The 55725-nt window shown below is 72.8% G+C and carries 53 protein-coding genes and 2 riboswitches (2 of these 55 only partly in view); of the genes, 30 read left to right on the top strand and 23 right to left on the bottom strand.

The window, feature by feature from the left end; genetic code table 11:
* A protein-coding gene (gene nadA / locus ACWDRR_RS03395) for a quinolinate synthase NadA (protein WP_449770478.1) crosses the window boundary here: on the bottom strand, positions 1-1094 show its 5' portion. 91 nt of this gene lie to the left of the window's left edge; only the first 1094 of its 1185 coding nucleotides appear in the window; the start codon lies at positions 1092-1094; the stop codon falls past the left edge of the window.
* A gap of 222 nt (positions 1095-1316) precedes the next feature.
* Here nadA and ACWDRR_RS03390 point away from each other — a divergent pair, with 222 nt between their 5' ends.
* From ACWDRR_RS03390 to ACWDRR_RS03380, 3 genes are all read left to right on the top strand, one after another.
* Positions 1317-2240, top strand: a complete 924-nt coding sequence (locus tag ACWDRR_RS03390; RefSeq protein ID WP_449770477.1) for an NADP-dependent oxidoreductase — start codon at positions 1317-1319, stop codon at positions 2238-2240.
* 142 nt (positions 2241-2382) lie between these two features.
* On the top strand, positions 2383-2847 hold the full coding sequence (locus tag ACWDRR_RS03385) for an Lrp/AsnC family transcriptional regulator (RefSeq protein WP_449770476.1): 465 nt from the start codon (positions 2383-2385) through the stop codon (positions 2845-2847).
* 241 nt (positions 2848-3088) lie between these two features.
* Entirely contained in the window at positions 3089-4456 is a 1368-nt protein-coding gene (locus ACWDRR_RS03380; protein ID WP_449770475.1) for a pyridoxal phosphate-dependent decarboxylase family protein, read from the top strand.
* 223 nt (positions 4457-4679) lie between these two features.
* Here the strand turns inward: ACWDRR_RS03380 and ACWDRR_RS03375 are convergent, their stop codons facing one another.
* Positions 4680-5549 (bottom strand): N-acetyltransferase family protein, encoded by an 870-nt coding sequence (locus ACWDRR_RS03375; RefSeq protein ID WP_449770474.1) that lies wholly within the window; start codon positions 5547-5549, stop codon positions 4680-4682.
* A 246-nt stretch (positions 5550-5795) separates the two neighbouring features.
* Here ACWDRR_RS03375 and erpA point away from each other — a divergent pair, with 246 nt between their 5' ends.
* On the top strand, positions 5796-6149 hold the full coding sequence (erpA, locus tag ACWDRR_RS03370) for an iron-sulfur cluster insertion protein ErpA (protein WP_329487322.1): 354 nt from the start codon (positions 5796-5798) through the stop codon (positions 6147-6149).
* Between the two features lie 79 nt (positions 6150-6228).
* Here erpA and ACWDRR_RS03365 read toward each other — a convergent pair whose 3' ends face one another.
* Together ACWDRR_RS03365 and ACWDRR_RS03360 are read right to left on the bottom strand one after the other, a co-directional pair.
* The gene (locus tag ACWDRR_RS03365; RefSeq protein ID WP_449770473.1) at positions 6229-6948 is read right to left on the bottom strand and encodes a hypothetical protein; all 720 of its coding nucleotides are present in this window, start codon (positions 6946-6948) and stop codon (positions 6229-6231) included.
* A 115-nt stretch (positions 6949-7063) separates the two neighbouring features.
* Positions 7064-7282, bottom strand: a complete 219-nt coding sequence (locus tag ACWDRR_RS03360) for a hypothetical protein (protein ID WP_449770472.1) — start codon at positions 7280-7282, stop codon at positions 7064-7066.
* 251 nt (positions 7283-7533) lie between these two features.
* On the opposite strand from ACWDRR_RS03360, the gene ACWDRR_RS03355 reads away from it, so the two are divergent.
* Entirely contained in the window at positions 7534-8511 is a 978-nt protein-coding gene (locus tag ACWDRR_RS03355) for a carbohydrate kinase family protein (RefSeq protein WP_449770471.1), read from the top strand.
* Positions 8512-8529: 18 nt separating this feature from the next.
* On the opposite strand, the gene ACWDRR_RS03350 is transcribed toward ACWDRR_RS03355, so the two are convergent.
* Positions 8530-9951 (bottom strand): aminotransferase class V-fold PLP-dependent enzyme, encoded by a 1422-nt coding sequence (locus tag ACWDRR_RS03350; RefSeq protein WP_449770470.1) that lies wholly within the window; start codon positions 9949-9951, stop codon positions 8530-8532.
* A gap of 362 nt (positions 9952-10313) precedes the next feature.
* On the opposite strand from ACWDRR_RS03350, the gene ctaC reads away from it, so the two are divergent.
* The 4 genes from ctaC (at position 10314) to ACWDRR_RS03330 (ending at position 14786) form a co-directional block, all read left to right on the top strand.
* Positions 10314-11168 carry an aa3-type cytochrome oxidase subunit II gene (gene ctaC, locus ACWDRR_RS03345; RefSeq protein WP_449770469.1) on the top strand — a complete coding sequence of 285 codons (855 nt, stop codon included), beginning with the start codon at positions 10314-10316 and terminating at the stop codon, positions 11166-11168.
* Entirely contained in the window at positions 11165-12940 is a 1776-nt protein-coding gene (ctaD, locus tag ACWDRR_RS03340; RefSeq protein ID WP_449770468.1) for an aa3-type cytochrome oxidase subunit I, read from the top strand. The genes ctaC and ctaD overlap by 4 nt, the downstream gene beginning before the upstream one ends.
* Positions 12940-13356 carry a cytochrome c oxidase subunit 4 gene (locus ACWDRR_RS03335; protein WP_449770467.1) on the top strand — a complete coding sequence of 139 codons (417 nt, stop codon included), beginning with the start codon at positions 12940-12942 and terminating at the stop codon, positions 13354-13356. The genes ctaD and ACWDRR_RS03335 overlap by 1 nt, the downstream gene beginning before the upstream one ends.
* 167 nt (positions 13357-13523) lie before the next feature.
* Positions 13524-14786 carry an Ig-like domain-containing protein gene (locus ACWDRR_RS03330; protein ID WP_449770466.1) on the top strand — a complete coding sequence of 421 codons (1263 nt, stop codon included), beginning with the start codon at positions 13524-13526 and terminating at the stop codon, positions 14784-14786.
* 29 nt (positions 14787-14815) lie between these two features.
* Here ACWDRR_RS03330 and ACWDRR_RS03325 read toward each other — a convergent pair whose 3' ends face one another.
* The 5 genes from ACWDRR_RS03325 to ctaE all read right to left on the bottom strand — a co-directional run bounded on the left by ACWDRR_RS03325 (position 14816) and on the right by ctaE (position 19649).
* Positions 14816-15199: a GntR family transcriptional regulator gene (locus ACWDRR_RS03325; protein ID WP_449770465.1), complete on the bottom strand. Its 384-nt coding sequence runs from the start codon at positions 15197-15199 to the stop codon at positions 14816-14818.
* Positions 15200-15306: 107 nt separating this feature from the next.
* The gene (gene qcrB / locus ACWDRR_RS03320; protein ID WP_449770464.1) at positions 15307-16968 is read right to left on the bottom strand and encodes a cytochrome bc1 complex cytochrome b subunit; all 1662 of its coding nucleotides are present in this window, start codon (positions 16966-16968) and stop codon (positions 15307-15309) included.
* Complete coding sequence (qcrA, locus tag ACWDRR_RS03315) at positions 16965-18035, bottom strand: cytochrome bc1 complex Rieske iron-sulfur subunit (RefSeq protein WP_449770463.1); 1071 nt, start codon at positions 18033-18035, stop codon at positions 16965-16967. The genes qcrB and qcrA overlap by 4 nt, the downstream gene beginning before the upstream one ends.
* The gene (gene qcrC, locus ACWDRR_RS03310) at positions 18032-18841 is read right to left on the bottom strand and encodes a cytochrome bc1 complex diheme cytochrome c subunit (protein ID WP_449770462.1); all 810 of its coding nucleotides are present in this window, start codon (positions 18839-18841) and stop codon (positions 18032-18034) included. The genes qcrA and qcrC overlap by 4 nt, the downstream gene beginning before the upstream one ends.
* A gap of 187 nt (positions 18842-19028) precedes the next feature.
* Positions 19029-19649 (bottom strand): aa3-type cytochrome oxidase subunit III, encoded by a 621-nt coding sequence (ctaE, locus tag ACWDRR_RS03305; RefSeq protein WP_073923280.1) that lies wholly within the window; start codon positions 19647-19649, stop codon positions 19029-19031.
* A 395-nt stretch (positions 19650-20044) separates the two neighbouring features.
* Between ctaE and ACWDRR_RS03300 the strand changes: the two genes are divergently transcribed.
* From ACWDRR_RS03300 to ACWDRR_RS03290, 3 genes are all read left to right on the top strand, one after another.
* On the top strand, positions 20045-20470 hold the full coding sequence (locus ACWDRR_RS03300) for a hypothetical protein (protein ID WP_449770461.1): 426 nt from the start codon (positions 20045-20047) through the stop codon (positions 20468-20470).
* 122 nt (positions 20471-20592) lie between these two features.
* Positions 20593-21669 carry an anthranilate phosphoribosyltransferase gene (gene trpD / locus ACWDRR_RS03295; RefSeq protein WP_449770460.1) on the top strand — a complete coding sequence of 359 codons (1077 nt, stop codon included), beginning with the start codon at positions 20593-20595 and terminating at the stop codon, positions 21667-21669.
* Between the two features lie 190 nt (positions 21670-21859).
* A riboswitch (SAM riboswitch) is annotated at positions 21860-21977 on the top strand.
* Positions 21978-22028: 51 nt separating this feature from the next.
* Positions 22029-23408: an aminotransferase class V-fold PLP-dependent enzyme gene (locus ACWDRR_RS03290; RefSeq protein WP_449770459.1), complete on the top strand. Its 1380-nt coding sequence runs from the start codon at positions 22029-22031 to the stop codon at positions 23406-23408.
* 10 nt (positions 23409-23418) lie between these two features.
* Here the strand turns inward: ACWDRR_RS03290 and ACWDRR_RS03285 are convergent, their stop codons facing one another.
* The gene (locus tag ACWDRR_RS03285) at positions 23419-23700 is read right to left on the bottom strand and encodes an Lrp/AsnC ligand binding domain-containing protein (RefSeq protein WP_449770458.1); all 282 of its coding nucleotides are present in this window, start codon (positions 23698-23700) and stop codon (positions 23419-23421) included.
* Positions 23701-23741: 41 nt separating this feature from the next.
* The gene (locus tag ACWDRR_RS03280) at positions 23742-24524 is read right to left on the bottom strand and encodes a rhomboid family intramembrane serine protease (protein ID WP_449770457.1); all 783 of its coding nucleotides are present in this window, start codon (positions 24522-24524) and stop codon (positions 23742-23744) included.
* A 202-nt stretch (positions 24525-24726) separates the two neighbouring features.
* Here ACWDRR_RS03280 and ACWDRR_RS03275 point away from each other — a divergent pair, with 202 nt between their 5' ends.
* From ACWDRR_RS03275 to ACWDRR_RS03250, 6 genes are all read left to right on the top strand, one after another.
* A complete protein-coding gene (locus ACWDRR_RS03275) occupies positions 24727-24978 on the top strand; it encodes a hypothetical protein (RefSeq protein WP_449770456.1) in 252 nt (83 codons plus the stop codon).
* Positions 24979-25115: 137 nt separating this feature from the next.
* Positions 25116-26600, top strand: coding sequence for an NYN domain-containing protein (locus ACWDRR_RS03270; RefSeq protein WP_449770455.1), 1485 nt, complete (start codon positions 25116-25118; stop codon positions 26598-26600).
* Positions 26601-26813: 213 nt separating this feature from the next.
* Complete coding sequence (locus ACWDRR_RS03265) at positions 26814-27857, top strand: NlpC/P60 family protein (RefSeq protein ID WP_449770454.1); 1044 nt, start codon at positions 26814-26816, stop codon at positions 27855-27857.
* A 323-nt stretch (positions 27858-28180) separates the two neighbouring features.
* A riboswitch (cyclic di-AMP (ydaO/yuaA leader) is annotated at positions 28181-28335 on the top strand.
* A 10-nt stretch (positions 28336-28345) separates the two neighbouring features.
* Positions 28346-29509: an NlpC/P60 family protein gene (locus ACWDRR_RS03260; protein ID WP_449770453.1), complete on the top strand. Its 1164-nt coding sequence runs from the start codon at positions 28346-28348 to the stop codon at positions 29507-29509.
* Positions 29510-29734: 225 nt separating this feature from the next.
* Positions 29735-30793: an NlpC/P60 family protein gene (locus tag ACWDRR_RS03255; RefSeq protein WP_449770452.1), complete on the top strand. Its 1059-nt coding sequence runs from the start codon at positions 29735-29737 to the stop codon at positions 30791-30793.
* A gap of 47 nt (positions 30794-30840) precedes the next feature.
* A complete protein-coding gene (locus ACWDRR_RS03250) occupies positions 30841-31962 on the top strand; it encodes a hypothetical protein (protein ID WP_449770451.1) in 1122 nt (373 codons plus the stop codon).
* A 21-nt stretch (positions 31963-31983) separates the two neighbouring features.
* Here ACWDRR_RS03250 and ACWDRR_RS03245 read toward each other — a convergent pair whose 3' ends face one another.
* The gene (locus tag ACWDRR_RS03245; RefSeq protein ID WP_449770450.1) at positions 31984-33408 is read right to left on the bottom strand and encodes a glycosyltransferase 87 family protein; all 1425 of its coding nucleotides are present in this window, start codon (positions 33406-33408) and stop codon (positions 31984-31986) included.
* 244 nt (positions 33409-33652) lie between these two features.
* Between ACWDRR_RS03245 and ACWDRR_RS03240 the strand changes: the two genes are divergently transcribed.
* Positions 33653-34789, top strand: coding sequence for a glycosyltransferase family 4 protein (locus ACWDRR_RS03240; protein ID WP_449770449.1), 1137 nt, complete (start codon positions 33653-33655; stop codon positions 34787-34789).
* Positions 34790-34837: 48 nt separating this feature from the next.
* Here ACWDRR_RS03240 and ACWDRR_RS03235 read toward each other — a convergent pair whose 3' ends face one another.
* Entirely contained in the window at positions 34838-36631 is a 1794-nt protein-coding gene (locus ACWDRR_RS03235) for an AMP-dependent synthetase/ligase (protein ID WP_449770448.1), read from the bottom strand.
* Positions 36632-36950: 319 nt separating this feature from the next.
* Here ACWDRR_RS03235 and ACWDRR_RS03230 point away from each other — a divergent pair, with 319 nt between their 5' ends.
* From ACWDRR_RS03230 to ACWDRR_RS03210, 5 genes are all read left to right on the top strand, one after another.
* Positions 36951-37385 carry an SRPBCC family protein gene (locus ACWDRR_RS03230; RefSeq protein WP_449770447.1) on the top strand — a complete coding sequence of 145 codons (435 nt, stop codon included), beginning with the start codon at positions 36951-36953 and terminating at the stop codon, positions 37383-37385.
* A 25-nt stretch (positions 37386-37410) separates the two neighbouring features.
* Positions 37411-38583 carry an ArsA family ATPase gene (locus ACWDRR_RS03225; protein ID WP_449770446.1) on the top strand — a complete coding sequence of 391 codons (1173 nt, stop codon included), beginning with the start codon at positions 37411-37413 and terminating at the stop codon, positions 38581-38583.
* A gap of 127 nt (positions 38584-38710) precedes the next feature.
* Positions 38711-39070 carry a DUF5304 family protein gene (locus ACWDRR_RS03220; RefSeq protein ID WP_449770445.1) on the top strand — a complete coding sequence of 120 codons (360 nt, stop codon included), beginning with the start codon at positions 38711-38713 and terminating at the stop codon, positions 39068-39070.
* A 192-nt stretch (positions 39071-39262) separates the two neighbouring features.
* Entirely contained in the window at positions 39263-40207 is a 945-nt protein-coding gene (locus tag ACWDRR_RS03215; RefSeq protein ID WP_449770444.1) for an ROK family glucokinase, read from the top strand.
* A gap of 135 nt (positions 40208-40342) precedes the next feature.
* Positions 40343-41086 (top strand): endonuclease/exonuclease/phosphatase family protein, encoded by a 744-nt coding sequence (locus ACWDRR_RS03210; protein ID WP_449770443.1) that lies wholly within the window; start codon positions 40343-40345, stop codon positions 41084-41086.
* A 120-nt stretch (positions 41087-41206) separates the two neighbouring features.
* Here the strand turns inward: ACWDRR_RS03210 and ACWDRR_RS03205 are convergent, their stop codons facing one another.
* Both ACWDRR_RS03205 and ACWDRR_RS03200 read right to left on the bottom strand, forming a co-directional pair.
* Positions 41207-41929, bottom strand: a complete 723-nt coding sequence (locus tag ACWDRR_RS03205) for a hypothetical protein (RefSeq protein ID WP_449770442.1) — start codon at positions 41927-41929, stop codon at positions 41207-41209.
* Positions 41930-41939: 10 nt separating this feature from the next.
* Positions 41940-42734: an alpha/beta hydrolase gene (locus ACWDRR_RS03200; protein WP_449770441.1), complete on the bottom strand. Its 795-nt coding sequence runs from the start codon at positions 42732-42734 to the stop codon at positions 41940-41942.
* Positions 42735-42927: 193 nt separating this feature from the next.
* Here ACWDRR_RS03200 and ACWDRR_RS03195 point away from each other — a divergent pair, with 193 nt between their 5' ends.
* From ACWDRR_RS03195 to ACWDRR_RS03185, 3 genes are read left to right on the top strand one after another with little or no spacing between them, the layout of a single operon-like run.
* A complete protein-coding gene (locus ACWDRR_RS03195) occupies positions 42928-43746 on the top strand; it encodes a lysophospholipid acyltransferase family protein (RefSeq protein ID WP_360628108.1) in 819 nt (272 codons plus the stop codon).
* 28 nt (positions 43747-43774) lie between these two features.
* Positions 43775-44965: a MacS family sensor histidine kinase gene (macS, locus tag ACWDRR_RS03190; RefSeq protein WP_449770440.1), complete on the top strand. Its 1191-nt coding sequence runs from the start codon at positions 43775-43777 to the stop codon at positions 44963-44965.
* The gene (locus ACWDRR_RS03185) at positions 44958-45641 is read left to right on the top strand and encodes a response regulator (RefSeq protein ID WP_449770439.1); all 684 of its coding nucleotides are present in this window, start codon (positions 44958-44960) and stop codon (positions 45639-45641) included. Before macS ends, ACWDRR_RS03185 begins: the two co-directional genes overlap by 8 nt.
* Before the next feature lie 56 nt (positions 45642-45697).
* On the opposite strand, the gene ACWDRR_RS03180 is transcribed toward ACWDRR_RS03185, so the two are convergent.
* On the bottom strand, positions 45698-47632 hold the full coding sequence (locus tag ACWDRR_RS03180; RefSeq protein ID WP_449770438.1) for an anthranilate synthase family protein: 1935 nt from the start codon (positions 47630-47632) through the stop codon (positions 45698-45700).
* Positions 47633-47930: 298 nt separating this feature from the next.
* Between ACWDRR_RS03180 and ACWDRR_RS03175 the strand changes: the two genes are divergently transcribed.
* Together ACWDRR_RS03175 and ACWDRR_RS03170 are read left to right on the top strand one after the other, a co-directional pair.
* Positions 47931-49268 carry a class II 3-deoxy-7-phosphoheptulonate synthase gene (locus ACWDRR_RS03175; RefSeq protein ID WP_387880266.1) on the top strand — a complete coding sequence of 446 codons (1338 nt, stop codon included), beginning with the start codon at positions 47931-47933 and terminating at the stop codon, positions 49266-49268.
* Positions 49269-49460: 192 nt separating this feature from the next.
* Positions 49461-49748 carry a (2Fe-2S)-binding protein gene (locus tag ACWDRR_RS03170; RefSeq protein WP_449770437.1) on the top strand — a complete coding sequence of 96 codons (288 nt, stop codon included), beginning with the start codon at positions 49461-49463 and terminating at the stop codon, positions 49746-49748.
* Positions 49749-49764: 16 nt separating this feature from the next.
* Here ACWDRR_RS03170 and bfr read toward each other — a convergent pair whose 3' ends face one another.
* Entirely contained in the window at positions 49765-50244 is a 480-nt protein-coding gene (bfr, locus tag ACWDRR_RS03165) for a bacterioferritin (RefSeq protein ID WP_449770436.1), read from the bottom strand.
* A gap of 218 nt (positions 50245-50462) precedes the next feature.
* Between bfr and ACWDRR_RS03160 the strand changes: the two genes are divergently transcribed.
* Positions 50463-51092 carry a sulfite oxidase-like oxidoreductase gene (locus ACWDRR_RS03160; RefSeq protein WP_449770435.1) on the top strand — a complete coding sequence of 210 codons (630 nt, stop codon included), beginning with the start codon at positions 50463-50465 and terminating at the stop codon, positions 51090-51092.
* A gap of 30 nt (positions 51093-51122) precedes the next feature.
* On the opposite strand, the gene ACWDRR_RS03155 is transcribed toward ACWDRR_RS03160, so the two are convergent.
* The 5 genes from ACWDRR_RS03155 to thiO form a co-directional block, all read right to left on the bottom strand.
* The gene (locus ACWDRR_RS03155; protein WP_449770434.1) at positions 51123-52493 is read right to left on the bottom strand and encodes an FAD-binding oxidoreductase; all 1371 of its coding nucleotides are present in this window, start codon (positions 52491-52493) and stop codon (positions 51123-51125) included.
* 141 nt (positions 52494-52634) lie between these two features.
* The gene (gene pknB, locus ACWDRR_RS03150; RefSeq protein WP_449770433.1) at positions 52635-54404 is read right to left on the bottom strand and encodes a Stk1 family PASTA domain-containing Ser/Thr kinase; all 1770 of its coding nucleotides are present in this window, start codon (positions 54402-54404) and stop codon (positions 52635-52637) included.
* Positions 54405-54531: 127 nt separating this feature from the next.
* Positions 54532-55329, bottom strand: a complete 798-nt coding sequence (locus tag ACWDRR_RS03145; protein WP_449770432.1) for a thiazole synthase — start codon at positions 55327-55329, stop codon at positions 54532-54534.
* A gap of 2 nt (positions 55330-55331) precedes the next feature.
* The gene (gene thiS, locus ACWDRR_RS03140) at positions 55332-55541 is read right to left on the bottom strand and encodes a sulfur carrier protein ThiS (protein ID WP_449770431.1); all 210 of its coding nucleotides are present in this window, start codon (positions 55539-55541) and stop codon (positions 55332-55334) included.
* A protein-coding gene (gene thiO / locus ACWDRR_RS03135; protein ID WP_449770430.1) for a glycine oxidase ThiO crosses the window boundary here: on the bottom strand, positions 55538-55725 show its end. The gene runs 973 nt beyond the window's last position; only the last 188 of its 1161 coding nucleotides appear in the window; the start codon falls outside the window, past its right edge; the stop codon is at positions 55538-55540. Before thiO ends, thiS begins: the two co-directional genes overlap by 4 nt.

The following is a 55725-nucleotide window of genomic DNA, read 5'->3' as shown; positions in this document are numbered from 1 at the left end:
ACCAGCGACTCCAGCGCCCAGACCAGGTGCGGCAGGTCGATCCGGTTCATCGTGGAGCAGAAGCAGACCGCCCGGTCCAGGAAGACGACCTCCTTGTCCGGGTGCGCCTTGGCGAGGCGGCGGACGAGGTTCAGCTCGGTGCCGATGGCCCACTTGGAGCCGGGCTCGGCGGCGTCCAGCGCCTTGATGATGTACTCGGTCGAGCCCACCATGTCGGCGGCCGCGACGACCTCGTGCTTGCACTCGGGGTGCACCAGCACGGTGACGCCCGGAATGCGCTCGCGGACGTCGTTGACCGAGTCCAGCGAGAACCGGCCGTGCACCGAGCAGTGGCCGCGCCAGAGGATCATCTTGGCGTTCCGCAGCTGCTCGACGGTCAGGCCGCCGTTCGGCTTGTGCGGGTTGTAGAGCACGCAGTCGTCCAGCGAGAGGCCCATCTCGCGCACCGCGGTGTTGCGGCCCAGGTGCTGGTCCGGCAGGAAGAGCACCTTCTGCCCCTGCTCGAAGGCCCACTCCAGGGCCCGCTGGGCGTTGGAGGAGGTGCAGATGGTGCCGCCGTGCTTGCCGGTGAAGGCCTTGATGTCGGCGGAGGAGTTCATGTACGAGACCGGGACGGTGACGTCGGCTATGCCGGCGTCGGTCAGGACGTCCCAGCACTCGGCGACCTGCTCGGCGGTGGCCATGTCGGCCATCGAACAGCCGGCCGCGAGGTCCGGCAGGACGACCTGCTGGGCGTCGCCGGTGAGGATGTCCGCGGACTCGGCCATGAAGTGCACGCCGCAGAAGACGATGTACTCGGCCTCCGGGCGGGCGGCCGCGTCGCGCGCGAGCTTGAAGGAGTCGCCGGTGACGTCGGCGAACTCGATCACCTCGTCGCGCTGGTAGTGGTGGCCGAGGATGAAGACGCGGTCCCCGAGTGCCTCCTTGGCGGCCCGGGCGCGGGCGACCAGGTCCGGGTCGGAGGCGGCGGGAAGGTCGCCGGGGCACTCGACGCCGCGCTCGCTGTTCGGGTCGGCCTCACGGCCGAGCAGCAGCAGAGCGAGCGGCGTCGGAGTGGGGTCGACGCCGTAGGTCTCGGTGATGGTGGTGGTCACGGGCGGGTGCCCTTCTGTGCGGCCGATCAGTCGGTGCAGCCTTCTCGTCTATCTGACGTTATCTATGATAACCGCTTAGCGTCAGACTGACGATGGCCATCCTGTCGATGTGACGAGAACCGCTTGCCGCTTCGGGCCCGTTCGGCGGCGCCCGGAGCACGATATGGCCTGGTCCGGCGTGGCCGAACCGCTATCCGGGCCCGGCCGGGTTTGGCTGGGTCCATGAAGGCAATCGCGATCCGCCGCTACGGCGGCCCCGAGGTGGTCGAGTACCTCGACCTGCCGGACCCCAAGGTCGGGCCGGACTCGGTTCTGGTGGAGGTCAGGGCGGCCGGGGTGAACCCGGTGGACTGGAGGGTCCGGGAGGGGAGCCTGGACGGCCTGCTGGACGCCCACTTCCCGCTGGTGATGGGCTGGGACGCGGCCGGGGTGGTCCGGGCGGTCGGCGGCGGGGTGACCGAGTTCGCCCCCGGCGACGAGGTCTACGGCTACGTGCGCAAGGACTCCGTCGAGCACGGGACCTACGCCGAGCTGGTCTCCGCACCCGTCCGCACCCTGGCCCGCAGGCCCGCGGCCCTGGACTGGGCGCAGAGCGGCGGCCTGCCGCTGGCCGGGCTCACCGCCCTGCAGGGCCTGAAGGCGCTGCGGGTGGGGGCGGGCGACACCGTGCTGGTGCACGCCGCCGCGGGCGGCGTCGGCCACCTGGCGGTGCAGATCGCCAGGGCCCGCGGCGCCCGGGTGATCGGCACCGCGGGCGAGCGCAACCACGCCTACCTGCGCGGCCTCGGCGCCGAGCCGGTCGCCCACGGCGAGGGCCTGGCCGAGCGGGTCCGGGCGCTGGCGCCCGACGGGGTGGACGCCGCCCTCGACCTCGTCGGCGGCGGGGCCGTCGACGTCTCGGCCGCCCTGGTCGCGGACCCGTCCCGGATCGCCTCCGTCACGGACTACCGGGTGAAGGCGCTCGGCGGCCACTACGTCTGGGTCCGCCCCGACGCCGCCGGGCTGGCCGAGCTGGCCGCGCTCGCCGACGACGGCCGGCTCACCGTCACCGTCGCCTCCACCTTCCCGCTCGCGCAGGCCGGCTCCGCCCAGGCGCTCAGCGCCGAGGGCCGCACCCGGGGGAAGATCGTCCTCCTGGTCGACTGAGACCGGTGGACCGGGAACGGACCGCTGCCCGTCATCTGTCAGCGGTGGACTCGGTCCTGTCATCCGCCAGAATGGTGCAGAACCGTTTCGGCGTCCGCCGCCCCCGCCGATCCCCCCGTACGACCCGTGGAGCCCCGCACCGATGACCAGCAGTCGAGCACACGAGACGGTCGGGGCAGTCCTCGACGAGACCGACCGTCTCCTGCTCGCCCGGCTGGGCAGCGACGGCCGGGCCTCGTACGCCGAGATCGGCCTCCAGGTGAACCTCTCCGCCACCGCCGTCCGCCGCCGGATCGACCGGCTGCGGGCGCGCGGGGTGGTCCGCGGCTTCACCGTCGTCCTCGACCCCTCGGTGCTCGGCTGGCAGACCGAGGCCTTCGTCGAGGTCTACTGCCGCGAGCGGACCGCCCCCGAGGAGATCCTGGCGAGCCTGCGCCAGTTCCCCGAGGTGGTCGCCGCCTGGACGGTCACCGGCGACCCCGACGCCCTGGTCCATCTGCGGGCCGCCGACATGCGGCACCTGGAGGCCGTGATCGAGCGCATCCGGCGGGAGCCCGGTGTCCAGCGCAGCCGCTCCTCCGTCGTGCTCTCCCAGCTCATCGGCTGACCCGAACGGTCCAGTCCGGCCCCGCGGGGCGCCGCCCCGGCCCCCGTGCGGGCCCGCCCCGGGGCGGGCGCAGGAATCCTGCGCACGCCCCGGCGAAGACGCTCGAAACCTGCCTGACCAGCCGCGTTCGGACGCGCGGCGAAGGCACTGCGCTGCCTAGGCTGATCACAACCGGCGGAGCGGTGAGACGTCCCGCGCCGCCGGCCCTCCCCCCGACACCCCACAGCCGAGAGGGACCCCCGTGTCCGCAGCCCCCGACCGCATGCACCGGCCCGACAACGAGCTGGTCGACCTGGTATTCGACTACATGCGGGAGCGGCTGCAGTACGACCCCGTCCCGCTCGACCACCCCGGCGACGGCGAGCACCTGCGCACCCAGCTGGCCGGCCTGCTCAACCCGGACGGCAACAACCCGGCCGACGTGCTGAAGCTCTACGACCACGAGCTCTCCCGCGCGGTGATCTCCGCCGACAGCCCGCGCTACCTGTCGTTCATCCCCTGCGCGCCGACCAAGGCCGCGCTGCTCTTCGACATGGTCGTCTCCTGCGCCTCCCTCCAGGGCATCTCCTGGCTGGAGGCGGCCGGCGCCATCGCCGCCGAGAACCAGGTGCTGCGTCTGATCGCGGACCGGGCCGGAATGCCCGAGTCGGCCGGCGGCACCTTCGTCTCCGGCGGTTCGGCCGGCAACCTCTCCGCCCTGGTGGTCGCCCGGGACACCGCCCGCCGCAGACTGGGCGTCGGCCCGGAGGCCCGGCTGCGGATAGCCGTCGCCGACCAGGTGCACTCCTCGGTCAAGAACACCTTCAACATCATCGGCGTGGAGGCCTTCAAGGTCCCCACCGTCGACCGCCGCTTCACCGGCGAGGCACTGCGGGCCGCCTTGGCCGCCGACCCGAACCCGGAGACGGTGATCGCCGTCGTCGGCACGGCCGGCACCACCAACGAGGGCATCATCGACGACCTCCAGGGCCTCTCCGAGGTGGCCCGCGAGCGCGACCTCTGGTTCCACGTGGACGGCGCCTACGGCGGCGCGGGCCTCTTCGCCCCCTCCGTCCGGGCCCGCTACAACGGCATCGAGCACGCCGACTCCTTCGTGGTGGACCCGCACAAGTGGCTGTTCGCCCCGTTCGACTGCGCCGCGCTGATCTACCGCAACCCGCAGCTCGCCCGCGCCGTGCACACCCAGGACGCCTCCTACCTGGACGTCCTGCACACCGAGGGCGACGAGTGGAACCCCACCGACTACGCCTACCACCTGACCCGGCGCGCCCGCGGCCTGCCGCTCTGGTTCTCGCTGGCCGTGCACGGCACCCAGGCCTACACCGACGCCATCGAGACCGGCCTCACCCTGGCCCGCGACACGGCCCAGCTGATCCGCGACACCGAGCAGCTGGAGCTGCTGTTCGACCCGCAGCTCTCCGCGGTCTGCTTCCGCCGCAAGGGCTGGACCAACGACGACTACTACCGCTGGTCGCAGCAGCTGCTCGCGGACCAGATCGGCTTCGTCACCCCGACCGGCTGGGACGGCGAGACGGTCGCCCGCTTCGCCTTCCTGCACCCGGGCACGACCATGGAGATGGTCCGGGAGATCCTGGACACGATGATCTAGGGCCCCTTCGCCGCCGGGGCGCTCGACCCGGTGCCGACGGTCGGCGCTCCAACGCCCTCGTACCTCGGGCGTCCTCGCTGTCTCCCTCTCGGCACCGGCGCGCCCCTTCGGCTCAGGGGCGAACCCCGGTGGGGGCCGGGGCGCTCCGGCCCGGTGCTGCGGGCGGCCGCCGCTGTGCTTGTCGAAACCCCCCGCCGGGTGTGCCCGGCGGGGGTTTCGCCGTCTACAGCAGGGCGCCGCTGGGCAGGTACGGCGTCGGCGGGCGCATCCCGCGCAGGCCGAGGTAGCCCCGGGTGCGCGGGCTCAGGCCCACCTCCAGGCCGACGTCCAGCGCCCACTCCTGCTCGGCCGTCAGGTGGTCCACCCGCGCCTCCACCCCGTCCGGCACCCGCGCCAGCGCCTCCCGCAGCAGCCGGACGGCGATCCGCTTCGAGGTCGCGGCCAGCAGCTTCACCTCGCCGCCGTCCCGGTAGCAGTAGCCGCTGCCGGCCAGCGCGTCGGCGATCAGCAGTTCCTCGCAGTGGGCCAGCATCAGCTCGTGGTCCGGCCCGTGCGCGGCGCCGCGCAGCCGCCGGTCCACCGAGTCCAGCAGGTGCCGGTGGGTGGCGTTGCCCGGGTGCACCGGGATGTCCCCGGGGTCGAGCAGCCCGGCCCGGTCCACCCGCCCGGTCAGCGTCATCGCCGGGTGCAGGGTGAACCCGGCCAGCCGGTAGCGCCGGGCGGCCGCCGGGGACGGCGGGACGCAGAGCATCCCGCGCAGGCAGCCGCGCCCGTACGCGGCGGCCCGCTCCAGCAGGAGCCGCCCGAGGCCCTGGCCCTGTGCCTCGGGCCGCACCACGAGCAGCGCCAGGATCCACAGGCCCTCGCGGCGCAGCGACAGCACCGCACCGACCGGTTCGCCGTCGCTCTCGGCCAGCCAGCAGCCCTGCCGGTCGGTGCGGACGAGGTGCCTGATCCGGGCCAGCCGGTGCACCGGCGGCGGGTCCTGCGCGGCCGTGCCGGGGGATTCGGCGAGCGGGGCGAACGAGGCGCGGGCGATGTGCTGGACGGCCTCCGCGTCGGCGGCGGTGTCCTGGACCAGGCGCAGGATCATGGCCACCATCCTGGCCGCCGCGGTGCCCGCACGGGGCCGGTTCGGCCGGATCGGCGGTCGGGGCGGTGTCCGAGCCGCGCGGGTTGTGCGAGCATGGGGAGCGTAGGGGAGCGGGTGTCACACCCGGCCCACGAAAACATTCCGCCGCCGAAAGCCGCCGAAATTACACCGCCGTCCGGGAAATGAATCCGGGCGGCCGTTGGTTGGCACTGGCGGCAGACCGTCGTCAAGACCGGGAGAAAGCAGATGACCGTCCAGGACGAGACCACCGTCGAGAGTGGCATCCTCCTTACCGATGCCGCCGCGGCCAAGGTCAAGGGCCTGCTGGAGCAGGAGGGCCGCGACGACCTTGCGCTGCGCGTCGCCGTCCAGCCCGGTGGTTGCTCCGGCCTGCGTTACCAGCTGTTCTTCGACGAGCGCTCGCTCGACGGCGACGTGCTCAAGGACTTCAACGGTGTCAAGGTCGTCACCGACCGGATGAGCGCCCCGTACCTCGGCGGCGCCACCGTCGACTTCGTGGACACCATCGAGAAGCAGGGCTTCACGATCGACAACCCGAACGCCACCGGCTCCTGCGCCTGCGGCGACTCGTTCAGCTAGTCGGCAGACGGCGAAGGCGGCTCCGGATCCTCCGGGGCCGCCTTCGCCGTTCTCCGTGGCAGTCCTACTGCCCGCTGACCTACTGCCCGCTGATCTCCGGGCCGGCCGGGTCCGGGCCGACGTGCGGGTCGCTCTCCAGCGGCACCGGCTGGCCGGTCGCGAGGTCGGTCACCGCCCGGCCCGTCAGCGGCTGCTTCAGTTCGGCGGTCACGGTCTGCCGCTTGGCCAGCTCGGCGCAGGACTGCCCGGCCGGCATCGGCGCCGCCACCGTGACCCGGACGTCCACCCGCCCGGGCTTGGACTCGTCCACCTTCAGCGCGTACTTCTCGCAGATCCCGCCGTAGAACCAGACCGTCAGCTTGGTGGCGTCCACCCGGTAGGTGATCGCGGGGTGGACCGGTCCGTTCGGCGCCGGCTCGCCGACCGCGATGCCCGGGGGAGTGGGCGCCGGCGTCGGTGTCCGCGCCGGGCCCGTGGGGGTGGCGGGGCGGGGATCGGGGGTGCTCGCCGACGGATCGACCGGCGGGGTCGACACCGGTGGCGAGGCCGTCGCGGAGTCCGTCGGCGCGGCCGCGGAGGTCGGGGCGCCGGGGGAGGCCGTCGCGCTCGCCGTCGGCTGCGCCGAGCCGGACGCCGAGTCCGCGGCCGTCTTGCCGTCGCCGTCCCCGCAGCCCGCCACCGCGGTGGCCGCCAGCAGCAGCCCCGCCAGGGCCGCCGCCCGCCGTCCGCGCGGCCGGCCGGCCCGTGCTCCACCGGCCCGTGCTCCACCGGTGGGCCGGGGCATCGTCTCCAGATCCATCTGAACATCCTCCCGAGGGCTCAGCGGCACCGCCTCGACGGCCGCACCGCGCGGATGTGACGTGCCTCGGTCGAATCCGGTTCCCGCTCGCCCCCCGGGCCGCCCCGGGCGGGGATCACATGCCGTACTCGGCCATGCCCGCGACCAGCCGCTGCGCCCCGGAGGGGACGGTGAAGCCGACCCGGGCGGGGGCGCTGGGCTCGGGGCCGGTCGCCAGCAGCGGCCAGAACCGGCGCAGCTGCCGGGAGGAGTCCACCAGCGCGTCCAGGGTCTCGCCGTCGGCGTCGCCCAGCAGGGCGGGCGGAACACGCAGCGGGTGGTGACTTGGCATCATCGGGCATCGCTCCGATCCACGGTGCCGCGGCCGCACTGCCACGGCTCGGTCAGGGGCCGGTCCGGCCCCTGCCAGCGACCCTAGGCCGCCCGTCCGGCCCCCACCAGAGCTACCCGGGGGTAGTACACGTTCGACGGTGGCCGGTGCCAATACAGGCGGTCTTGCTGTCGCCCGGCCCCCGCCCGGTACCGTAGGTGGGTTCCGCCCCTTGCTTTCCTGTGGCCACTGCCGCCCTCCTGAGGAGACTTCCCGTGCGTATCGCCGTCGCCGGTTCGATCGCGACCGACCACCTGATGACGTTCCCCGGTCGGTTCTCCGACCAGCTCGTCGCCGAGCAGCTGCACACCGTGTCGCTGTCCTTCCTGGTCGACACCCTCGACATCCGTCGCGGCGGTGTCGCGCCGAACATCGCGTTCGGCATGGGGGTGCTCGGCCTGAACCCGATCCTGGTCGGCGCCGCCGGCGCGGACTTCGGCGAGTACCGCAGCTGGCTGGAGCGCAACAACGTGGACTGCCGGTCGGTCCACATCTCCGAGACCCGCCACACCGCGCGCTTCATGTGCACCACGGACGAGGACCACAACCAGATCGCGTCGTTCTACACCGGCGCCATGGCCGAGGCCCGCAACATCGAGCTCAAGCCGATCGCCGACCGCGTCGGCGGCCTGGACCTGGTCCTGATCGGCGCCGACGACCCGCAGGGCATGGTCCGCCACACCCAGGAGTGCCGGACCCGCGGCTACGCCTTCGCCGCCGACCCGTCCCAGCAGCTGGCCCGCCTGGACGGCGAGGACATCCGCGAGATCGTCGACGGCGCCGCGTACCTGTTCACCAACGAGTACGAGGCCGCGCTGATCGAGACCAAGACCGGCTGGGACGCCGAGGAGATCCTGACCCGGGTGGGCACCCGGGTCACCACCCTCGGCAGCAAGGGCGTGCGGATCGACCGCAAGGGCGAGCCCCCGGTGGTGGTCGGCTGCGCGCCCGAGGAGGCCAAGGTCGACCCGACCGGCGTCGGCGACGCCTTCCGGGCCGGCTTCCTGGCCGGTCTCTCCTGGGAGCTGGACCTGGAGCGCTCGGCCCAGCTCGGCTGCATGCTCGCCACCCTGGTGATCGAGACCGTCGGCACCCAGGAGTACGAGCTGCGCCCGCTCGCCTTCCTGCAGCGCTTCGAGGCCGCCTACGGCGCCGAGGCCGCGGCCGACGTCCGGGCGCACCTGGTCAAGTAGTCCGCCCGGCGCACCCGCTCAGGCGGTGCGCCGCACCAGGTAGGCCGAGCCCCGGTCGCCGCCGAAGTCGGCGGCCGGGGCCTCGCCCAGGTACTCCTGGCCGCGCATGCCGCACCAGGCCGGGATGTCCAGCCGGGCCGCCTCGTCGTCGGCCAGCACCGCGACCGTCCCGCCGGCCGGCACCTCGCCGATCCGCTTGGCGAGCTCGATCACCGGCAGCGGGCACCGCTTGCCCAGGGCGTCGATCACCAGGGCGTCGACCGCCGGGGAGCGCCCGCCCGCCGGCTCCCGCGCCGGCTCCGGCAGCGACAGGTCCAGCCCGAGCGGGGCACGGACCCGGGCCACCACCTCCGGCAGCACCGCGAGGAACCGCTCGACGTCGGCCTCGGCCGCGCCGAACGGCAGCGAGACCCGGACGTTGCCCTCGGTGAGCACGCCCATCGCGGCCAGCACATGGCTCGGCGTCAGGGTGGAGGAAGTGCAGGACGAACCGGAGGAGACGGCGAAGCCGGCCCGGTCCAGCTCGGTCAGCAGCACCTCGCCGTCGACGTACAGGCAGGAGAAGGTGACGAGGTGCGGCAGCCGGCGCACCGGGTCGCCGACCACCTCCACCTCGGGCACCGACCGCGGCACCCGGGCCCGGATCCGCTCGACCAGGGCGTGCAGCCGGGCGTTCTCCCGCTCGGCCTCGGCCCGCACCGCCCGGAGCGAGGCGGCCGCGGCCACGATCGCCGGGACGTTGACGAAGCCCGGCACCCGGCCGCCCTCGCGCTCGTCGGCCGGCAGCGGCGAGGAGTACCGGACGCCCTTGCGCACCGCCAGGACGCCGACCCCGGCCGGTCCGCCCCACTTGTGCGCACTGGCCGTCAGCAGCGACCAGCCGCCCGGGACGTCCATCCGCCCGGCGCTCTGCGCGGCGTCCACCAGCAGCGGGACGTCACCGCGGAGCCCGGCCACCTCGGCCACCGGCTGCACGGTGCCCACCTCGTGGTTGGCCGACTGCAGCACGGCCAGCGCGGTGTCCGGCCGCAGCGCCGCGGCGAACTCCTGCGCGTCGACCCGCCCGTACCGGTCGACCGGTACCGCGGTGACCTCGCCGCCGGACGCGACGCCGTGCCGCTCGGCGGTGTGCAGCACGCTGGAGTGCTCGACCGCGGAGTGCACCAGGTGCGCGCCCCGGCGGCGGTGGCCCGCCAGCGCGCCGAGCATGCCCAACTGGACGGCCTGCGTCCCGCCGGCGGTGAAGGAGATCTCGTCGGCCCGGGCGCCGAGCACCTCGGCGACCGTCTCGCGGGCGGCGTCCAGCAGCATCCGGGCCTGCCGCCCGGCGCGGTAGAGCCGCGCGGGGTCGGCCCACCCCTCGTCCAGGGCGGCGGTCAGTGCCTGCCGCGCGACGGGGTGGAGCGGGGCCGTGGACGCCACATCGAAGTACACGGTCACATTTAACGACACTCCCGGGCGTGTTCCGGCCTCCCGCCGCCCCTCACCGGCCGTCAGTCGATCAACCCGAATGTCCGATTCGTCCGCGTCCGACGAACCGTCACCCACGTTGTCCGAGCTCATCCCCCGATCGGGCGTACGGACCTCTAATGCCTACGATGACCTGCGGCGCAGCCCTTGCGGGGCCTGATCGGGCGACCGGGCGGCGCGTTACCGGGACCTGCCCGTCAGCAGCGCATAAGGCTGGAGTAGGGTTTGGCCCGCATAAGCATTCAAACCGTGCCCGTGGACGGGTCGCCGGGGAGGCTCACAAACCTCCGCGGGGCGACGCGAAGGCGGGCGAGACTTCGGGAAGGCGCTACGTGAGTCCCAACGGCTCCGACCGCTCGCCGCGGCGCACGATGCGGCGGAAGCTGCCTCAGGCGCTGGCACTGGGCCTCGTCATCGCGACCGCCACCGGCTGCTCGGCCAACGACCTCCCCAGGCTTGGCCTCCCGAGCCCCGTCACCGAGGAAGGGCCGCTGGTCCTCCACATGTGGCAGGGGTCCTGGATCGCGGCGCTGGTGGTCGGCGTACTGATGTGGGGTCTGATCATCTGGAGCGTGATCTTCCACCGGCGCAGCCGCACCGGTGTGCAGATCCCTCCGCAGACCCGGTACAACGTGCCCATCGAGGCGCTCTACACCGCGGTCCCCATCATCATCGTGTCGGTTCTCTTCTACTTCGTCGCCCGCGACGAGTCGAGGCTGATCTCCGTCTCCGAGAAGCCGCAGCACACGGTCAACGTGGTCGGCTTCCAGTGGAGCTGGGCGTTCAACTACGAGAACACCGAGAACCCCGACCCGGCCAACAAGGACGCCGCGTACGAGGTGGGCACCCCCAAGGAGGCGCCGACCCTGTACCTGCCGGTCAACGAGTCGGTCCAGTTCCGGCTCACCTCGCGTGACGTCATCCACGACTTCTGGCCCATCAACTTCCTGATGAAGATGGACGTCGTGCCGGGCGTGGTGAACAAGTTCGAGGTCACCCCGACCGTCAAGGGCGAGTACAAGGGGAAGTGCGCCGAGCTCTGCGGCGTCGACCACTCGCGCATGCTCTTCAACGTGAAGGTCGTCGACCGCGCCGAGTACGACAAGCACCTGGCGGAGCTCCGGGCCAAGGGCCAGACCGGCGCGGTGCCCTCCGGCATCACGACCATGGGAAGTGAAGAGAAGTGACCATCCTCAACGAGCCCGCCGCGGCCGGCGGGGGCGCCGGGGCCGTCACGGTCGGGGCGCAGCGGACCCGGAAGCCGGGTTCGACCATCATCAAGTGGCTGACCACCACTGACCACAAGACGATCGGCACGCTCTACCTGGGCACGTCGTTCGCCTTCTTCCTGATCGGTGGCATCCTCGCCCTGGTCATGCGCGCCGAGCTGGCTCGTCCCGGGACCCAGATCCTGTCGAACGAGCAGTTCAACCAGGCGTTCACGATGCACGGCACGATCATGCTCCTGATGTTCGCGACGCCGCTCTTCGCCGGCTTCGCGAACTGGATCATGCCGCTCCAGATCGGCGCCCCGGACGTGGCGTTCCCGCGTCTGAACATGTTCGCGTACTGGCTGTACCTGTTCGGCTCGACCATCGCGGTGGCCGGCTTCGTCACCCCGCAGGGTGCGGCCGACTTCGGCTGGTTCGCCTACTCCCCGCTGTCGGACGCCGTCCGCTCGCCGGGCATCGGCGCCGACATGTGGATCATGGGCCTGGCCTTCTCCGGCTTCGGCACCATCCTCGGTGCGGTCAACTTCATCACCACGATCATCTGCATGCGCGCGCCCGGCATGACGATGTTCCGGATGTCGATCTTCGTCTGGAACGTCCTGCTGACCGCCGTGCTGGTCCTGCTGGCCTTCCCGGTCCTGGCCGCCGCGCTGTTCGCCCTGGAGGCGGACCGCAAATTCGGGGCACACGTCTTCGATCCGGCCAACGGTGGAGCGCTGCTCTGGCAGCACCTCTTCTGGTTCTTCGGCCACCCCGAGGTGTACATCATCGCGCTGCCGTTCTTCGGCATCGTGTCGGAGATCATCCCGGTCTTCAGCCGCAAGCCGATGTTCGGCTACTCCGGCCTGATCGCGGCCACCATCGCGATCGCCGGTCTGTCCGTGACGGTGTGGGCCCACCACATGTACGTCACCGGGCAGGTGCTGCTGCCGTTCTTCTCCTTCATGACCTTCCTGATCGCGGTCCCGACCGGTGTGAAGTTCTTCAACTGGGTCGGCACCATGTGGAAGGGCTCGCTGAGCTTCGAGACCCCGATGCTCTGGACGGTCGGCTTCCTGGTCACCTTCCTCTTCGGCGGTCTGACGGGCGTGCTGCTCGCCTCCCCGCCGATCGACTTCCACGTCTCGGACTCGTACTTCGTCGTCGCCCACTTCCACTACGTGGTCTTCGGCACCGTCGTCTTCGCGATGTTCGCCGGCTTCCACTTCTGGTGGCCGAAGATGACCGGCAAGATGCTGGACGAGCGCCTCGGCAAGATGACCTTCTGGACGCTCTTCATCGGCTTCCACACCACCTTCCTGGTGCAGCACTGGCTCGGCGCGGAGGGCATGCCCCGCCGCTACGCCGACTACCTGGCCTCGGACGGCTTCACCACGCTGAACACCGTCTCGACCATCGGCTCGTTCCTGCTCGGCCTGTCGATCCTGCCGTTCCTCTACAACGTCTGGAAGACGGCCAAGTACGGCGAGAAGGTCGAGGTGGACGACCCGTGGGGCTACGGCCGCTCGCTGGAGTGGGCGACCTCCTGCCCGCCGCCGCGGCACAACTTCCTCACGCTGCCCCGGATCCGCTCCGAATCCCCGGCCTTCGACCTCCACCACCCGGAGATCGCGGCGCTGGACTACCTGGAGAACCACGGTGAGCCGGCCAAGCACCTCGCCGGTGTGACCCCGGCCAAGTACGACGTCCCGCAGCTGGGCAAGGGCAAGAAGGAAGGCGACGCCTGATGAAGGAACAGGGCAAGATCTTCCTGGGCCTCGCGGTCTTCACGCTCGCGATGGCGATCACCTACGGCGTCTGGACCAACCACTCCGACCTCGGGGTGGAGGCCGCCGGTACCACCGCGCTGTTCCTGGCGTTCGCCCTCTGCGCCTTCATCGGGTACTACCTCGCCTTCACCGCCCGCCGGGTGGACAGTGGCGCGGGTGACAACCCCGAGGCCGAGGTCGCGGACGACTCCGGCGAGCTGGGCTTCTTCGCCCCGCACAGCTGGCAGCCGCTCTCGCTGGCGATCGGTGGCGCGCTCGCCTTCATGGGCGTGATCTTCGGTTGGTGGCTGCTCTACTGGTCGATCCCGATCATCCTGATCGGCCTGTTCGGCTGGGTCTTCGAGTTCTACCGGGGCGAGAACCAGAACCAGTAGGCCTCCCCCTCGCACAGGGCCGGGCATCCCGCACGGGATGCCCGGCCCTTTTGCGTCCCCGGAGTGACGGCCTCACCCCCCTGGTCCAACGGGGGGTCGCTCGGATGTCGCTCTTCCGCTCTCCGTTCCTACGATCTGATCAATCGTGCGACCCCTCGGAGGCGGTCATGGCCGACAGGCGCGGTATCGCAGGTATCGGCAGCATCTCGCTGGCTCTCGCAGTGCTGGCTCCGCTGGCCGCCTGCTCGTCCGGAAGTGAGGACGACGCCTCGGGCGCCGTCCATCGGGTCGACGCGGCCCCACTGGTCCACATCTCGGCCGAGGGAACGGTGGATCCGTCCCAGCCCGTCACGGTGACCGCCGTCCCGGGCAGCCGGCTCACCGATGTCACGGTGGTCGGCCCGGACGGCCGGGTGGTGGCCGGAGAGCTCGCGGCGGACCAGCTCAGCTGGCGGACCACCGGGCGGCTGAAGGCGGCCACCGCCTACAGCGTCAGGATCGCCGCCGACGACGGCAAGGGCGGTCGCGGCGACACCACCGCCGCCTTCAGCACCCTGGCCGGACAGCGGCTGCTCACCGCCAAGCTCGGCCCGGACTCCTCCGGCACCGGCCTCTACGGGGTCGGCCAGCCGCTCACCGTCCAGCTCTCCGAGGCGGTGAAGGACCCGCAGGCCCGCCAGGAGGTCGAGCGCGCCCTGGCCGTCACCTCGCAGCCCGCCGTCACCGGTGGCTGGTACTGGGTGGACGACAAGAACCTGCACTTCCGGCCGGAGAACTACTGGCCGACGGGTACCACCGTCAGCCTCGTCTTCGACGGCACCGGCAGCCGGATCGCGGACGGCCTCTACGGCGGCGACCGCGCCGCGCTGTCCCTGCGGATCGGGGAGCGGGTGGAGTCGGTGGTGGACGCCGCCAGCCACGAGCTGACCCTGACCCGCGACGGCGAGGTGGTCCGGACCATACCGGTGACCACCGGCAAGCCCGGCTTCGACACCCGCAACGGCGTCAAGGTGGTGCTCGGCCAGGAGCGCCAGGTGCGGATGAGCGGCGAGACGATCGGCATAGCCGCCGGCAGCTCGGAGGCCTACGACCTCAACGTCGAGTGGGCCACCCGGGTGACCTGGAGCGGCGAGTACGTGCACGCCGCCCCCTGGTCGGTGGGCTCGCAGGGCGTGGCGAACGTCAGCCACGGCTGTACCGGCATGAGCACCGAGAACGCGAAGTGGTTCTACCAGAACACCCGGGTCGGGGACCTGGTCACGGTGGTCAACAGCCACGGTTCGAGCATGGAGCCGTTCGGCAACGGCTTCGGGGACTGGAACATCGCCTGGACCGACTGGGTCAAGCACAGCGCCCTCGGACAGCCCCTCAGCACCACGGCGCCGGCCTCCCGGGCCCCCGCCACCGGGATGATCCGCCCGGAGATCTGACGGCCCTCCCGGCCCCCGCCGGGGCCCGCTCAGTCCTCCTGGCCGGGCCCCCGGTGGGCCAGCCGCAGCGCGGTCGCCACGGCCGCCAGGGCGTCCGCCGCCGGCACCCCGAGCCGCCGGACCCGCTCGGCGTACTCGGTGGCCGCGGCGGCGGCCAGCCGGTGTGCGGTGTCGCCGGTGGCGGCGATCAGGGTGCCGCGCCGGCCGTGCGTCTCCACCACACCGTCCGCCTCCAGCTCGCGGTAGGCCCGCGCCACCGTCCCGGCGGCCAGCCCGAGCCGCTCGGCCAGGGCCCGGACGGTGGGCAGCCGCAGCCCGGTCGGAAGTGCGCCGGTGCGGGCCTGCTCGGCGATCTGCTCCCGGATCTGCTCGTACGGGGGAGTGGCGGCGGCGGGGTCGACGGACAGCTCCACGAGGGCTCCTGACGGTGGGACGTGCGGACGGGGAAAGCCCGAGGGCCGCCGACCAGGAAGAACTCTGGTCAGCGGCCCTCGGGTGTGACGCGGGGGTGCGTACGGGATCAGTGGTGGCCGTGGCCGCTGGTGATCTCGTGGTGCTCCTCGGCGGTCGGCTTGGGGATCCGGCTGCCTTCGCCGTAGAAGCCGCGGGAGAGCTTCGCCCGGGTGCGGGTGAGCAGCCCGGCCTTGGAGGCCACGCCGTTCTCGTCCGTCTCGGCCGGCAGCTCGAACACGGGCGGCTGCTCGTGCGAGGTGAGCTTGTGCAGGTCGGCCTGCGGCAGCTGGGCGTGCACCTCGACGAACTCGCCGTGCGGCAGGCGCTTGATGACGCCCGTCTCGCGGCCGTGCAGCACCTTCTCCTTGTCGCGGCGCTGGAGGCCGAGGCACCAGCGCTTGGTCGCGATGAAGGTCAGCACCGGCACCACGAAGAAGCCCACGCGGACGAAGTACGTGATGTCGTTGATCGACAGGTGCAGGTGGGTGGCGAACAGGTCGTTGCCACCGCCGACCAGCAGCACCAGGTACAGGCTGATCCAGGCGGCACCCAGCGCGGTGCGGACCGGGGCGTTGCGCGGGCGGTCCAGGATGTGGTGCTCGCGCTTGTCGCCGGTGACCCAGGACTCGATGAACGGGTAGACCGCGATCGCGACCAGGACCAGCGGGAAGATCATCAGCGGGACGAACACACCCAGGTTCAGGGTGTGGCCCCACAGACCGATCTCCCAGCCCGGCATGACGCGGATCAGGCCCTCGGAGAAGCCCATGTACCAGTCCGGCTGGGCGTCCGTGGACACCTGGTCGGGGCGGTAGGGGCCGTACGCCCAGATCGGGTTGATCGTGGCGATCGCCGAGATGGCGGCGATGAGACCGAAGACCAGGAAGAAGAAGCCACCGGCCTTGGCCATGTAGACCGGCATCAGCGGCATGCCGACGACGTTCTTCTCGGTCTTGCCCGGGCCCGCCCACTGGGTGTGCTTGTGGTAGAAGACCAGGATCAGGTGCGCGACCAGCAGGCCGAGCATGATGCCGGGGATCAGCAGCACGTGGATGGTGAAGAACCGCGGCACGATGTCGTGGCCGGGGAACTCGCCGCCGAACAGGAACATCTGGATGTAGGTGCCCACCAGCGGGACGGCGAGGATCGCGCCTTCCATGAAGCGGATACCGGTACCGGAGAGCAGGTCGTCGGGCAGCGAGTAGCCGAAGAAGCCGTCGAACATGCCCAGGACCAGCAGCAGGAAGCCGAAGACCCAGTTGATCTCACGCGGCTTGCGGAACGCGCCGGTGAAGAACACGCGCATCATGTGCACGAGCATCGCGGCCACGAAGACCAGCGCGGCCCAGTGGTGGATCTGGCGGACCAGCAGACCGCCGCGGACCTCGAAGCTGATGTCCACCGTCGACGCGTACGCCTCGGACATCGGGATGCCCTTGAGCGGGACGTACGAGCCGTCGTAGATGACCTCGCCCATGCTGGGCTTGAAGAAGAGCGTCAGGTAGACGCCCGTCAGGATGATGATGACGAAGGTGTAGAGGCAGATCTCGCCCAGCATGAAGGACCAGTGGTCCGGGAAGATCTTCCGCAGGTTGGCCTTGGCGAGGGAGTAGATCCCCAGCCGGCCGTCCGTCCAGTCAGCAGCCTGCTCCCACTTGTTGGCGGGCTTGGCACGCGTGCTGCCGGCGGGCTTGGCGGCACCGGAGGTGGTGCTGCTCGCGCTACTCATCGAGCACGCTCCCAGTAGCTCGGGCCGACGGGCTCGTCGAAGTCGCCGGTGGCGACCAGGAAGCCCTTCTCGTCAGTGGTGATCTTCAGCTGCGGCAGCGGGTGGCCGGCCGGGCCGAAGATGACGCGCGCGCCGTCCGCCAGGTCGAAGGTCGACTGGTGGCAGGGGCAGAGCGCGTGGTGGGTCTGCTGCTCGTACAGGCTGATCGGGCAGCCGACGTGGGTGCAGATCTTGGAGTAGGCGAGGATGCCCTCGAAGCCCTTCTCCCGGGACTCGGTGTCCTTGATGTCCTCCGGCGCGATGCGCACCAGCATCAGGGCGTCCTTGGCGATCTGCTGCTGGAAGTCCTCGTCGTGCGTGCTCAGACCCTCCGGCATGGCGAAGGTCAGCGAGCCGACGATGAGGTCTTCGGCCTTCATCGGCTGGTTGGTGTTCATGTTGATGAGCTGCAGCGGCTTGGCGTCGGTGGCCTCGCGCCAGCCGGTGTGCGCCAGCTTGTCCTCGGGCAGCGGCCCGAGGTCGCGCAGCAGCACCACGCCGGAGAGCGGCACCAGCGCCATCGAACCGATGAGGGTGTTGCGGATCATCTTGCGGCGGCCGAAGCCGGACTCGGCGGCGCCGGTCCTGAACTGCTCGATGACGTCCGCGCGGACCTCGTCGTCGGCCTCGATCGGGTGACGCTCGGCCGGGATCTCGTGGTCCGACATCAGGGTGCGGGCCCAGTGGACCGCGCCCGCGCCGATGCAGAACAGCGCGACGCCGAGCGTCATCCCCAGCGCGAAGTTCAGCGCGCTGATGTGGCCCAGCGGCCAGATGAAGACGATCTTGTCCGGGTCGATGGCCACGTAGGAGGCGATGAAGCCCACGGTGGCGAGCATCGAGACCACGAACATCAGCGAGACCTGACGCTCGGCCCGCTTGGCGGCCCGCTCGTCGATGTCGGTGCGACGCGGTTCGTGGGCCGGCAGGCCCGGGTCGGCGAACGGATCGCCGTGGGCGGCCACCTCGTGGTGCCCGGCGGAGCCGTGCGACTCCGGGAGCTTCTCTTCTGACATGTCCTGGCTCATGACTTCTTGGCCTTGGTGGTGTGGGCGGCGACCCAGATCGCGACCGCGATGAGCGCGCCGAGACCGAAGATCCAGCCGAACAGGCCCTCGGTCACCGGACCGAGGCTGCCGAGCGTGAGACCGCCGGGGTTGGGCTCATCGTTGGTGGTGTGGCGGACGAAGGCCACGATCTGCTTCTTCTGCTCCTCGGGCATGGTGGTGTCCGGGAAGGACGGCATGTTCTGCGGGCCGGTCTGCATGGCCTCGTAGATGTGCTTGGCGTCCACACCCTCCAGCGACGGGGCGTACTTGCCCTTGGTCAGGGCACCGCCCTGACCGGCGAAGTTGTGGCACTGGGCGCAGTTGGTGCGGAACAGCTCGCCACCCTTGGACAGGTCCTCGGGGTTGGTCGAGGTGTACTGCTCCTCGGTCGGGATCACCGGGCCGGGGCCGAGCGAAGCCACGAAGGCGGCGAGCTGGTCGATCTCCGCCTGCGAGTAGATGTTCTTCTTGCTCGGGACCTGGGCGCCGGGCTGCTGGGCCGGCATGCGGCCGGTGCCGACCTGGAAGTCGACCGCGGCGGAGCCGACGCCGACCAGGCTGGGGCCGTCGCTGCTGCCCTGGCCGTTCAGGCCGTGGCAGGAGGAGCAGCCCACGGCGAAGAGCTTCTTGCCCTCATCGATCGCGAGCGACTGCGCGGCGACGTCGGCCTGCGCCTTGTCGGCGGGCGCGAACGCGGCGTACAGCCCCCCGGTTGCCGCCAGGGCGAGAAGTAGGACGACCAGCGCCGCCAATGGGTGGCGCCGTCGTGCGGAGAGCTTTTTCACGGAATAACCCCGGTGTCAGGATCTGGTCGACTGGTGGGTGCACCCGGCGGCCGGTCTGGCCGGCACGAGGCGGCCTGTCTAGGGCTGCGCGCGCGGTCGGTCGGTTGGGAGCGTAGGCACCGGCAAATCGGGCCGTCGCCGGTGAGGGCGGGACCCGGGGCCGGTGGCCAGCGACCTGATCAGCTGGTTACTTGATCAGGTAGATGGTCGCGAACAGGCCGATCCACACGACGTCGACGAAGTGCCAGTAGTACGACACCACGATGGCGGCGGTGGCCTGCTCGTGCGTGAAGCGCTTGGCTGCGTACGTCCGTCCGAGGACCAGCAGGAAGGCGATCAGACCACCCGTCACGTGCATACCGTGGAAGCCGGTGGTCAGGTAGAACACCGTGCCGTACGGGTCGGAGGACAGCGAGAGGCCGTCCTTCTTGACCAGCTCGGTGTACTCGAAGATCTGGCCGCCGATGAAGATCGCGCCCATCACGAAGGTGATGACGAACCACGAGCGGAGCTTCTTCACGTCCCCGCGCTCGGCAGCGAACACGCCGAGCTGGCAGGTGAGGGAGGAGAGCACCAGGATCGTGGTGTTGACCGAGGAGAAGGGCACGTTGAGGGCGTGCGCCTTCTCGCTCCAGAACTCGGCTCCCTTGACGGAGCGGAGCGTGAAGTACATCGCGAAGAGGGCCGCGAAGAACATCAACTCGGAACTGAGCCAGACGATCGTTCCGACGCTGACCATGTTCGGCCGGTTGACCGATCCGTGCGCGTGCCCGGTTTCTACTGCTGTTGCTGTCGCCACGACGGACATTATGTCGGTCCCTTATTCCGTCTTCACGCCGGGGGGTGTCCCTCGGAGTGTCCGGTGCGTGCGGTATGCCCCGGTGACGGCCGACGGGGCGTCCGGACGGGGGCTGAGCAGCGGCGTGTCCCTTTTCTGACGGTTCTTCGAAGGCACCTTCGACCCTGATGCCCTGCGTGTCGCTCCACCCCTTCGGGGACGGCCGGGAGTAAGGAAACGGCCGTCGCGTCGGCCGTACGGGTGGACCGCGCCGTCGGGGGTGACGGGCTGTCCTCCGAGCGGGTGAGTCGTGGGCGCGGCGGCTTGAGAAGGATCGCGCGGGAGTGACTCGGCGGGCGGTGATCGGGAGTAGCATCCGGGTTGAGGCGAACGTGGTCCGGATCACACTTGAGGGAGCAGGGCCCATGGCGTACACCACCGACGAGACGCTGACCGTTCTCGTCTACAGCCACGACCGCAACACCCGCGAGCAGGTGCTGACGGCCCTCGGCCGCCGGCCCGCCGAGGACCTGCCGGAGCTGACCTACCTGGAGTGCGCGACGACCCCCGCGGTGCTGAAGGCACTGGAGAAGGGTGGCGTGGACCTCTGCGTGCTGGACGGCGAGGCGGTGCCGGCCGGTGGCCTGGGGCTCGCCCGGCAGTTGAAGGACGAGATCTACGGCTGCCCGCCGCTGCTGGTGCTGATCGGCCGGCCGCAGGACTCCTGGCTGGCCGCCTGGAGCCGGGCCGACGCGGCCATCTCCCACCCGGTGGACCCGGTGGCGTTGGCCGAGGCGGCCGCCACCCTGCTCCGGGCCCGGCTGGCGAAGCGGGCGCCGGCCACCCGCTAGGGGCGCGTCTCAGTACGAGAGAAGTGAAGGCGGCGGCGGGGCGGTGGCGCCCCGCCGCTCGATAGGCTGACTCCATCCGTACGGACATCCCCTCGGGGAACCGACAAGAGCTGGAGTCAGCCATGGTGAACGTGAACCCTGCGAACGGCGGCAAGGACCCCGTGCAGGTGGTCCGCACCTGGCCGGACATCCTCTCGTCGCTGCTGCGGGGCGAGGACCTGGACCGGGCGGACACCGCCTGGGCGATGGACCGGATCATGAGCGGCGAGGCCTCCGCGGTCCAGATGGCGGGCTTCATGGTCGCCCTGCGGGCCAAGGGCGAGACGGTCGACGAGATCGTCGGCCTGGTGGACTCGATGTACGCGCACGCCGAACCGCTCTCCATCCCCGGTCCGGCGGTGGACATCGTGGGCACCGGCGGCGACCGGGCGAAGACCGTCAACATCTCGACCATGTCGGCGATCGTCGCGGCGGCGGCCGGCGCCAAGGTGGTCAAGCACGGCAACCGGGCCGCCTCCTCGGCGAGCGGCTCCTCGGACGTGCTGGAGAAGCTCGGCGTCAATCTGGACCTCTCGGCCCGGCGGGTCGCCGAGGTCGCCGAGGAGGTCGGGCTGACCTTCTGCTTCGCGGCCAAGTTCCACCCCGCGATGCGGCACACCGCCCCGGCCCGCAGCGGCCTCGGGGTGCCCACCGCGTTCAACACCCTCGGCCCGCTGACCAACCCGGCCAAGGTGACCGCGCACGCGATCGGCTGCTTCGACACCCGGCTGGCCTCCCTGATCGCCGGGGTGCTGGCCCGGCGCGGATCCACCGCGCTGGTCTTCCGCGGCGACGACGGCCTGGACGAGCTGACCATCACCACCACCTCGCGGGTCTGGATCGTGCGCGACGGCGAGGTCACCGAGACCTCCTTCGACCCGCGTGAGGTCGGCATCGAGCTGGTCGGCATCGAGTCGCTGCGCGGCGGGGACCCGGCGTTCAACGCGGACGTCGCGCGCCGGCTGCTGGCCGGGGAGCGCGGGCCGGTGCGGGACGCCGTCCTGATGAACACGGCGACGGCGCTGGTGGCGCTGGACCTCACCGACGCACCGCTCACCGAGCAGCTGGCGGCCGGGATGGAGCGGGCCGCGGCGGCCATCGACTCGGGTGCCGCCCAGGACCTGCTGCGTCGCTGGTCGGAGGCCACCGCCAGGGCGTGAAGCGACTGTTGGGGCCCGCGGGGGGACGCCCTCCGCGGGCCCTTCGCGCGCCCCGCAGGCCCTGGGGGGAGGGCGGCGTCGGACCGTGGGTACCGGACGAGAGCGGCCCGGAGGCGAGCGGGCGACGGCGCCGTCCGGATGGTGGACCGTTGTTTGACCACTCGGCGGACGCGACCTAGAGTCTTCGCCAGGTCATGAGTGACAGCGCAAAGCCCCAGCTGGCTGTCCGGCAACCCTCCGTCCGTGGCGGGGTGCCCTGGGTGAGGACCGGGTCTCGCGGCAATCCGTCCGCGCGACAAGCGCGGACGCCGGCTGATACGCACTCCCGGGGTCCTTACCCGTCGAAGGAGTGCATCCTCATGTCCGTCGCCACCGAAATCTGCGCCCCGCTCCCCGTCCTCGGCCACGATGTCGAGGTCCCGCTGGTCAACGGTGACAAGGTCACCTACGCCGCGCTCGACTACGCCGCCAGCTCCCCGGCGCTCCAGCGGGTCTGGGACGACGTCGCCGCCTACGCCCCCTACTACGGCAGCGTGCACCGGGGCGCCGGCTACCTCTCGCAGCTCTCCACCGACCTCTTCGAGCAGAGCCGCCGCACCGTCGCGGACTTCCTCGACCTGCGTGAGGGCGACCAGGTGGTCTTCACCCGGGCCACCACCGACTCGCTGAACCTGCTGGCCGGCGCCGTCCCGGCCGGTACCCGGGTGTTCGCCTTCGAGACCGAGCACCACGCCTCGCTGCTGCCCTGGCGCCACGCCGGGCTGAGCGTCACCTACCTGCGCGCCCCGCGCTCGCGCGCCGAGGCGGTCGCCGCCCTGGACGCCGCGCTGGCCGAGGCCCCCGAGGGCCCCAAGCTGCTCTGCGTCACCGGCGCCTCCAACGTCACCGGTGAGCTCTGGCCGGTCGCCGAGCTGACCGAGACCGCCCACCGGCACGGCGCCCGGGTGGTGCTGGACGCCGCGCAGCTCGCCCCGCACCACCGGGTCTCGGTGCGCGAGCTGGGCGTGGACTGGATCGCCTTCTCGGGGCACAAGATCTACGCGCCGTTCGGCGCCGGGGTGCTGGCCGGCCGGGCGGACTGGCTGGACGAGGCCGAGCCGTACCTGGCCGGCGGCGGTGCGACCCGGACGGTGGCCCGCGAGGCCGACGGCTCGGTGGCCGTGCAGTGGCACACCGGCCCGGCCCGGCACGAGGCCGGTTCGCCGAACGTGATCGGCGCCTACTCCATCGCCTCGGCCTGCCGGGCGCTGACCGAGGCCGGCTTCGACGCGCTGGAGGCCCGGGAGCAGCAGCTGATCGCCCGGCTGACGGCCGGCCTGGCGGAGGTCCCGCAGGTGCGGGTGCTGAACCTGTTCGGCGCCGACTCGGCCCGGGTGGGCGTGCTCTCCTTCGTCGTCCAGGGCTGGAACAGCTCGCACTTCTCGGCGGCGCTCTCCGCCGAGTACGGCATCGGGGTGCGCGACGGGCTGTTCTGTGCGCACCCGCTGGTGCGCACCCTGCTCGGTGACGAGGACGTGGCGCCGTCCGAGTGCGGCGCCCCGGAGTCGTCGCTGCCGGGGGAGCGCAGCCTGAACGCGATCCGGGTCAGCTTCGGCGCGGGCACCCCGGACGAGCACATCGACCGGTTCCTGACCGCCGTCCGCGAGCTGGTCACGGACGGCGCGGCCTGGAACTACCGCAACGAGGGCGGCCGCTGCGTCGCCACCGTGCAGGTCGACAGGGGCCGTCGCGCGGTCTGAGCGGGACCGGCTACTCGCCCAGGCCGAGTGCGAAGGCGGTCTCCAGGTCGTGCTGGGAGTAGGTGCGGAAGGCGATCTGGGTCTCGGTGTGGGCCACGCCCGGGACCTTGTTCAGCCGGCCGGGGATCACGTCGGCCAGGTCGTCGTGCCGGCGTACCCGCACCATCGCCACCAGGTCGTAGCCGCCGGTGACCGAGTAGACCTCGCTGACGCCCTCGATGGCCGCGATCGCCTCGGCGATCTCCGGGATGCGGTCGACGCTGGTCTTGATCAGGACGATGGCGGTGATCACTTTTTGGGCTCCTTTGTGAGGTGTCGCCAGGGTATCGGGCGTCAGCCGGGCCGTCGCGAGGGGCGGGTGGCCAGCGTGCAGGCGTACAGGAAGCCCGCCGAGAAGCCGATCACATGGCACAGGTAGGCGACGCCGGGTCCGGCCGAGTGCACCGACCACCACTGCAGTGCGAACCAGAGGCCGAGCACCAGCCAGGCCGGGAACCGCAGCGGCAGGAAGAGCAGCAGCGGGACGAGCGTGGTCACCCGGGCGCGCGGGTGCAGCCGCAGGTAGGCGCCGAGCACGGCGGCGATCGCCCCCGAGGCGCCGATCAGCACCCGGGTCGAGTTCGCCGAGTGCGCCTCGGCCAGCGCGAAGCCGTAGGTGGCCAGCGAGCCGGCCGCCAGGTAGAAGAGGGCGAACCGGGCCCGGCCGAGGCGCTCCTCGATGGTGGGGCCGAACACCTGGAGGAAGAGCAGGTTGCCCACCAGGTGCAGCCAGCCGGCGTGCACGAAGAGCGAGCTGAGGACCGACAGGGCCGGGTGCTTGCCCGGGGTCGGGGCGGCCGGGCACCCCGGTACCGGATCGGGTGCCTCGGCCAGCTGCTCGGCGCTCAGCGGGCGCCCGGCGAGCAGCTCGGCCGGGACGGCGCCCCACCGCTGCTCGTACCGCTGCTCCGCGCAGACCCGGTCCTGCCCGCCGCCGTAGAGCGGGTTGAACCCGGCCGCCGGGCCGAGCAGGAAGACCAGGACGTTGAGCGCGATCAGCGCGTAGCTGACGGCGGGGACGGGTGCGGCCGGGCGGCCGTCCCGCGCACCGGTGTCGTCGAGGACCGGGATCGCCATGCGACCAAGCATCCCTCCGTCCGGCGCGGGCGACACCGCGTAGTACGGCAGGTGGACCACCCCCGGGATCGCCGTGACCGGTGGCCGGGGTGGTTGCCTCAGGCAATAGGCTTGGGCCGGGCATTCCCGCCTCCCGCCGCCGATGCCGGGGCTCCGGGGGGAGCGCCTCCGCCCACCCAGGGACCACCCGAGAGGACCCCCGATGACCGTCCCCGCCCTGACCGCAGAGACGCGTTGGCGCTGCACCCTGTGCGGCAACCTGACCCGCTTCGACGTCACCCGTTCCGCCCGGGTGACCGAGTTCCTCCACTTCGACCTGGCCGGCGAGTCCAAGGTGGAGGAGACCGAGGTCCTCAGCGAGACCATCGAGTCGGTGCGCTGCCGCTGGTGCAACGCGGTGGACCAGGTGGAGCTGGTGGCCCGTCCGGGCGCCGAGGCCGCCGAGCAGGCTTGATGCCCGCCCCGCGCGGTGGACGGTGCGCGGCACCGCCGTCCGCCGCGCGGGACAATACAGACAGAGCGCACGGAGCGTGACGACCAGGGGTACGGCCGACGGCCGTACCCCGCTGGACGAGGATCGGAGCCGAGGACGTGGTGGACGCAGCGAAGGAGCCCGCCGGGCCGCAGGGGCGGCAGCCCGCTGTGGACGCGCAGGCGCCGGACGCGGTCGAGGCTGCCGCACCCGGCACCGGCGCCCCCGCCGAGGAGGCCGTCGGTGAGGAGTCCGGCGGCTCGGGCGGTGAGGAGCCGGCGGCAGGCCGCGCGGCCGAGAAGCTCGACCGGCCGCTGCCCGAGGGGGTGCGCCGGCGCGTGGTGGGCCTTGCCGCCGACGCGCTCGGCGGGCTGCCGCTGGCGGAGCTGCCGCAGGCGCTGCGCCCGTACGCCAAGTTCACCCCGGCGCGCCGGGCCAAGTACGCCGCCACCGCGCTCGCCGCGGCGCTGGAGTCCGAGCCGGCGTTCCGGGTGCGGATAGCGGAGCGGCTGCGGCTCGGGCAGCCGGACCTGGTCAGGGCGCTGGAGTCGGGCAGCGTGCCGGGTGCCGCCGATCCGATGGACGTGGCGGCCGCCGCCTACCTGGTGCGCTCGGCGGGCTGGAGCCGGCTGGTCGCGGAGGCCGGCGAGGAGGCCGAGCGGGCCGGCGCCGAGGGCGCGGCGGCCGAGGCCGCCCGGCTGGCGGAGAAGCTGCAGGCGGAGCTGGCCGAGGTGCGCGCCGCCGCCCGGGCGGACCTGGACCGGCAGCGGGCCGAGTCGGAGGACGTCCGCAAGGAGGCGGAGTCGCTGCGCAAGAAGGTGCGTTCGCTGGAGAGCGACACCCGCCGGGCGCAGGCCGAGGCCCGTCGGCTCGCCGGGGAGCTGGAGGCGTTGAAGGCGCAGTCGGCCGCCGAGCGCGGTGCCGGCGAGAGCGAGGCGCGGCGGTTGCGGCACCGGATCTCCGAGCTGGAGAACGCCGCCGAGCAGGGCCGCCGTTCGGCCCGCGAGGGGCGCAGCGTCGAGGACATGCGGCTGCGGCTGCTGCTGGACACCGTGCTGCAGTCGGCGCAGGGGCTCCAGCGGGAGCTGGCGCTGCCGGTCTCCCAGATCCGCCCGGCCGACCTGGTGGAGGCGGTGGTGCCGGGCTCGGCCTCGCCGCACGACGTGGCGCGGCGCGGGCTGGCCGAGGACGACCCGGCGCTGCTCGACCAGTTGCTGGCGATCCCGCAGGTCCACCTGGTGGTGGACGGCTACAACGTGACCAAGACCGGCTATCCGACGCTGCCGCTGGAGCAGCAGCGGATCCGGCTGCTGGGCGGGCTGGCGATGCTGGCCCAGCGCACGCAGGCGGAGGTCACCTGTGTGTTCGACGGGCAGGACCTCGACGTGCCGGTGATCATGGCGCCGCCGCGCGGGGTCCGGGTGCGGTTCAGCCGGACCGGGGAGACGGCGGACGAGCTGATCCGCCGCCTGGTCCGGGCCGAGCCGCAGGGTCGTCCGGTGGTGGTGGTCTCCGCCGACCGCGAGGTCGCGGAGGGCGTGCGGAAGGCGGGCGCGCGCCCCGTGGCTTCCGTCCTGCTGCTGAACCGGCTGGCCCGGCCCTGACCTCGATCGGGTGCTGTCCAGTCCGGAGTGACGCCTGGTCAGCGCCCGGTTTGCGGGGATGTGTGGATCCGGTGAAGTCATGGCGGGGGGCGCAAGTTCACGCCATTGGGGGAGTGGCGCAAAGCGTGGATCTTCACTAGGGTCTGGCGTCAAACCTATTTTCCGGATTCTCACTCAATCGGGTGAGGCCCGTTGGAAGAAGGAGCCGGTCTCTTGGCCACCCACCGCCGTCCCAAGCAGCCGAGCCGCGCGCGGGTCTCCGTGCTCACCGCTGCCGCGGCGACCGCGGTCGCCCTCTCCGCCCAGGTCGCCGCCCACGCCGCGCCGAGCCCGTCGCCCAAGAAGGACGACGTGAAGGCGCAGATCGACCAGCTGCAGGAGGAGGCCGAGCAGGCCACCGAGAAGTACAACGGTGCCAAGGAGCGTGCCGACCAGCTGCGCAAGCAGTCGGACCAGCTCCAGGACCAGGTGGCTCGCGGCCAGGACCAGATGACCCAGCTTCAGGCCGGGCTGGCCGAGGTGGCCGGTGCGCAGTACCGCACCGGCGGCATCGACCCGTCCGTCCAGCTGATGCTCTCCTCCGACCCGTCCGGCTACCTGGACAAGGCCTCCAGCGTCCAGCAGGCCAGCTCCAGCCAGGCCGACGCGCTCAAGGGCCTGCAGGACCAGCAGCGCCGGCTGGACCAGCAGAAGACCGAGGCGGCCGCGATCCTGGCCTCCCTGGACAGCACCACCAAGGACCTGAACCAGTCCAAGGCCGAGGTCAACAAGAAGCTCAAGGAGGCCCAGGACCTGCTGAACTCGCTCAGTGCGGCGGACCGGGCCGCGCTGAAGGCCGCGCAGCAGCAGGCCGACCGGGCCTCGCGCGGCAGCGAGCGGGCCGACCTGGGCAGCCTGCCGCAGGCCAGCGGCATGGCCGGGGCGGCCGTCGCCAACGCGATGAGCAAGCAGGGCTCGCCGTACCAGTGGGGCGCCACCGGGCCGAGCGGCTTCGACTGCTCCGGTCTGATGGTCTGGTCGTACGCGAAGGCCGGCGTCACGCTGCCGCGCACCTCGCAGGCGCAGGCCAACTACGGCTCGCGGGTGCCCTCGCTCGCCGAGGCCCAGCCGGGCGACCTCATCATCTACCGCGCCGACCGCAGCCACGTCGGGATGTACATCGGCAACGGCATGGTGGTGCACGCGCCGCACACCGGCGACGTGGTGAAGGTGATGAAGGCCGACGCGATGCCGATCAACGCCATCCGCCGGGTCTGACGGACCGACACGCCCACGGGCCGGGACTCGGCCCCTGTGATCCGCGCCACCCCCTGACCGGGGGTGGCGTCGGTGTTCGCGGCGGCGCGATGACAAACGATCAGCTCCGCGTACGCCGGTGATCACACCCGGTCATAATCACAAATGAACTTGGATATTCTTCCGGCATTTTTCTGACAAGGATTTGAACGGATCACGGTTCTGTTACTAGGGTCGTGCCTCGAACCACCGCACAGTCGATCACCCAGCCGGGGTGACGGCGGGGGTTTACCGCCGAGTTCGCGAAGCAGCGGGGCAGGACATCTGCCCGACGGGGAGCCCAGTAGTCGGGGGCGCTGTGGAACGGAGCCGGGGAACCATGTTCCTCCGGGGTGAATCGGCGCCAGGTCGACCGGTACGACGGTCGGTGAGGCGTCGTAGGGCACGCTTCCGGCCCGAACCCGTCAGCTCACCCGGTAGGCGGACGTAGGAAGAAGGAGTCCGCCTTCGTGGCGTCCCATCGTCGTCCCAAGCCCGCCGGCCGCGCCCGGGTCTCGATCCTGACCGGTGTCGCCGCTGCCGCGGTCGCCCTCTCCGCGCAGTCCGGCGCCCACGCCGACCCGACGCCGACCAAGGACCAGGTCAAGGAGCAGGTCGACCAGCTCAACGAGCAGGCCGAGCAGGCGACCGAGAAGCTCAACGGCGCCCAGGCCAAGCAGCAGGAGCTGCAGAAGCAGGTCGGTGAGCTGCAGGACAAGGTGGCCCGCCAGCAGGCGTCGGTGACCGAGGCCCAGGGCGGCCTCGCCGAGATCGCCGGCGAGCAGTACCGCAACGGCGGCATATCGCCGACCGTCCAGCTGATGCTCTCGTCCAGCCCGGACAGCTTCCTCACCCAGGCCGGTGCCATCAACCAGGCCGGCAGCACCCAGTCGAACGCGCTGAAGGACCTCCAGGAGCAGCAGCGCAGGCTCGACCAGGACCGCAACGAGGCGCAGAGCAAGCTCGGCGAGCTCGAGGCCACCACCCAGCAGCTGAAGGCCTCCAAGGAGGAGGTCCAGGGCAAGCTGGCGAAGGCCCAGGACCTGCTCAACACGCTGACCGAGCAGGAGCGCGAGGCGCTGCGCGCGGCCGAGGAGAAGGCCGCCGCCGAGGCGAAGGCCAAGGCGGACGCCGCCAAGGCCGAGGCCAAGGCGAAGGCGGACGCCGACCGGGCCTCGCGCGACAACAGCCGCGACAACCTGGCCGCCTCGACCTCGTCGTCGGCCGCCAAGCCCGCCGCGTCCACCCCGGCCCCCGCGCCGTCCGCGCCCGCCGCCAACGGCTCGCGCGCCGCCGCCGCGATCGCCGCCGCCGAGAGCAAGCTGGGCGCGCCGTACGTCTACGGCGCCTCCGGCCCGGGCTCGTTCGACTGCTCCGGCCTCACCAGCTGGGCCTACGCCCAGGCGGACGTGTCGCTGCCGCGCACCTCGCAGGCCCAGGCCACCATCGGCACCAACGTCGGTACCAACATCGCCAACGCCCAGCCCGGTGACCTGATCATCTACCGCTCGGACCGCAGCCACGTCGCCCTCTACGTGGGCGGCGGCCAGGTCATCCACGCGCCGAAGCCCGGCGCGAACGTCCGCTACGAGACCGCCAGCATGCTGCCGATCTCGGCCATCGTGCGCGTCTGATCCGACGTCCGCCTCCGCAGGCCCGGTCTCCCCTCGTGGGAGGCCGGGCCTGCGGCTTTCGGGCAGGATCGCGCGGGTGTCCGATTGCGGGTCAAATATTCGGGTTGGGAGGGGTTTGGACTCGCTCGCCCGGACTCGCTAACGTCTGCCACCGGACTCCCGCTTGAGAGCCGCCCGCTCCGGTGCGGCGGCGGGGCCGGGTCGCAGGATCGGAGCCACTGGCGTATGGCCGTGCACCGCCGTTCCCCCCTGCCGGGCGCGCTCGCCCGCGCGCTGGTGCTGACCGCCGCGGCCACCACCGCGCTGGGGGTGGCGACGGGTGGTGCCGCCCAGGCCGCCCCGGGCGCGCCGGACGGGCCGTCGAACCGCAAGGACGTCAAGGCGCAGGTGGAGCAGCTGTACGACGAGGCCGAGCAGGCCTCGGAGAAGTACAACGCGGCCCTGGACGCCCAGCAGCGCCTCCAGCACGAGACCGGCACGCTCCAGCAGCAGGTCGCCGTCGGCCAGGAGGAGCTCAACCAGCTGCGCGGCGACCTCGCCTCGGTGGCCGGCGCCGAGTACCGGGGCGGCGGGATGGCGCAGACCGTCCAGCTGATGCTCTCCTCCGACCCGGAGGGCTACCTCTCCAAGGCCCGCGCCCTGGACCAGGCCGCCGAGCGGCAGAACGAGACGCTGCACGAGGTGGTGGCCCGTCAGCGCCGGCTCGACCAGCGCCGCGCCGAGACCTCCGTGAAGCTCTCCGAGCTGGAGCAGACCCGCCGCGCCCTCGCCGACAGCAAGCAGCAGATCCAGCAGCGGCTGGCCAAGGCACAGCGGCTGCTCAACAGCCTGGGGGTCGGCGAGCGGGCCCGGATGGTGGCCCAGGACGCCCGCGAGGCCGAGCAGCGCGCCACCCGCGGCACCGACCGGCTCGACCTGGGCACCGCCCCGCCCGCCTCCGAACGCGGCGCCGCCGCGCTGGCCGCCGCCGTGAAGATGATCGGTTCGCCCTATGTGTACGGATCCACCGGGCCCCGCGCGTTCGACTGTTCCGGTCTGATGTACTGGAGCTGGCGGCAGGCCGGAGTGACCCTGCCGCGCACCTCGCAGGCCCAGGCGTACGCCGGCCAGCGGGTCAGCATCTCCGACGCGCGACCGGGAGACCTGGTGATCTTCTACCGGGACATGCACCACGTCGGCATGTACGCCGGCGGCGGGGTGATCGTGCACGCCCCCTACCCGGGTGCCAAGGTCCGCTACGAGAGCGTCAACGCGATGCCCGTCGCGGGGGTGATCCGGCTCTGAGCCGGCCCGCACCGACACCTCCCGCCGACCCCGGGGCACGCCGCCGCGTGCTGTCCCGGCGCGGTGCGCTGCTGCTCGCGGCGGGCGGACTGGCCCAGCTCTCGCTGCCCCGGGCGGCCCCGGCGGCCTCCGTGGCGGACCACCGGGGCGAGGTGACCGGGCTGCTGGCCGAGCGGGCCCGGGCACTGACCGCCGGAGCGTCCGCACCCCCGGTCGAGGCGGCCTACCGCAACCTCGTGCTCGGGCCGGCCGCCGAGCCGGACCGGCTCACCGTCACCGCCGAACTGACCGTCCGGGTGGCCGGCTACGACGAGTACCCGGTGGTCCACCCGCGCCGGCTGGTCCTGCTGCGCGGCGGCGACGGCTGGCGGGTCGAACGGGAGGAGAGCGCGGGCGGGCCGCCGCCGCTCTGGGACCTCGGGACCGTCCGGGCGGCGAGCGGCGCACACAGCCTGGTGCTCGGTCTGGATGGCGGGCCGGACCCGGCGCAGCTCGCGGCCGCGGCCGACCGGGCCGTCCCGGCCGTCACCGCGCTCTGGGGCACCGCCTGGGCGGGCCGGCTGCTGCTGGAGCTGCCCGCCACCGAGGAGCAGTTCGGCCGGCTGCTGGACGCCGACCCGGCCGGCTGGACCGGCATGGCCGCCGTCACCACCGCGGCGCCCGGCGCCCCCTGGCACACCCCGGCGGACCGGGTGCTGGTCAACCCCGAGGCCTACCGGGGGCTCAGCGACTTCGGCCGCCAGGTGGTGACCACCCACGAGGCGGTGCACGTGGCGACCCGGGCCGACACCCGTGCCTGGACGCCGCTCTGGCTCTCCGAGGGCGTCGCCGACTGGACCGGCTACCGGGACTCCGGCCGCTCACCGCGGCAGATCGCCCCCGAGCTCGCCCGTGACGTCGCCGCCGGGAAGGTGCCCTCGGCGCTGCCCGCCGACCGGGACTTCACCGCAGGCGCCGCCGGCATCGCCCAGGCCTACGAGCAGTCCTGGCTGGCCTGCGACCTGATCGCCCGCCGCTACGGGCCCGAGCGGCTGGTCGCCTACTACCGGGCGGTCGGCGCGGCGGGTGCGGGCGCCGGGCCGGACCGCGTCCTGCGGGACGAGCTGGGGCTCGGGCTGGCCGAGTTCACCGGGCTCTGGATCGCCGAGGTCCGCCGGCTGGCGGGGTAGGCCCGGCCGCCGAGCGGCGCCCTAGCGGCGCCGCTGGGCCGGCGGACCCGGCCGGTCGATGCCGTCCAGCAGGTCCTGCTCGTACGCGATCCCCGGGCGCACCGGGTAGCCGGTGGCCGACCCCGGCTCCGTGCGGTCCAGCACGACGGTGGGCGGGAGCTGGTCCGACCCGCGGGTCGAGCGCCAGAGCCGGACGCAGGAGAGCGCGGTGGCGGCCAGCAGCAGCAGGTTGCGCAGGGTCAGCGTGGTGACGGCCCAGGGCTCGCTGTTGACCAGGTCGCTGAAGAGCAGCGGGAACTCCAGCAGGGTCAGCGGCGTCGCGGCCAGGATCAGCAGCGCCACCGGCCGCTGGCTGGTGCCGCGCACGGTCAGGCAGACCGCCGCCACGCCGACCAGCCAGACCAGGTACTGCGGGCTGATCACCCGGCTGGTCACGGTGAAGATCAGCAGCGCGGCCAGCGCCGCGTCGTACATGGTGGCCGCGTTGCGGCGCTTGGCGGTGAAGCGCCAGAGCAGCAGCCAGGCGAAGCCCAGCAGGCTGCCGGCCATCATCACCTTGCCGACCACGTACACCCACGGCCCGAGCATCTCGACCGAGCCGTAGTTCATCGTCACCCGGCCGTCCCAGGCTCCGGCCATCCGGGCGAAGTGCAGCGGCAGCGCGCCCACCGACTCCACCTCGACGCCGCGGTCCTTCTGGAAGGTCAGGAACTCGAACGCGCCGTTCATCCCGGCCGCGAGCAGGAAGCCCACCGAGACGGCGGCGGCCGCGGCGGCGGTCCACGCGCGGCGGGTGCGGCGGCCGGACGGGGTGCCGATCAGGCCGATCAGCGGCCAGATCTTGATGATCCCGCCCAGGCCCAGCAGGATCCCGCCGATCGCCGGGCGGCGGATCAGCGCCAGCAGGCCGGCCACTGCGACGGCGGTGACGATGACGTCGTACCGGTTGTAGATCATCGGGCCGAGCAGCGGCACGCCGGCCACCCAGACCCAGGCGCCGGTCAGCGCCCGGCCCTTGCGCAGTCCGGTCCGCACCAGGAGGGCCATCGCGACGGCGTCGGCGATCCCGCAGATCACCCAGAAGGAGACCACGTACGACCAGGGCAGCAGGCCGGGCAGCATGATCACCAGGGCGGCGCCGGGCGGGTACTGCCAGGTCACGTCGTCCAGCGGGAAGGTGCCGGTCTGCAGCACGCCGTACCAGCCGTGGTAGATCAGCCAGACGTCGGTGGTGATGTCCCCGCCCGCCATCCGCAGCACACCGGTCACCAGGAGCAGCAGCAGCGCCCGGGAGGCCAGCCACGTCCCGCCGAGCGCGCACAGCGCCCCGGTGCGCCGGGAGGGGCCTGCGGGGGCCGGTACGGGCTCCTGGCGGACGGCCAGCGCCGTGCCGGGGCCGTCGGCGCCGCTGGGTGAACCGGACTTGGTGGCCGGGGCCAACTCCACTGCGCTCCCTCGTTCGTCTCGGACGTCCCACCGGAGGCGTCGCGCGACGGACGCCCGGGCGGCCGGTGCCGGGCGCGGCGCCACGTTCGGCGGGACCACAACGGCTGCCTAGGTACTAGGACAGACCCGGGGGTGAAACGGTTGCCGTGCGCGGATCCGTTCCCGGCGGGTCATGGTGTTGACCTATCGTACGGATCACCCAGCGGTACACCGAGCACCCCCCGACCGAGCGAGCCGTGGCCTGATGCACAAGACCTTGATCGTCACCAACGACTTCCCGCCGCGACCCGGCGGCATCCAGGCCTTCGTCCACAACATGGCTGTCCGTCAGCCCGCCGGGAGCGTCGTGGTCTACGCCTCGACCTGGCGTGACGGCAGCGAGGTCGCCCGCTTCGACGCCGAACAGCCGTTCCCGGTGATCCGCGACCGGACGAAGGTGATGGTTCCCACACCGCGGGTCACCCGGCGGGCCGCCGAGATCCTCCGGGCGGAGAAGTGCGACTCGGTCTGGTTCGGTGCGGCCGCCCCGCTCGGGCTGATGGCGCCCGCGCTGCGCCGCGCCGGGGCCCGGCGGCTGCTCGGCATGACGCACGGGCACGAGGCCGCCTGGGCCCAGCTCCCGGTGGCCCGGCAGCTGCTGCGCCGGATCGGCGCCGGCACCGACACCCTCACCTACCTCGGCGAGTACACCCGCTCCCGGATCGCCGACGCGGTCGGCCCGCAGGCGGCGGCCCGGATGGTGCAGCTGCCGCCGGGGGTCGACGAGCAGACCTTCCACCCCGACTCGGGCGGCGCCGAGCTGCGCCGCCGGCTCGGGCTCGCCGACCGGCCGGTGGTGGTCTGCGTCTCCCGGCTGGTGCCGCGCAAGGGCCAGGACACCCTGATCGAGGCGATGCCGCAGATCCTCGCCGAGGTGCCGGACACCGTGCTGCTGATCGTCGGCGGCGGCCCCTACCGGGCGGACCTGGAGAAGCTCGCCGACGCCCGGGGCGTCCGCGCCGCGGTCCGGTTCACCGGGGCGGTGCCGTGGTCGGAGCTGCCCGCGCACTACGGCGCCGGTGACGTCTTCGCGATGCCCTGCCGCACCCGGCGGGGCGGGCTGGACGTCGAGGGCCTGGGGATCGTCTACCTGGAGGCCTCGGCGACCGGACTGCCGGTGGTGGCGGGGGACTCCGGCGGCGCGCCGGACGCCGTCCTGGAGGGCGAGACCGGTTACGTGGTGCCGGGCGGCTCGCCGGCCGCCGCGGCCGAGCGGATCGTCCGGCTGCTGAACGACGAGGAGCTGCGCCGGCGGATGGGCGAGGCCGGGCGGCGCTGGGTGGACCGCTCCTGGCGGTGGGACCTGCTGGCCGGGCGGCTCACCTCGCTGCTGGCCGGCTGACGCCGCGGTGAGGGGCCCGGCCGCGGCCGGGCCCCCCACCGGCCGGTCTCAGCGCTGGTAGATCGCCTCGACGTCGGCCGCGAAGTCCTTCAGCACCAGGTTGCGCTTGAGCTTGAGCGACGGCGTGAGGTGACCGCTCTCCTCGGAGAGGACGGTGTCCAGCAGCCGGAACTTCTTGACCGCCTCGGCGTGCGAGACGGCGGCGTTGCCGTCGTCCACGGCGGCCTGGACGGCGGCGAGCAGGTCCGGGTCCCCGCTCAGCTCGGCGACGGTGGCGGTGGCCGGCTTGCCGTTCAGCTCCTTCCACTTGGGGAAGAAGTCCTCGTCCACGGTGACCAGGCAGCCGATGAACGGCTTGCGGTCGCCGACCACCATCACCTCGCCGATCAGCGCGTGCGCGCGGATCCGGTCCTCGATCACGGCCGGGGCGACGTTCTTGCCGCCCGCGGTGACGATGATCTCCTTCTTGCGGCCGGTGATGGTGAGGTAGCCCTCGGAGTCCAGCGAGCCGATGTCGCCGGTGGAGATCCAGCCGTCCTTCAGCGCGTCGGCGGTGGCCTGCGGGTTGTTCCAGTAGCCGGTGAACACCTGCGGGCCCTTGAACAGCACCTCGCCGTCCTCGGCGATCCGCACGGCGGCGCCGGGCAGCGGCTGGCCGACCGTGCCGATCTTCGGCTTGTCCCACGGGTTGAAGGCGGTGGCCGCGCAGGTCTCGGTCAGGCCGTAGCCCTCCAGCACGGTGAAGCCGATGCCCCGGTAGAAGTGGCCGAGCCGCTCGCCGAGCGGGGCGCCGCCGGAGATCGCGTGGGTGGCCCGGCCGCCGAGCGCGGCGCGCAGCTTGCTGTAGACCAGCTTGTCGAAGATCTTGTGCTTGATCCGCAGGCCCAGACCCGCGCCGCCGGCGTCCAGCGCCCGGCTGTACGCGATCGCGGTGTCGGAGGCCTTGTCGAAGATCTTGCCCTTGCCGTCGGCCTGGGCCTTCGCGCGGGCGGTGTTGTAGACCTTCTCGAACACTCTCGGCACACCCAGGATCAGGGTGGGCCGGAACGACGCCAGCTCGGCGGTGACGTCCTTGATGTCCGACACGTGGCCGAGCTTGATCGGGGCCATCGCGGGGGCGATCTCCGCGATCCGGCCGAGCACGTGGGCCAGCGGCAGGAAGAGCAGGACCGAGCTCTCGCCGGTGCGGAACAGCGGGGCCAGCCGCTCCACGATGTTGCCGCACTCGGCCATGAAGTTGGCGTGGGTCAGCTGACAGCCCTTGGGGCGGCCGGTGGTGCCCGAGGTGTAGACGATGGTGGCGATCGAGTCGGCCGTCGCGATCGAGCGGCGCTCGGTGACGGCGGTGTCGGGGACGTGCTGCCCCGCCTCGGCCAGCGCCGCCAGCGCGCCGCCCTCGATCTGCCAGGTCTTGCGCAGCAGCGGCAGGCGCGGGCGGACCTCCTCGACCACCTTGGCGTGCTGGGCGGTCTCGGTGAGCACGGCCACCGCCCCGGAGTCACCGAGGATCCACTCCACCTGCTCGGCGGAGGAGGTCTCGTACACCGGCACGGTGATCGCGCCGGCCGTCCAGATCGCGAAGTCCAGCAGCGTCCACTCGTAGCGGGTGCGGGACATGATGCCCACCCGGTCGCCGGGCTCGATGCCCGCGGCGATCAGCCCCTTGGCTGCGGCGTGCACCTCGACCAGGAACTGGGCGGCGGTCAACTCCTGCCATCGGCCGTCCACCTTGCGGCTGAGCACCACGACGTCCGGGTGTCGCTCGGCGTTCTGGTGCACGAGGTCGGAGAGGTTACCGCCGCTCGGTACCTGGTAGAGGGCCGGAAGGCTGAAGTCGAGCAAGACTGCTCCTCGTTCGCGACGCTGCGGGACGGCAGGACGTTACTGCCCGGTAGGCAGCTTCGACCAGGGGGGTCGGCTCCGGTGTTCGAAGTGTCACACCTTTACCCGGTCCGACCAGGCCGTGACCGGGTCGTTCGAATGGCACCCTACGACAGCCCGGTGGTGACCGGCGGGTAGCCTGCGGGTGCCCCCGGGCCCGGGACTTCGCGCCCGAGCCCTGGACCTGAGGGATCGCCGGTCGCGATAGCCTGCTCCGGGCGCACCCGACCGAGCAGGCTCGGCCGGGCCGGCAGCAAGGGACGACGCGGAGGGCCATTCCATGGCGGAGCACACCAGGTCGAGCATCACCATCGACGCGACCCCGGCGAAGGTCATGGACGTGATCGCCGACTTCGCCGCCTACCCGGCCTGGACCGGCGAGGTGAAGGAGATCGAGGTCCTGGAGACCGCCGAGAACGGCCGCGCCGCCCAGGTGCGCCTGCTGCTCGACGCCGGCGCCATCCGTGACGAGCACGTCCTCGCCTACACCTGGGACGACGACCGCGAGGTCGGCTGGACGCTGGTGCGCAGCCAGATGCTCCGCTCGCTGGACGGCTCCTACTCGCTCGCCCCGCTGGACGGCGGCCGGACCGAGGTCACCTACCAGCTGGCCGTCGACGTCAAGATCCCGATGCTCGGGATGATCAAGCGCAAGGCCGAGAAGGTCATCATCGACCGGGCCCTGGCCGGGCTGAAGAAGCGCGTCGAAGGCTGACGCCGAGAAAACGGGGCTGGACGGCATGACGGCGACACGCACCATCCTGGTCAGCGGCGACGCGGCGGCGCCCACGGTGGCCGCCGCGACCGCCCTGCACGCCGCCCGGCAGGGCCGGCGCACCCTGCTGCTGGCCGCCGACGACCCGCACCGCACCCTGGACACCGTCCTCGGTGCGCGGCTGGAGCCCGAACCGGCCGGGTACGCGCCCGGCCTGACCGTGGCCCGGATCGACGAGCAGGCCGCGTTCCGGCACGCCCTCGGCGAGATCGGCGGCCGGATCAAGCCCGCCCTCGACCTGCTCGGCGCGGACCCGCTCGACCCCGAGGAGCTCACCGCCCTGCCCGGCACCGCCCGGCTCGCCCTGCTCCGCGCCCTGCCCGCCGCCGAGGCCGACGTCCTGGTGGTGCTCGCCCCGCCGCCCGCCGAGCTGATCGCCGCACTCGCCCTGCCCGAACAGCTGGAGCGCTACCTGGCTCGGCTCGTGCCCGAGCAGCGCCAGGCCGCCCGGGCGCTGCGCCCGCTGCTGGCCGGCCTGGCCGGGGTGCCGATGCCCGCCGACTGGCTCTACGAGGGCCGGAGCAAGGCGGCCGCCGCCCTCGCCGAGGCCCGCGCGGCGATCGCCGCCCCCGGCACCAGCGTCCGCCTGGTCACCGCCGCCGACGCCCACCCGTACGAGGAACTGCGCCGGATCCGGGCCGGGCTGGCCCTGCACGGCCACCGGCCGGACGCCGTGGTGGTGCACGGCGCGCTGCCGGAGGCCGCCGCCGGCTCCGCGGACCCCTGGCTGGCCGGGCTGGCCCGCCGCCGGCAGGAGGAGCTGGCCGCGCTGACCGCCGCGAGCGACGTCCCGGTGCTGGTCACCGGGCTCGCCGAGGTCACCCTGGAGGCCGTCGCCGACCGGCTCTACGGCGCCGGCCCCGGTCCGGCCCCGCTCGACCCCGAGCCGTGGACCGTCGAGGACCGGCTGGCCGGGGACGGGCTGCTGGTCTGGCACCTCCCGCTGCCCGGCGCCGAGCGGGCCGACCTGGACCTGGTGCGGCGCGGCGACGAGCTCGTGGTCGGCCTCGGCGCCCACCGGCGGGTGCTCGCGCTGCCGTCGGCGCTGCGCCGCTGCACGGTCGCGGGAGCGGGCCTGCACGACGGGGCGCTCGCCGTCCGCTTCGCGCCCGATCCGGCGCTCTGGCCGCGCGGCTGATCCTCCTGCGGCACCGCCGGCGGTGCCGCCCCGGGCCCGGGACCGAGCCCGTCGGGGCGGCGGGGCCCGTCCGGTAGCGTCGTGGCCAGGGGCCGCAGGCGCGGCCGGAGCTGAGGAGACGCCCGCGATGACCACTGCCGACGACCGCACCGAGCAGGCCGCCGAGCACCCGTTCGGCCCCGAGCTGGGCCCGCTGGTGGACGAGGTGCGCCGGTTCGCCGTCGTCGTCGGCCAGAAGGCCCAGGAGGCGAGCGCCGAGACCCTGATCTCGCTGGCCGGCCTCGCCGACCGGCTGCGCGAGAAGCAGCCCGAGGTGTACGAGCACCTGTCGGCCGCGACCACCGGCCTGGCCGCCGCCGGCAGTGAGCTGGTGGCCGCCTACCGGGCCGCCGTGGCCGGCCACGAGTACCGCTGGACCGCCGGCGACGGTGCCCGCAGCGAGCGGATCGACCTCGACACGCCTGACGGACCGTCCGACAAGCAGTGAAGCCCTGACCCCCGGGTAGTGACCGTGCGGACCCTCGCTGTGACGGAGCGGGGCGGAATGTACGACTTTTGAAGCTGATCGGCGAGCTTGGACGCGAATTGTCTTCGGTTAATGTAGGCGACGGTGTGTACGGGGGCAGGGTTGGGCGGTACCGTTCCGTCCAGCGGGAACGAGTGAATAGCTGAGGGACACATGGCTCTGACCATCGGCGTCGACGTCGGCGGGACCAAGATCGCGGCAGGCGTGGTCAACGAGGCGGGCGAGATCCTGGCCCGGACCAGGGTGCCCACCCCGGCCGACCCGCAGTGGGCGGTCGACGCCATCGCGCAGGCCGTGCGCGAGCTCAAGGAGCAGTACCCCGACGTGGTGGCGGCCGGTGTCGGCGCCCCCGGCTTCGTCGACCGCGACCGCTCCACGGTGATCTTCGCCCCCAACATCGACTGGGAGGACGAGCCGCTGCGCGGCCGGATCGAGGAGCTCGCCGGCCTGGACACCGTGGTCGAGAACGACGCCAACTGCGCCGCCTGGGCCGAGTTCCGCTTCGGCGCCGCCGCCGAGTACTCGGACATGGTGCTGATCACCGTCGGCACCGGCATCGGCGGCGGGATCGTGCTGGACGGCCGGCTGCACCGCGGCCGGTTCGGCGTGGCCGGCGAGATCGGCCACCTCAACATGGTCCCCGACGGCCTGGCCTGCGGCTGCGGCGGCAAGGGCTGCTGGGAGCAGTACGGCTCGGGCCGGGCGCTGCGCCGCTACGGCCGTGAGCTGGCCGCCGCCGACCCGGTGCGCGGCCGGCGGATGCTGGAGCTCAACGACGGCGTCGCCGAGACCATCCGCGGCATCCACATCACCGAGGCGGCCGAGGAGGGCGACCCGCTCGCCCTGGAGTGCTACGCGGAGCTGGCCGACTGGCTGGGCCGGGGCATGGCCGACCTCGCCGCGCTCTTCGACCCGGCGGTCTTCGTGTTGGGCGGCGGGGTCTCCGACTCCGGCCGGCTGCTGCTCGACCCGGTCGCCAAGGCCTTCGAGCACTACCTGACCGGCGGGGTGCACCGCCCACGCGCCGAGGTGGTGCTCGCCTCGATGGGCTCCGCCGCCGGGATCGCCGGCGCGGCGGACCTCGCCCGTACCGTCTGACCGCGCCCGCACCCGCCGACGGCGGCGGCGCGACCGGAGCCCCGAGCCCGGCCGCGCCGCCGCCGTCGTCGTGTTCCGCCCCGGCCCGGCGCCGCCTGTCGTACGGTCGTCACCGGACGAAAGGGGAGGACCGCCATGACCACCGGACCGACCGAGCTGCCGCCGCCCGGGCCGCGGCGGCTGCGGCTGCTCAGCTACAACATCCGCTCGCTGCGCGACGACCGGGCTGCCCTCGTTCGGGTGATTCGAGCCTGCGAACCGGACGTGGTCTGCGTTCAGGAGTCGCCGCGCTACTGGCGCCCGGAGGGCCGGGCCGCCTGGCTCGCGCAGCAGACCGGCACCGTGGTGCTGGCCGGCGGCGGCCGGACCGCCGCGGGCCCGCTGCTGCTCGGCCGGCTCGGCGTGGACGTGCTCGCCGTCCACGACCGGTTGCTGCCCAAGACCCGCGGGCTGCACGCGCGCGGCTTCGCCGGCGCGCTGGTCCGGGTGGCCGGCTCGGCGCCGTTCACCGTCACCAGCTGCCACCTGAGCCTGGACGCCGAGGAGCGGTACGGCCAGTTCGAGCTGCTGCTCGACCAGCTGAAGATCGCCGAACTGGGCGTCGTGGCGGGGGACTTCAACGAGCACCCGGACGGCGCCGGCTGGCGGTTGCTGGCCGGCCGGCTGCAGGACGGCCACCTGGTGGCGCCCTGGGGCGGCACCTTCACGTCCGTCCCGGAGAACCCCTACCAGCGGATCGACGCCGTCTTCGCCACCCCCGGCATCCGGGTCCTCGCCTGCGGAGTGCCGCACGGCCTGCCCGGTGTCACCGACGCCGATCTGCGGGCCGCCACCGACCACCTGCCGGTGCTCGCCGTCCTGGAGCTTCCGGCCGGCTGAACACCGGGGCCGCCGAACCGGCCGGACCGGGACCGGCCGGACCGGGACCGGCCGGACCGGGACCGGGGCCGGCCGGGCCGGGACGCCGGCCGGACCGGGGCCGGCCGGGCCCGGCCGGGCCTAGACGACGGCGCCGCCGTGCGGGTCCTCCGGCTCGTCCTCGTCGCGCTCCTTCATCCGGACCACCAGGGTGACGAAGCCGCCGAGGAAGGCGGTCACGCCGACCCAGGCCGGCCAGCCGGACACCTCGCGCCAGACCACCGCGTCGAACAGCAGCAGGGCCGGCCCGCCGAGCACGGCGAGCCAGGCGAACTTGGCGGTGACGTCGGCGGCGGGCAGCGGCGGCGGCTCCGGCGGGACGAAGTGGCCCTCGTCCGTCTCCTCGGTCAGCTCGAAGTCGCGCGGGCCCGACCCGGCCGCCGGCATCACCGGCCGGCCGGAGCGGGGCCGGGGCTGCGGCGCCAGGTCGGCGAGGTCGTCCGGGCCGGTGCGGTGGTCCGGGTCCTCCTTGAAGCCGCCCTTGAACTCGCCGCGCGCCCGGAGGTCCTCGACCTCCGGCCAGTTCGGGTTGTTGAGGTCGACGGGATCGTCGAACTGGGCGACCAGCGCGGCGAAGATCTCGTCCTGCTCGGCCTGGCTGCGCTCGGGTGCGCGCCGCACCCGGGGCGGTTCGGGAGCCGGAGCGGCCTCCGCGCCCTCTCCCGCGGCGGCCCCGCCCTTCGCACCCTCGGCCTTCACCCCGTCGGCCTTGGCGGCCTCGGCCTTCGCGGCGTCCGCCTTCGTGTTCTCCGCGTCCTCGCGGGGCGCCTCGTCCTCGCCGCCCGCCGTGCTGCTCTCGTGCACTTCCGGCCCTTCAGCCTTGGTGATCGTCGGATTCGATCCGGGTGACGCCCGCCGCGTGCGCGGGAGCCAGCCGTCGGATGAAGTCCTGGCCGGCCGCGAATATTTCCGCCGCGTCGTGGTCCAGCGTCGCGACGTGGTAGCTGCGCTGGCACAACCGCTCCGTCACATCGGTCGAGGATATCCGGGCCAGCACCAGTTCCGAGTTGGCCGAGGAGACCACGTGGTCCTGCGGGCTGTGGAACAGCAGCACCGGCTGGGTCACCTGCGGCAGCCGCTGCTGGACGTCCTTCCAGAGCCGGGCCAGTGACCAGGCGGCGTGCAGCGGCGTCCGGTCGTAGCCGAGCTCGACCGCGCCCGGCCGGGCGATGTCGTTCGCGATCCCGGGCAGGCTGGGCACCAGGTGACGCAGCACCGGAAGCAGCACACTCGCGGGGTTGTCGGAACGCACCGACGGGTTGACCAGCACCAGTCCGGAGACCACCGGGCCGTGCAGCGCGGCCAGCCGCAGCGCCAGCGCGCCGCCCATCGACAGGGCGAGGACGAAGACCTGCTCGCACTCGGCGGCCAGCGCCAGCAACTCCCGCTCGACCTCCGCGTACCAGTCCTCCCAGCGGGTCACCTGCATGTCCTGCCAGCGGGTGCCGTGGCCGGGCAGCAGCGGCAGCGAGACGGTGAACCCGGCCGCCGCCAGCTCCTCGGCCCACGGGCGCAGCGACTGCGGTGAGCCGGTGAACCCGTGGCAGAGCAGGACGCCCACCGGCCCGCCCCGGTGGCGGTACGGTTCGGCACCGGGCAGCAGCGGCATGGCGGGCTCCTTCGCGGGCGGCGACGCGTTGGGACAACGGGGACTGCTGAACAGGAGGCTGCGGAAAGCGCATCGTCCCACGCGCCCGCACACGTCGTACACCCCTGCCGGACACCCCGCCGGGGCGGGGCGGGGCGCGGGCGGTGGCCGCGGGGCATTAGGATCGACCGGTCCGCATAACAGGAGGCCCGGGTTGTTCTACCGACTGATGAAGATGATCGTCGCGCCACTGCTTCGGATCTTCTTCCGGCCGTGGATCGAGGGTGAGGAGAACATCCCCACCGAGGGCGCCGCGATCATCGCGAGCAACCACCTCTCGTTCTCGGACTCCTTCTTCTTCCCCGCGCTGATCAAGCGCCGGGTGACCTTCATCGCGAAGGCGGAGTACTTCAACACGCCGGGTCTGAAGGGCAAGCTGACGGCCGCCTTCTTCAAGGGCGTCGGCCAGCTGCCGGTGGACCGTTCGGGCGTGCGCGGCGCCGGCGAGGCGGCGATCCGCAGCGCGATCGCCGTGCTGGAGCGCGGTGAGCTGTTCGGCGTCTACCCGGAGGGCACCCGCTCGCCCGACGGCAAGCTGTACCGCGGCAAGGTCGGCGGCCTGGCCCGCGTCGCGCTGGCCACCGGTGCGCCGGTGATCCCGGTCGCGATGATCGACACCGAGAAGGTGCAGCCGCCCGGCCAGGTCGTCCCCAACTTCGGCATCCGTCCGGGCATCCGGATCGGCCGGCCGCTGGACTTCTCCCGCTACCACGGCATGGAGAACGACCGCTTCATCCTCCGTTCGGTGACGGACGAGGTGATGTACGAGATCATGCGGCTCTCCGGCCAGGAGTACGTGGACATCTACGCGACCGCCGCCAAGCGGCAGATCGCCGACGACAAGAAGCGTGCCGACGCCGAGCGCAAGGCCGTCCAGAAGGCCGAGCAGGCCGCCGCCAAGGCCGAGAAGGCCGAGGCGGAGAAGGCCCAGAAGGCCGCCGAGCAGGAGCAGAAGGAGAGCGGGTCGGCGTAGGCCCGCCCGCCGGGGGAGGGGCGCGCACATGACGGACGGCAGCAGAACGGGGGCGGTCGGCGCCGCGGTCGCGGCCGGCGGCATGTCCGTCGAACTGCCGCTCTGGCGGGCCATCTCGTTCTTCCGGGTGCTGGCGCTCTGCTACGCGGTGCTGCGCTACTTCAATTCGTACCTGGAGTTCCTGCACCCCGTCGCCGGCTGGATCTACCTCGGCGCCCTGACGCTCTGGACGCTGGCCAGCACCCGCGCCTTCGCCGGACCGCAGCGCTGCACCTGGTACGTGCTCGGCACCGACCTCACCCTCGCCGTCACCGGCATCGTGATGAGCGGGATGACCGACGACCCGGCCCGGATCGGCCACGGCGCGCCCACCCTGCCCACCATCTGGGCGGCCGGCACCGTGCTGGGCTTCGCGGGCCGGGGCGGCTGGCGCTGGGCGGCGGCGGCCGGGTCGGTGATCGGGGTGGCCAACATCCTCGGCCACGGCGGTCCGACCGGCGACAACATCCACAACATCGTGCTGCTGATGGTGGCCGGCTGCGCGATCGGCTACGTCATCGAACTCGCCCGCGCCAGCGAGGCGACGCTGACCAGGGCGCTCCAGGTCGAGGCGGCGAACCGGGAGCGCGAGCGGCTCTCCCGGGACATCCACGACGGGGTGCTCCAGGTGCTCGCCCTCGTCCAGCGCCGCGGCGGCGAGCAGGGCGCCGGCCGTGGGGCGGACTTCGCCGAGCTCGGCCGGCTGGCCGGCGAGCAGGAGCGCGCGCTGCGGGCCCTGATGAGCGGCGGCCCGCTGCCCGCCCAGCGCGCACCGCTGGAGCCGCAGGACCTGCGCACCCTGCTCGGCCCCCACACGGACGAGCGGATCACCCTCTCCGCCCCCGGCACCCCGGTGCTGCTGCCCGGCCCCGCGGCCGGCGAGCTGGCCGCGGCCGTCGGTGCCGCGGTGGACAACGTCCGCCGGCACGCCGGACCGGGCGCGCGCGCCTGGATCCTGCTGGAGGACGAGCCGCAGGCCGTCACGGTCAGCATCCGCGACGACGGTCCGGGCTTCGCGCCCGGCCGGCTCGGCGAGGCGGAGCAGGCCGGCCGGCTCGGGGTCTCCCAGTCGATCCGCGGCCGGCTGCTGGACCTCGGTGGTACGGCCGAGCTGTACTCGGTGCCCGGGGAGGGCGTCGAGGTCGAACTGCGCGTCCCGAGGAAGGGTTCTGATGACTGATCAGCCGAGGACCGACCGGCCGCCGGTGCGGGTGATGGTCGTGGACGACCACCCGATGTGGCGCGACGCCGTCTCGCGCGACCTCGCCGAGGCCGGGCTGGACGTGGTGGCCACCGCCGGGGACGGCGAGGAGGCCGTCCGCCGGGCCCGTGCCTGCGCCCCGCAGGTGGTGGTGCTCGACCTCAACCTGCCCGGCCTGTCCGGTGCCGAGGCCTGCCGCCAGGTGGTCGCCCAGGATCCTTCGGTGCGCGTCCTGGTGCTCTCCGCGAGCGGTGAGCACGCGGACGTGCTGGAGGCGGTGAAGTCCGGCGCGACCGGCTACCTGGTGAAGTCGGCCGGCCGCGAGGAACTGCTGGACGCGGTGCGCCGCACCGCCGTCGGCGACGCGGTCTTCACCCCGGGCCTGGCCGGGCTGGTGCTCGGTGAGTTCCGCCGGCTCGCCGCCGAGCCCACCGCCCCGACGGCCCCCGCCGCCCCGCAGCTGACCGCGCGGGAGACCGAGGTGCTGCGGCTGGTCGCCAAGGGCCTGTCGTACCGGCAGATCGCCGACCGGCTGGTGCTCTCCCACCGCACGGTGCAGAACCACGTCCAGAACACCCTCGGCAAGCTCCAGCTGCACAACCGGGTCGAGCTGGTCCGGTACGCGATCGAGCAGGGCCTGGACGACGAGATCTGACGCGGTCCGGCGCCGTTCGGGCGGGGCGCGCCGTCCGGCACGCCCCGCCCCGGGCGTCAGCCGCGGACGGCGGCGGCCGCCCGCAGCAGCCCGGCGACGATGCCGACCCCGTCCCGGGTGAGCACCGACTCCGGGTGGAACTGGAGGCCGGCGAAGCCGGGGCCGCGCAGCGCGTGGACGTCGCCGGTCAGGGCGTCCCGGGAGACCTCGACGCCCTCGGCGGCCAGCCGGGCCGCGTCCTCGTCCGAGCAGCGCGCGGTGAAGGTGTTGTAGAAGCCCACCGTGTGCCGGGTGCCGAAGAGGTCGACCGTCTCCTGCGCGCCCTGGTACGGCACGGACTTGCGGGCCAGCGGCAGGCCGAGGACGTCCGCGAGCAGCTGGTGGCTCAGGCAGACGGCGAGCAGCGGCGCGGTGCGGGCGCCGGAGCGGACGGCGGCCAGCGCGTCGGCGACGATCGGGCGCAGCACGGCCATCTTGGGGTCGTCGGCGGCGGCCGGGTCCCCCGGGCCGGGGCCGAGGACCAGCGGGCCGGGGTGGGCGGCGACCCGCTCGCGCAGGCCGGGCTCGTCGAAGCGGGCCACGGTGACCCGGTGGCCGAGCGAGGTCAGCAGGTGGGCGAGCATCGAGGTGAAGGTGTCCTCGCCGTCCACCACCAGGGTCGGCGCGGCCTCGGTGACCGGGGCCGGCTCCTGCATCCGCAGCCAGAACGGGGCGAGGTCGGCGCGCCGGGCGTCCAGCGCGGCCTGGACCCGGTGGTCGTCGGCGAGTCGCGGTCCGGACGGGTTCGGCACCCGGGCGGGGGCCGGGCGGGCGCCGATCGCGGTGAGCACCCCGGCGGCCTTGGCATGGGTCTCGGCGACCTCGGAGTCCGGGTCGGAGTGGCGGACGAGGGTCGCGCCGACCCGGACGACCAGGCGGCCGGTGGCCGGGTCGATGTCGGCGGCGCGGATGCAGATCGGGGAGTCCAGCTGCTGGCCGCCGCTGGCCGAGCGGCCGATCAGGGCGAGGGCGCCGGCGTAGTAGCCGCGCCCGCCGCGCTCGTACCGGCTGATCACCCGGGTGGCGTTCTGGACCGGGCTGCCGGTGACGGTGGCGGCGAACATGGTCTCCTTCAGCACCTCGCGGACGTCCAGCGAGGTGCGGCCGCGCAGCTCGTACTCGGTGTGCGCGAGGTGGGACATCTCCTTGAGCCGGGGGCCCAGCACCTGGCCGCCGAGGTCGCCGACGGTGCACATCATCTTGAGCTCCTCGTCGACCACCATGGTGAGCTCCTCCAGCTCCTTGGGGTCGCGCAGGAAGGCGAGCAGCGAGTCGATGTCGGAGCCGCCGGCCGGATAGCGGTAGGTGCCGGAGATCGGGTTCATCACGACGGTGCCGCCGCTCTGCCGGACGTGCACCTCCGGGGAGGCGCCGACCAGGACGCGCTCGCCGGTGTACACCACGAAGGTCCAGTAGGCGCCGCGCTCCTGTTCGAGCAGCCGGCGGAAGAGCGTGAGGGCGAGCGCGGGGGAGTAGCCCTCCAGGGTGGCGGTGAAGTCGCGCCGGATCACGAAGTTGGCGCCCTCGCCGCGCCCGATCTCGTCCGCGATCACCCGGCGGACGATGCCGGCGTACTCCTGGTCGTCGATGTCGAACGCGCCGCCGGTCAGCGTGACCGGCTCCTGCGGGAGCGCCCGGGTCAGCTCGGCCAGCGGGAGGGCGTACTGCTCGGTCACCGAGAGCGCCTGCAGCGGGGTGGCGTCGTCCACCGCCTCGAAACCGCGCTCACGGATCTGCCGGTACGGGACGAGCGCGAGCAGGTCGTGCACCGGGCCGTCGGCCGGGACGCCCGTGCGGACCGGCAGGTCGGCCAGCCGCTCGTAGGTGTCGACGTCGCCCAGCAGCACCTCGACGGTGTCCGGGGCGAGCCGGGGGGCGCGGCGGTGCAGCAGGGCGAAGGCCGGGGCGTCGGGGCCGGTGAGGCGGGCGAGCAGGTCGGCAGCGGTGGTCACGGTGGCGGCTTCCTTCCGGGGAGGGCGGGGTGTTTCGGGGTTCCGCTCCCGGGAGGGCCGTCCGCGCAAACGCCGACGGCCGCCCCGAGGGGCGGCCGTCGTGTTCGTTTCAGGAACGCGCGTTCTGTGGGCCACCCGAGGGGTCGGCCCACCACCAGGAGCAGGTGTGCGGCGTGTTCATGGGTCGAGAGTAGCGGATGAGGAGGCGGCGTGAGGCGACTCACATGATTGTCCACCATGTGTCTCACCCAGCGAGCGGCGGTCACAATTCGGTTGTCCCACCCCGTAGCCTTGCCGTGTGACCGTGACGAATCCCCACCCCTGGCAGTCCCTGCCCGCGGCGCAGCAGCCTGAATGGCCGGACCACGAGGCTCTGCGCAAGACCCTTGCGGAGCTCGCCTCCTATCCGCCGCTCGTCTTCGCCGGCGAGTGCGACCAGCTGCGCGCCCGGCTCGGTGCCGTGGCGCGTGGTGAGGCGTTCCTCCTGCAGGGCGGTGACTGCGCCGAGGCCTTCGACGGTGTCTCGGCCGAGCACATCCGGAACAAGCTGAAGACCCTGCTGCAGATGGCGGCCGTGCTGACGTACGCCGCCTCCGTCCCCGTGGTGAAGGTCGGCCGGATCGCCGGCCAGTACTCCAAGCCGCGCTCCAAGTCGACCGAGACCCGCGACGGCGTGACGCTGCCGGTCTACCGGGGCGACTCGGTGAACGGCTTCGACTTCACCCCCGAGTCCCGGAACCCGGACCCGGAGCGCCTGAAGCGGATGTACAACGCCTCCGCCGCGACGCTCAACCTGGTCCGCGCCTTCACCACCGGTGGGTACGCCGACCTGCGCCAGGTGCACGCCTGGAACCAGGACTTCGTGCGCAACTCGCCGGCCGGCCAGCGCTACGAGCAGCTCGCCCGCGAGATCGACAACGCGCTGGCGTTCATGAACGCCTGCGGCGTGGCGCCGGAGGAGTTCAAGACCGTCGAGTTCTACTCCTCGCACGAGGCCCTGATCCTCGACTACGAGACCGCGCTGACCCGCGTGGACTCGCGGACCGGCGAGCTGTACGACGTCTCCGGCCACATGGTCTGGATCGGTGAGCGCACCCGCCAGCTGGACCACGCGCACATCGAGTTCGCGTCCAAGATCCGCAACCCGATCGGGGTGAAGCTCGGCCCGACCACCTCGGTCGACGAGGCGCTCACCCTGATCGAGAAGCTGGACCCGGAGCGCGAGCCCGGCCGGCTCACCTTCATCACCCGGATGGGCGCGGGCAAGATCCGCGAGCACCTGCCCACCCTGGTGGAGAAGGTCACCGCCTCGGGCGCCCAGCCGGTCTGGATCTGCGACCCGATGCACGGCAACACCTTCGAGGCCTCCAGCGGCCACAAGACCCGCCGCTTCGACGACGTGCTCGACGAGGTCAAGGGCTTCTTCGAGGTGCACCGCGGCCTCGGCACCCACCCGGGCGGCATCCACGTGGAGCTGACCGGCGACGACGTCACCGAGTGCGTCGGCGGTGGCGACGAGGTGCTGGTCGACGACCTGCACCAGCGCTACGAGACGGCCTGCGACCCGCGGCTCAACCGCAGCCAGTCGCTGGACCTGGCCTTCCTGGTGGCCGAGATGTACCGCGGCGGCAACTGAGCCGTCGCCCCCCGGCAGGCCCCGCGGCCGGCCCCGATGTGACGAAAGCCCCTCCGGATTCGGGATTCCCGAGCCCGGAGGGGCTTTTTCCTGCCCGGATCGCCGGGTAAGGTGAGGCTTAGTGAACTAAGGCATGCCTTAGTCGAGATCGATTCGAGCCAGTCGCCTCGCACCACCCCGGGAGAGCCCGCGATGTACGTGTGCATGTGTCATGCGGTCACCGAGGCCCAGGTGAAGAAGGAGATCGACGCGGGTGCCAACACCCCGCGCCAGATCGCGCGGGGCTGCAAGGCCGGCACCGACTGCGGCTCCTGCGTCCGCCGGATACAGGCACTGCTCGGCGAGCACGGCGCGCGGCCCTGCCCGACCGCCCGGCTGGCGGCCAAGCTGGGGCTCGCCGAGGCGGAGGCGGAGGCCGAGCCGCAGGACGGGGCCCAGGCCCCGGCCGCCCTGCCGTCCCGGACGCTGCGCGCGGCCTGAGGGCACGGCCGGGGGGTCAGGACTCCGGCTGCTCGATCAGCTGGGCGAGGTAGAGCGCCTCCCCGAGCTTCTCCAGCAGTTCGAGCTGGGTGTCGAGGTAGTCGATGTGGTGCTCCTCGTCGGCCAGGATGTCCTCGAAGATGTTCGCCGAGGTGACGTCGTTCTTGGCCCGCATCACCACGATCCCGCGCTTCAGCCGGTCGATCGCCTCGACCTCGACCTGCCGGTCCGCCTCGAACATCTCCTTGACGGTCTGGCCGATCCGGACGTGGAAGAGCCGCTGGTAATTGGGCAGCCCGTCCAGGAAGAGGATCCGGTCGGTGAGCACCTCGGCGTGCTTCATCTCGTCGAAGGACTCGTGCCGGGTGTACTTGGCGAGCTTCGTCCAGCCGAAGTTCTCCTGCATCTTCGCGTGCAGGAAGTACTGGTTGATGGCGGTCAGCTCGGCGGTGAGCTGCTCGTTGAGGAATTCGATGACCTCTGCGTCGCCCTTCATGGCGGTGCCTTCCTGCTTCGCGTCCGGGAATCACGGCCGTACCCTCCGGCTGCACGCATCCTGGCACCGGCCCGGGGCGAAATTCCAGTAAGTTCACACTCACTAGGACATGTGTCGGAATATCCGATTTGGCCGCTCAATCGGCCGTCCGGGCGGGGCGCACGACGCCCGAAAGGGGCGCGCGTCGGGCGTCGTCCGCCGTCTGTCACCATGGAGCCATGGGTCAGTCCGAACAAGAACCACTTCCGCCGTCTGACCCGAGACTCCCTCCGGGGCAGCGCACGCAACGCGGCTGGCCCGCCCTGCACTACGGCCCCGTGCCCCGCTTCAAGCCGCTGACCTGGGACTTCCAGGTGTTCGGTGCCACCGCCTCGGCGGAGAAGCACCGCTGGGACTTCGCCGGCTTCAACGCCCTGCCCCGGACGACCGTCCGTGCCGACTTCCACTGCGTGACCAAGTTCTCGATCCTCGGCAGCGAGTGGACGGGCGTGTCGGCCTCCGTCGTGCTGGAGCAGGTGCCCCCGGCGCCCGGTGTCACCCATGTGATGGTCTGGGCCGAGTACGGCTACAGCGCCAACCTGCGGCTGGCCGACTTCGCCGACCCCGCGACGCTCTTCGCCACCCACCGCAACGGCGAGCCGCTCACCGCCGAGCACGGCTTCCCCGTCCGGCTGGTCGTCCCGCACCTCTACGCCTGGAAGGGGCCCAAGTGGGTGCGGGCGGTCGAGTACATGCGGGCCGACCGGCGCGGCTTCTGGGAGGAGCGCGGCTACCACAACCTGGCCGACCCCTGGCGCGAGCAGCGCTACTCCTACCAGGAGGAGCCGGGCGACGGCCCGCTGCGGTAGCCGGGGGCCGGCCGGGGGCAGGGCGCGCCGTCAGGGCCGGATGTTCTGGTTCAGGTGGAACAGGTTGTCCGGGTCGTACCGCCGTTTCAGCTCCGCCAGCCGGGTGTAGTTGCCCCGGTAGTTGGCCTCGATCCGGTGCTGGTCGTCGTGGTCCATGAAGCCGACGTAGCCGCCCTCGTCCGAGTGCGGGGCGAGCGCGTCGTAGTAGTCGCGCACGAAGGCGGTGTTCGCCGCGTCGTCGGCCGGGTCCGGCCAGGCCGCCAGGAGCACGGTGGCGAAGGTCGCCTCCCGGTGCGCGAAGGCCGTCGCGTCGGCGGGCACCCGGTGGCAGGCACCGTTGATCGGGTAGATGTGCACCGCCGAGTGGACCGTCGGCACCAGCGGGCCGTGCTCGGCGTGCACGGCGATCGCGCCGTCCGTCAGCTCGCTCGCGAAGACGCCCTTCCAGTACTGCTGGAGGCCGGGCGGCACCAGCGGGTCGAAGGCCGCGGCGAACGCCGGGTACGGCACCGTGCCGACCCCCTCGGCGAACACGGGCGCGGCGTCCCGCAACGGCGCCAGCACCTCCTCGGCCTGCTCCGGCGGCCCGGACCAGCACGGGATCAGCAGGATGAACGGGTCGCCGACCCGGTCCTCCGGGACGAACGGCAGGGGCGGCGCGAGGTGGAAGCCGGGGAAGAGGCCCAGTTGCTCGGGCGCCACCTGGACGTACTCGCGGTAGAACCGCAGCACCTCGGCCGCGTGCTCCAGCTCGTAGACGAACGGCCCGGCGACCACGTCCTTGACCGGGCTCAGCCGGTACTCGAAGGACGTCACCACGCCGAAGTTGCCGCCGCCGCCGCGCAGCGCCCAGAAGAGGTCCGGCTCCTCCTCCCCGCTCACCGTCCGGAACCGGCCGTCGGCGGTGACCACGTCGGCCGAGATCAGGTTGTCGCTGCTGAGCCCCAGCCCCCGGGCGAGGTGGCCGAAACCGCCGTTGAGGGTCAGCCCGGCGATGCCGGTGGTGGAGATGATCCCGCCGGTCACCCCGAGCCCGAAGGCGTACCCGGCGTCGTTGAGGTCGCCCCAGAGGACGCCGCCCTCGCAGCGGGCCGTCCGGCGCACCGGGTCGATCCGGACGCCGCGCTGTCCGGAGAAGTCGATCACCAGGCCGTCGTCGCAGGTGCCGAAGCCGGGCGCGCTGTGGGCACCGCCGCGCACCGCCAGTTCCAGCGCGTTCTCCCGGGCGAAGTCGACGGCGGCCATCACGTCCCCGGCGTTGGCCACCCGGACGACCGCGGCCGGCCGGCGGTCCACCATGCCGTTGTAGACCCGGCGGGCCTGCTCGTAGCCCTCGTCCGCGGGGGTGATCACCGCGCCCCGCACGCGCTCCCTCAAGCCGTCGACGGCTGGTCCGCCCATGACGACCACATCCTCGGGTACCGGCCGCCGCGCAGCCCCGTCCGGAGATCCCGGCGCCGCAGCCCTCCTGGCCGTGGCAGGCGGGGCCGGGCAGGCCTGGTTCCACGCTACGCCGGGTGACCCCAAGGCTGGGCAAAATCCTTAGAGGAACGGGAAGTTGACCGTCACCACGGAGCGTTGCGGGCGGCGCTCGCCCGGGGCGGGCGACTGGCTGGACACCTTGCCGGTGCCGAACAGGTTGACGCCGCTGCTCTGCATGGCGAACCCGGCCGCCTGCAGCGCCTTCGCGGCGTCGTCCTTCGACATCCCGGTGACGTCCGGGACGGGCACCATGCCCTTGCTGACCACCAGCGACACCGGAGTGTTCTCCGGCACCTGCTGCCCGGCCACCGGCGAGCTGCTGATCACCGAGCCCTCCGGCACGGTGTCGTTGTACGTCTCGGTGACGCCGCCGCGCGCCAGCTGGGCCCCGGTCAGGGCGGCGGCGGCCTGCTCGGCGGGCCGGCCGGCCAGCTCGGGCACGGCGATCCGCTTCGGACCCCGGGAGACGGTGACGCCGACCGCGTCGCTCTTGCGGGCCCGGGCACCGACCCCGGGGTCGGTGGAGATCACCTGCCCGGCCGGCACGCTCTCGCTGTACACCTCGCTGAACCGCCCGTGCATGCCCGCGCCGTCCAGGATCCGCTGCGCCTCGGCGCGGTCCTTGCCGATCACGCCGGGCACCGTCGTGTACAGCGCGCCGGAGAGCGCGAACGTGGTGCCGCCGACCAGCAGCACCAGGGCGGCCAGCACGGAGGTCCAGATCAGCGGCTTGCGCGGGAGGCGGCGCCACACCCCCGGGCGGCGCCGGGTGCGCTCCGGCGGCGGCTCGTCGTACGGGCGCGGTTCGGTGAGCAGCTGCTCCATCACCTCCGGCGGGACGTCCAGCACGCTGGTGCGCTCGACCGGCGGCGCCACCACGGCCGGCCGGATCACCGAGGTCGGCTCGTTGGTCGGGTACTGCGGGCTGGGCCGGGTGGAGGCGGGCGGCTCGGCGTCCAGCTGGGCCGGGGTGAGCGCGCGGCGGGCCCGCTGGAGGGCGGCCAGCAGCTCGACCGCGTCGTACGGGCGGGCCCGCGGGTCGCGGGCGCAGGCCCCGGCCACTATCGCGTCCAGCTCGGGGACGACGCTCGGCACGGTCAGCGACGGCGCCGGGACGTCCTCGTGCAGGTGGCGGTACATGACCTGGACGGGGTTCTCGCCGGTGTGCGGGCGGTGGCCGGTGAGCATCTCGTACAGCAGGATGCCGGCCGCGTAGACGTCCACCCGCTGGTCGGTCCCGGCGCCGGGGCGGATCTGCTCGGGGGCCAGGTAGGAGACGGTGCCGAGGACGGTGCCGGTGGTCGCGGTGCCGGAGCCGGCCGCGCCGTCGCCGGCGTTCAGCACCCGGACCAGGCCGAAGTCGGCGACCTTGACCAGGCCGCCGTCGGTGATCAGCACGTTCTCGGGTTTGACGTCGCGGTGGACCAGGCCGGCCCGGTGGGCGGCGCCGAGTGCGGCGAGCACCGGCTCCAGGACGTCCAGGGCGGCCCGGATGGACAGGGCGCCGCGGTCCCGGAGCAGGTCGCGCAGCGTCCGGCCGGGCACGTACTCCATCGCGAGGAACACATGGGCGCCGTCCGCGCCCTGGTCGAAGACGTTGACCACGTTGGGGTGCGCGAGCCGGGCCACCGCCTTGGCCTCGCGGATGAACCGGCCGGTGAAGTCCTCGTCGCCGGCGAGCGAGGGGTGCATCACCTTGACCGCCACGACCCGGTCCAGCCGGGTGTCGGTGCCCCGGTAGACGGTGGACATCCCGCCGGTCGCGATGCGCTGCTCGACCCGGTACCGGCCGTCGAGCAGGGTACCGATCAGAGGGTCGTGCAATGCCATGTCCACCCGGTGATTCTAGGGGCGCGGGCCGGCGCCGGCCCCGGGAGACACCGCTCCCGGGGCGGTCTGTGCCCGGCTTGTGACACGCCCCGGGGCCGGCCCCGCGGGTGGGGTCCGAGGGCGGGCGCTAGAACGCCGGGCGCTCGCGGGTGTCCAGGTCGGCCCGGCCGGCCATCGCCGAGGAGGCCTCGGCGTGGAAGCGGCGCGGGATCCGGCCGGCCCGGTGGGCGAGCCGGCCGGCCTCGACGGCGTGCCGCATCGCGTCGGCCATCAGCACCGGCTCCTGGGCGCGGGTCACCGCCGAGGCGAGCATCACCGCGGCGCAGCCCAGCTCCATCGCCAGGGCCACGTCCGAGGCGGTGCCGGCACCGGCGTCCAGGATCACCGGGACGTTCGCGCTCTCCACGATCAGCTGGAAGTTGTGCGGGTTGCGGATGCCCAGGCCGGAGCCGATCGGCGAGCCCAGCGGCATGATCGCCGCACAGCCGACGTCCTCCAGCTTCCGGGCCAGCACCGGGTCGTCGTTGGTGTAGGGCAGGACGGTGAAGCCGTCGTCGACCAGCGTCTCGGCCGCGTCCAGGAGCTCGATCGGGTCGGGCAGCAGGGTCCGCTCGTCGGCGATGACCTCCAGCTTCACCCAGTCGGTGCCGAGCGCCTCGCGGGCCAGCCGGGCCGTCAGCACGGCCTCGCCGGCGGTGAAGCAGCCGGCCGTGTTGGGCAGCACGCGGATGCCGTTGCGGGTCAGCACGTCCAGGACGGAGCCCTGGGTGGTGGCGTCGACCCGGCGCATCGCCACGGTGGTCAGCTCGGTGCCGGAGACCCGCAGCGCCTGCTCCAGGACGTCCAGGCTGGGGGCGCCGCCGGTGCCCATGATCAGGCGCGAGCCGAAGGCCGTCCCGGCGATGGTGAACACGTCGTCAGCCATGGTCAGCCTCCCTGGACGGCGGTGAGGATCTCGACCCGGTCGCCGGCGGCCAGTCGCGTCTGCGGCCACGAACCGCGCGGCACCACGGCCTCGTTGAGCGCGGCGGCGACGCCGGAGTTGGCCCGGCTGAGGGTGGTCACCACCTCGGCCAGGGTGGTGGTGGCGGGCACCCGGCGGGGCTCGCCGTTGACGGTGAGTTCGATCTCGCTCATGCGGGGACCTTCGTGGTGAAGCGGGTGGGGGAGAACGGCGCGGCGAGTTCGGGCGTCGTGCCGGTGGCCAGGTACTCGGCGACCAGGTCGGCCGTCACCGGGGTGAGCAGCACGCCGTTGCGGTAGTGGCCGGTGGCGGCGACCAGGCCGGGCAGGGCGGTGGGCCCGAGCAGCGGCGCGTTGT

Source organism: Kitasatospora sp. NPDC003701 (assembly GCF_053587085.1).
The sequence above is the reverse complement of the archived record's forward strand: the minus strand, read 5'-3'. Positions and strand labels throughout refer to the sequence as shown.

Coding starts and splice junctions, on each gene's coding strand:
- ACWDRR_RS03390 (WP_449770477.1), top strand. CDS start 1,317: ATGAAGGCAATCGCGATCCGCCGCTACGGCGGCCCCGAGGTGGTCGAG.
- ACWDRR_RS03385 (WP_449770476.1), top strand. CDS start 2,383: ATGACCAGCAGTCGAGCACACGAGACGGTCGGGGCAGTCCTCGACGAG.
- ACWDRR_RS03375 (WP_449770474.1), bottom strand. CDS start 5,549: ATGATCCTGCGCCTGGTCCAGGACACCGCCGCCGACGCGGAGGCCGTC.
- erpA (WP_329487322.1), top strand. CDS start 5,796: ATGACCGTCCAGGACGAGACCACCGTCGAGAGTGGCATCCTCCTTACC.
- ACWDRR_RS03365 (WP_449770473.1), bottom strand. CDS start 6,948: ATGGATCTGGAGACGATGCCCCGGCCCACCGGTGGAGCACGGGCCGGT.
- ACWDRR_RS03360 (WP_449770472.1), bottom strand. CDS start 7,282: ATGATGCCAAGTCACCACCCGCTGCGTGTTCCGCCCGCCCTGCTGGGC.
- ACWDRR_RS03335 (WP_449770467.1), top strand. CDS start 12,940: ATGAAGGAACAGGGCAAGATCTTCCTGGGCCTCGCGGTCTTCACGCTC.
- ACWDRR_RS03330 (WP_449770466.1), top strand. CDS start 13,524: ATGGCCGACAGGCGCGGTATCGCAGGTATCGGCAGCATCTCGCTGGCT.
- qcrB (WP_449770464.1), bottom strand. CDS start 16,968: ATGAGTAGCGCGAGCAGCACCACCTCCGGTGCCGCCAAGCCCGCCGGC.
- qcrA (WP_449770463.1), bottom strand. CDS start 18,035: ATGAGCCAGGACATGTCAGAAGAGAAGCTCCCGGAGTCGCACGGCTCC.
- ctaE (WP_073923280.1), bottom strand. CDS start 19,649: ATGTCCGTCGTGGCGACAGCAACAGCAGTAGAAACCGGGCACGCGCAC.
- ACWDRR_RS03300 (WP_449770461.1), top strand. CDS start 20,045: ATGGCGTACACCACCGACGAGACGCTGACCGTTCTCGTCTACAGCCAC.
- trpD (WP_449770460.1), top strand. CDS start 20,593: ATGGTGAACGTGAACCCTGCGAACGGCGGCAAGGACCCCGTGCAGGTG.
- ACWDRR_RS03290 (WP_449770459.1), top strand. CDS start 22,029: ATGTCCGTCGCCACCGAAATCTGCGCCCCGCTCCCCGTCCTCGGCCAC.
- ACWDRR_RS03280 (WP_449770457.1), bottom strand. CDS start 24,524: ATGGCGATCCCGGTCCTCGACGACACCGGTGCGCGGGACGGCCGCCCG.
- ACWDRR_RS03275 (WP_449770456.1), top strand. CDS start 24,727: ATGACCGTCCCCGCCCTGACCGCAGAGACGCGTTGGCGCTGCACCCTG.
- ACWDRR_RS03255 (WP_449770452.1), top strand. CDS start 29,735: ATGGCCGTGCACCGCCGTTCCCCCCTGCCGGGCGCGCTCGCCCGCGCG.
- ACWDRR_RS03240 (WP_449770449.1), top strand. CDS start 33,653: ATGCACAAGACCTTGATCGTCACCAACGACTTCCCGCCGCGACCCGGC.
- ACWDRR_RS03230 (WP_449770447.1), top strand. CDS start 36,951: ATGGCGGAGCACACCAGGTCGAGCATCACCATCGACGCGACCCCGGCG.
- ACWDRR_RS03225 (WP_449770446.1), top strand. CDS start 37,411: ATGACGGCGACACGCACCATCCTGGTCAGCGGCGACGCGGCGGCGCCC.
- ACWDRR_RS03220 (WP_449770445.1), top strand. CDS start 38,711: ATGACCACTGCCGACGACCGCACCGAGCAGGCCGCCGAGCACCCGTTC.
- ACWDRR_RS03215 (WP_449770444.1), top strand. CDS start 39,263: ATGGCTCTGACCATCGGCGTCGACGTCGGCGGGACCAAGATCGCGGCA.
- ACWDRR_RS03210 (WP_449770443.1), top strand. CDS start 40,343: ATGACCACCGGACCGACCGAGCTGCCGCCGCCCGGGCCGCGGCGGCTG.
- ACWDRR_RS03200 (WP_449770441.1), bottom strand. CDS start 42,734: ATGCCGCTGCTGCCCGGTGCCGAACCGTACCGCCACCGGGGCGGGCCG.
- macS (WP_449770440.1), top strand. CDS start 43,775: ATGACGGACGGCAGCAGAACGGGGGCGGTCGGCGCCGCGGTCGCGGCC.
- ACWDRR_RS03185 (WP_449770439.1), top strand. CDS start 44,958: ATGACTGATCAGCCGAGGACCGACCGGCCGCCGGTGCGGGTGATGGTC.
- ACWDRR_RS03170 (WP_449770437.1), top strand. CDS start 49,461: ATGTACGTGTGCATGTGTCATGCGGTCACCGAGGCCCAGGTGAAGAAG.
- bfr (WP_449770436.1), bottom strand. CDS start 50,244: ATGAAGGGCGACGCAGAGGTCATCGAATTCCTCAACGAGCAGCTCACC.
- ACWDRR_RS03160 (WP_449770435.1), top strand. CDS start 50,463: ATGGGTCAGTCCGAACAAGAACCACTTCCGCCGTCTGACCCGAGACTC.
- ACWDRR_RS03155 (WP_449770434.1), bottom strand. CDS start 52,493: ATGGGCGGACCAGCCGTCGACGGCTTGAGGGAGCGCGTGCGGGGCGCG.
- pknB (WP_449770433.1), bottom strand. CDS start 54,404: ATGGCATTGCACGACCCTCTGATCGGTACCCTGCTCGACGGCCGGTAC.
- ACWDRR_RS03145 (WP_449770432.1), bottom strand. CDS start 55,329: ATGGCTGACGACGTGTTCACCATCGCCGGGACGGCCTTCGGCTCGCGC.
- thiS (WP_449770431.1), bottom strand. CDS start 55,541: ATGAGCGAGATCGAACTCACCGTCAACGGCGAGCCCCGCCGGGTGCCC.